This window comes from Stenotrophomonas sp. SMYL11 (assembly GCF_036320005.1).
Taxonomy (GTDB): domain Bacteria; phylum Pseudomonadota; class Gammaproteobacteria; order Xanthomonadales; family Xanthomonadaceae; genus Stenotrophomonas; species Stenotrophomonas maltophilia_A.
Window position 1 is genome coordinate 75,564 of sequence record NZ_JAWIRS010000004.1, and the last position, 57,091, is coordinate 132,654.

Here is a 57,091-nt window from a genome sequence, read left to right on the forward strand (position 1 = left end):
CGGCGCCCCGCCCCCCCCCCCCCCCCCCCGCCGGGGCGGCCCCCCCCCCCCCCCCCCCCCCCCCCCCCCCCCCCCCCCCCCCCCCCCCCCCCCCCCCCAACCCTCTCGGCATTTCGGTGTCGGACGGCAAGAGCGTGGGTTTCCAAGTGGAAAGAGGGGTCAGATCCTGAGGTAACCCCACGTTTTCTTCAGTCAGAGCAATGGCTTACGCATCAGGCTCTGGAAACAAGTGCGCGCATGCCGCAGCCTTCAAGGTGACTAAACCAAAAGAAGAATGCGGTCATGCGCGCCAGCCAAGTATTGCAGAAGTGCTTGCCCAACTCACTATCGGCCATGCATGTCCTGCGCATGCGGGCCCTTCTCAGTGCGGTGCAAGCGCTGATCGTTGGGCGACGGTTGACCTTGACCGATATCGCTCGAGCGTGGCCTGGGGCCGAGCGTGTACGAGCTCCGCTCAAGGCGTTTGATCGCCTGTTGGGGAATCGGCATCTACATGGCGAACGCGGTGCCATTGAGGCCGACATGGCTCGCTGGCTGCTACGTGGCCCACAACCGGTCATCCTCATCGACTGGTCTGACTTGAAGCCGGACAAAAGCTGGTGCTTGCTTCGCGCCGCGGTTCCCGTGGGCGGCCGCACGCTGACGCTGCTGGACACGATTGTTCGCGGGAAAGAACAAGGCTCCGCCGAGGCCGAGAGGCGTTTTCTGCAGCAATTGCGCAAGCTCATTCCAGAAGGGGTAACTCCGATTCTGGTGACCGATGCTGGGTTCCGGACCCCTTGGTTTCGCGCGGTTTCTGCGCTGGGCTGGCACTGGGTGGGGCGTCTGCGTGGAGCAACACGCATCAAACTTCTGGAGGCTCCCAACTACCCGGAACTGGCATGACAGCCGCACCCTGCACGCCAAGGCCAGGACCGCGCCACGCGAGCTCCCACCAGCGCTGGTCAACCGCAGTTCGCCGCTGGCCTGTCGCCTGGTGGTGTGTTCCAAAACGCGTAAGGGGCGCAAAAAATCCACCCGCCGTACTCCACAGCAGGCCTCTCGTTCGGCGGCGAGCCTGAAGGCTGCCGCTCGTGAGCGAGAGCCTTGGCTTATCGTGGCCGCGCCCGAATTGAGCCAGGCCAGCGCCCGACAGTTGGTTAACCTCTATGCCCGCCGGATGCAGATCGAACTGGCCTTTCGAGATCTCAAATCACACCGCTACGGACATGCCCTGGAAGACAGTCTGACCCGGCAAGGGCCCAGGCTGCAGATCCTGCTCCTGATCAGCACGCTGGCCACCTTCGTCAGCTGGCTGGCCGGCTTGGTGTGTGAAGCGGCAGACATCGCCCACTGGCTTTGGCCCAGCAAAAGCACCCGCAAACGCTATTCCACCCCACGCGTTGGGCGCGAGGCACTAGTCAGAGGCTGGCCCCTAGGGCCACCGGCACGGTGGCTTGATCTTCTGCGCTCGCCCCCGGGGAAGGCCTTGGACCAAATGACTTTGCTGCCATGAAAACGTGGGGATACCTCAGGGTCAGATCCGTTTTCCGCAGGAAAACGGATCTGACCCCGGAAGCGACCAGGCTTTTTGCTCTTTGCTCTTCTTTCTTCAATCCGGGGTGGACGCGCACGGGAAATGTCCGTGGCCGGGAGGGTCGGTTGCGCAGGGGCGTGAGCCGCATGGATGCGGCGACCGAGCTTACACGGATGTACTTGCAGCGGCCCCTGCGCAACCGACCTTCCCGGCCCAAACGAAGGAAATCCGCCGCTCTCCGCGACCACCCCGAGGGGCTTCGCCGTTGGCTGGATACCCGGATACCCCGTAAACGAAAACGCCCCGGCGCAGGGCCAGGGCGTTCCCGTACTTCAGGTCAGGCAGGCATCAGAACTCCTGCCAGTCTCCATCAGCCAGTTCGGTGGCCATCGGGCGACCACCCGCCGTGCGCCGGGCCGGCGGGGCGACGGGGGCCGATGCGGCCGGTGCGGCAGCACGCGGGGCCGGGGCAGCGGCGATGCGCGGGGCAACCACGGCCTCGGCTTCGTCCACCACGAAGATCGACACCGCTTCGCTGAGGTGGCCGGCCTGTTCTTCCATTGCGCGTGCGGCGGCAGTGGCTTCTTCCACCAGCGCGGCGTTCTGCTGGGTGGTTTCGTCCATCTGCACCACGGTCTGGTTGACCTGCTCGATGCCGGCGCTCTGTTCCTGCGAAGCCGCGGAGATCTCGGCCATGATGTCAGTCACGCGCTGCACCGAGGCGACGATCTCGCCCATGGTCGCGCCGGCCTTGTGCACCAGCGCCGAGCCGTCGTTGACCTTGCCGACCGAATCGTCGATCAGGCCCTTGATCTCCTTGGCGGCAGCGGCCGAGCGCTGGGCGAGGGTGCGCACCTCGCTGGCGACCACGGCGAAGCCGCGGCCCTGTTCACCGGCACGTGCGGCTTCCACTGCGGCGTTCAACGCCAGGATGTTGGTCTGGAACGCGATGCCGTCGATGACCGAGATGATCTCGGCGATCTTCTTCGACGAGGCTTCGATGGCCGACATGGTGGTGACCACCTGGCCGACCACTTCACCGCCCTGCGAGGCGACGCCATGCGCGCCGATGGCGAGCTGGTTGGCCTGGCGGGCGTGTTCGGCGTTCTGGCGCACGGTGGAGGTCAGTTCCTCCATCGAGGCGGCGGTTTCTTCCAGGTTGGCGGCCTGCTGTTCGGTACGGCGCGACAGGTCACTGTTGCCCGAGGCGATTTCGCCGGCGGCCGAGCTGATCGCACGGCTGGACTGCTTGATACGGGTGACGATTTCGCTCAGCTGCGCGGCGGTGGCGTTGGCATCATCGCGCATGCGGGCGAACACGCCCTGGTAGTCGCCATGCATGCGCACGGTCAGGTCACCCTGCGACAGCGCGGCGAGCAAGCCGGAGATCTGTTCAATGCTGCCGGCGTTGGCGTCGAGCAGGCCGTTGATCTGCTGGGCCAGCTGCAGGAAGAAGCCTTCCTTGTCGCTGGAATCGATGCGGCCGGACAGGTCGCCGGCAGCAGCCTGGGCGATCACGCGGGCCACTTCGGCTTCCACCTGCGCTTCCTGGGTACGGTCGCGCCATTCCACCACGTAGCCGACGGTGTCGCCGCCTTCATTGCGGATGGTCGAAACCACCTGGGCGAACTGGGCATCGCCGTACTGCATCGGGCGACGGGCGACGCCGTGCGCCTTCAGGTTGCCCAGCAGGGTCTGGTCCATCTCGCCGCGATGCTCCAGCACGGTGACCGGCTTGCCGATCAGCGAGGCCTGCGCGTCGAAGTCCGGCAGGTCACGGCGCACGTCGTCCTGGTACTGGCTCAGGGTCTGCTGCAGGGCGCGATTGGTGTAGACGATGGTATTGCTGGTGTCGGTCAGGTACACGCCGGTGGAGCTGTAGTCCAGCGCGGTGCGGATGCGCAGGTTCTCGCGGGCGATGGCCTGGTCGGTTTCGGTGCGCTCGCGCAGGTCGCGCTGCATGCGCTGCATCGCCTGCATCAGTTCGCCCACTTCGTCCTGGCGGCTGACGTCGATGTGGCCATCGAGCTTGCCGCCGGCCACATCGTTGGCAACCGAGACGGCGCCGCGCACGCTGCCGACCAGGGCACGGGCAAACAGCCAGACCAGCACCAGGCCAAGTGCGGCACCACCCAGCAGGGCGATCACGGTCAGCACGGCCGAGGCGGAGTAGGTGGATTCGGCCTCTTCGCGCGAGGCGCGGGCGAGGCGGTTGTCTTCGGCGATCAGCGCTTCCAGCGCCGAAGCTGCCTTGCGGTGCTTGGTGCGGGTCTCGCCGACGAAGGTATCGATGGCGTCGTCCGGCAGGTCCAGTTCCAGCATCTCGGTGACGCTGTCATAGGAGGCCAGGGCGTCCTTCCACTCCTTTGCGAAGGCGTCGAACAGCTTCTTCTGCTGTGCGTTGTCGACCAGCTTCGGATAGTCCTTGATCGACTTGTCCATGCTGGTACGCAGTTCGACGGTCTGCTTGCGTGCATCTGCCTTGACGTCGTCACTGGCGCGGATCAGCTGCTGGTAGGCGGCGTTGCGGTATTCACCCAGCATGCCGCGCATCTCGCCGGCCATGCGGATGCTCTCCATGCGAGAACCCGCCAGCTCGGTGGTGACGTTGTTCAGCGAGTGCAGGCCGCGATAGGCGACGATACCCTGCAGCAGCATCACCAGCAGGAGGACACCGAAGGTCAGCAGCAGCTTCGGCATCAGTTTCAGATTATTGATCCACGGCATGGGCGTTGCGAGCTCCTAAGGCAGACGCGCCCGGGCATCGGCCCGGTTGCAGCAGAAACCACGCCGGCACCAGGTCCGGCGTGGTTCGACGGACAGCGGATTACTTGATGTTGGCCAGCTTCAGGCCGGCCGGCGAGCTGACTTCGATTTCCGCGCGCGAGGCGTCGCGCTGGATCTTGCCGATCACGCAGACGGTCTTGCCTTCCAGGGTTTCCAGCGGGAAGGAGAACTTGCCGCGGTTCTCGCCAGCGATGCGGGCCGAGAAGGTGTGGCGCGGGAAGGCGCCGCCCATGTACAGGAAGGTCGGCTGGCCTTCGGAACCTTCTGCGTAGCGGGCCTTCTCGACCTTGCCGCAGACCATGCCGTCCTTGCCGACCGAGCGCGGTGCCAGTTCCGGCGGGATCATGTCGGCCGACTGGGCGAACGCGGCAGAAGCAGTGGTGGCCAGGACAGCGGCCGAAACGAACGCAAGCAGGGACTTCATCGAGGTGTATCTCCGGGGATGGTGATGGTCGTTCCGGTTCTGCGCGCTCCTGCGCAACCGGCTTCTGTCCCCCTATCGGCACTGCCGGAGGGAACTGAAGGGTTTTGTGACCAGAACGTGAAGCAGGTCCGTTCGATCAGGCAGCGGTATCTTCAACGACGCTGGCCTGGCCCATGTCGGCGCTGTCCAGCAGGGTCTCGATGTCGAGCAGGATCAGCATGCGGTCGTCCTGCGTGCCGATGCCGGAGATGAAGCGGGTATCGACCGCGGCGCCGAATTCCGGGGTCGGGCGGATCTGCTCGGCCGACAGCGGGATCACGTCCGAGACGCTGTCGACGACGATGCCGACCACGCGGTCGTCGACGTTCAGCACGATCATCACGGTGAAGGCATCGTAGCGGGCATCGTCCAGGCGCAGCTTCAGGCGCAGGTCGATCACCGGGACGATGGTGCCGCGCAGGTTGATCACGCCCTTGATGTAGTCCGGTGCATCCGGGACCCGGGTGACCGCGTCATAGCCGCGGATTTCCTGGACCTTGAGGATGTCCACGCCGTAGTGCTCGGCACCGAGGGTGAAGCTGAGGAATTCGCCACCGGCGCTGGCGGCGGAGCTGGTCTTGTCGTTCATCGAGGGGTCCTGGTTCTGCCGGAAGTCCCGGTGTCAGGCTCGATATCGGCCCCTCGTCGGGGGACTTTAGGTGTGGGCCCCGTGTTGTCGCAAGGTTGCCGGCCAGCGGCCGGCACTACCCGTTGAACGCGTCTTACAGCTCGCCGTTGCGGCGCGCCTTGCGCTGGCGATCGATGCGGAAGATGTAGCGCTGGATGGCACTGTCGGCGCCACGCGGCAGGATGTCGAAGCGCATGCCCACGCGCTTGATCTCGATGCCATTGGGTTGGCGCTGCGGCAGCAGGTTGCAGACGACCAGCTCGATCTCCAGGTCGGGGCCGTCGGGCAGCGACAGCATCGCCGGGTAGCGCTTCTGCAGGCTGAACACCGCGCAGTCGGTAGGCACGGCCACCGCCAGGCCGCCGCCGCTGATGTCCACCACCCGCATCGACAGCGCTTCGGCACGGCTTTCGCCGGCGGGGATCAGCAGCTGGGGCGAATCAGTGACTGGCGTCTCCAGCCGGTACATCTCACGTCGCTGTAGATGGACCAGTTCGTCCGGCAGAGGGGCACGGAAGGCGACGCGACCGTCGTTGTCCACACGCTGCAGTGCCTGCAGGCGGAACCGTACCAGCACGCGTTCGAGCTGGGCAAAGCACAGCAGATGGTCGGCCTGTTCGGCGGCGCGGTTGGACGCCTCCTGCGGGCTGCCATCGAGCAGCAGGGTGTCTTCGTCCTCGTCGAGTTCAAGCAGCGCGGTCGGGAACGAGCGGTCGCGGCCGTCGATATGCGCATTTATCAGTGATCGCTGGTCGATCAGCGAACGCAGCAGCTGCCGCAGCTGGCGCGGATTACGGACCAGGAAACGTTCGTCAGCGGCATCAGCCGCGTGGACATCATGCACTGCAGTGTCGTTGCCGTCGGACATGGAATCTACGGTCAGGGGCGGGCGCCAGCACGCGTTGGCGCGAGGCTCGATGGGGATATCGGCCACTGTGCCCGATTATGAAGTGAGAATTGCATCACTTTCCATGCGTCAGGGGTCGGATCCCTTTCCCGTAGGGAAGGGATCCGACCCCGGGTACCTCAGAACTCCTGCCAGTCGCCGTCCGCGGCCAGCGCCGGCTGGGCCGTCGCGGTGCGCAGCGTACGCGCCGGGACCGGCTTTGCGGCCGGTGAGGCGGCTGCAACCTGGCGCGGTACCGGTGCCGCCAGCGGGCGTGCCGGGATGGCCGTCGTGCCCTGTGATGCCAGCCGGAAGCGGGCCACGGCTTCACCCAGCTGCACGGCCTGGTCTTCCATTGCACGTGCGGCCGCGGTGGCTTCTTCCACCAGTGCAGCATTCTGCTGCGTGGTCTCGTCCATCTGCACCACGGTCTGGTTGACCTGCTCGATGCCGGCCGACTGTTCCTGGGAGGCGGCGGAGATCTCGGCCATGATGTCGGTCACGCGCTGCACCGAGGCGACGATCTCGCCCATGGTGCTACCGGCCTGATGGACCAGGCTGGAGCCTTCGGCGACCTTGCCGACCGAATCATCGATCAGACCCTTGATCTCCTTGGCGGCGGCCGCCGAGCGCTGGGCGAGGGTGCGCACTTCGCTGGCAACCACGGCGAAGCCGCGGCCCTGTTCACCGGCGCGGGCGGCTTCCACTGCGGCGTTCAGCGCCAGGATGTTGGTCTGGAAGGCGATGCCATCGATGACCGAGATGATCTCGGCAATCTTCTTCGAAGAGGCTTCGATGGCCGACATGGTGGTGACCACTTGGCCGACCACCTCGCCACCCTGCGAGGCGACGCCATGCGCGCCGATGGCGAGCTGGTTGGCCTGGCGCGCGTGCTCGGCGTTCTGGCGCACGGTAGAGGTCAGTTCCTCCATCGAAGCAGCGGTTTCTTCCAGGTTGGCGGCCTGCTGCTCGGTGCGGCGCGACAGGTCGCTGTTGCCGGAGGCGATCTCGCCGGCGGCCAGGGTGATGCTGGAGGTGCTGGCCTGGATCTGGCCGACGATCTGGGTCAGCTGCGCAACGGTGGTGTTGGCGTCGTCGCGCATGCGTGCGAACACGCCGTTGAACTGGCCATCCATGCGCGCGGTCAGGTCGCCGGCAGCAATGGACTGCAGCAGCTGCGAGAGCTGTCCAAGGTTGCCGTCAGCCACCTGCATCATGGTGTTGAGGTGCTCGATCATCAGCCTGAAGTCGTGCTGGAAACGCTGGGCGTCACCACGCTGGCTGAAGTCGCCGGCGGCCGCTGCTGCGGCCAACTGCTGGATCTGGGTGTTGATCGCCAGCAGGCTGGCCTTGGCCGCATCCATCGACTCGTGCAGGATCGCGCGGCTGCCTGGCAGGCGGCGTGCGTCCGGGGTGAGGTTGCCGATGGCGTACTGGTTGAGCACGTCGATGGCATCGCGGATCGCATCGAGGTGCTCGAAGATCACCGTGTTGATGCCGCCGGCCAGCTGACCATAGACGCCCGGGAAGTCTTCCGGAATGCGGTGGCTGATGTCCGGGCCGGCATGCATCTGCGCCATCAGCTGGGTCTGCTCGCTGAAGCGGCGCAGCATCGCGGTCATCTCGGCGGTGGCGGCCAGCATCTTGCCGGCCTCGTCCTTGCTGGTGGCCTGGGTGCTGACGCTGAGGTCGCCGCGGGAAACCGCCTGGATGGCATGCACGGCCTTGCCGAGCGGGCCGGTCACTGCGCGCGAGATCACCATTGCCAGTGCCGCGGCCACCAGCGACAGCAGCACGATGCAGCCGACGATGGCGATCATGCTGGTGCGGTGGGTGGCATTGGCATCGGCGATCTTGTCGTCCATCAGGCCGGCGATGTGGGTGCCGAGGGTTTTCATCGCGGCGAACAGGTCGCGGCGCGCCGGGCGCGACTGCTCGTCGGAAATCTGCTGCGCCAGGGCGCCATCACCGGCGGCGACCGCTGCGCGCATCGCCTTGTTGGCGGCGAAGTAGCGGTCCAGCTGTACGTTGGCCGTGCGATACAGTTCACGCTCCTTCGCCAGCGCCGGCAGCGCAGAGTACGCGGCCAGCTCGTCGTGCACGGCCTTGGCGGTGTCGTCCATGCGCTTGTTGTAGTCGGCCACCTTGTCCGGCTGGTCGAGCATGCTCAGCAGGGCCAGTTCGTAGGTGCGGAACTCGCCCAGCTGCGAGCGTGCCTCGCCCAGGTGCTGCACTGACGGAATATCGTTGCCGGCCATTTCGCCGAGTTGCTTGTTGGCTTCGCTCAGGCGCAACAGGGCGAACGCGCCGAGGACCAGGGTCATCAACGTGGTGAGGGTGAACCCCACGGCCAGCTTGCGGGCGATGGGCAGATCTTGGAACCACTTCATGCAGGGTGCTCCAGGTGGGCAGGGCGCCGGCGTCGTTGCGTCGGCTGGGGGTGGTTGCAGAGCGAACGGTGGTGCCCGGTGGGGGTTCGGTGACGGCCGTCATTGCGGAATAACGGCGCAACCTGCGCGGACTTTATGGACGCAGATCACATTCGGCTGCGTAGGGATGACGGTGCGAAAGTGCTGGCGTAGCGGGGCTTTCGCTTGGGTGGCGTGGTTGCTCGCGAAACCATTGCATGGACGGAGTTCACGAAATACGCGACGCCGTGGGTTGGGGTCAGATCCATTTCCGCGGGAAAGGGATCTGACCCCCATGGCGGAACGCGCGCAAACAAAAACCGCCACCCCGAAGGGCGGCGGTTTCGTGAACGCATGCAGGATGGATCAGGCGGCCTGCGGCATCCGCAGCGAACGCACCAGACCGCCGATGTCGACGATCAGGGCAACGCGGCCATCGCCAAGGATGGTGGCACCGGATACCCCGCCGATGCGGCGGTAGTTGTTCTCGATGTTCTTCACCACCACCTGCTGCTGGCCGACCAGCTCGTCCACTTCCAGCGCAATCTTCTGGCCATCACCTTCAACCACGACCACCAGCGATTCGCTGCCCGGCGCACGGTTGCCGTAGCCGTAGTACTCGCTCAGCGACAGGATCGGCAGGTACTCACCACGCACGCGTAGTACGCGGCCTTCGCCGGCCATGCTGCGGATGTCCTCGGCCTGCGGCTGCAACGCCTCAAGCACATAAGCCAGCGGCAGGATCAGGGTTTCACCGGCCACCGCCACGGTCATGCCGTCGAGGATGGCCAGGGTCAGCGGCAGGCGGATCAGCGTGCGGGTGCCAGCGCCGAGGCTGCTTTCGATCTGGACCTCGCCCCCCAGCGCCTGGATGTTGCGGCGGACCACGTCCATGCCGACGCCACGGCCGGACAGGTCGGTGACTGCATCGGCGGTGGAGAAACCCGGCTGGAAAATCAGGTCCCAGACCTGCGAATCGGTCGGGTTGTCCGGCACCGCCAGGCCGCGTTCGGTGGCCTTGGCCAGGATCTTGGCGCGGTCCAGGCCGCGGCCGTCGTCGCTGACTTCGATGACGATATGGCCGCCCTGATGCGAGGCTGCCAGGGTGATCGTGCCGGTCTCGTCCTTGCCCGCGCCGCGACGCACGTCGGGCATTTCCAGCCCATGGTCGATCGAGTTGCGCACCAGGTGCACCAGCGGATCGGCGATCTTTTCGATCAGGCCCTTGTCCAGTTCGGTGCCTTCGCCGACGGTGCGCAGGCGGACCTGCTTGCCGAGGCGGCTGGACAGGTCGCGGACCAGGCGCGGGAAGCGGCGGAACACCGCATCGACCGGCAGCATGCGCACGCCGATCACCGCTTCCTGCAGGTCGCGGGTGTTGCGTTCAAGCTGGTCCAGGCCGGCGAACAGGCTCTCGGCGTGGACCGGGTCCAGCGCGTGCGAGACCTGCTTGAGCATGGCCTGGGTGATGACCAGTTCGCCGACCAGATTGATCAGCGCATCGACCTTGTCGACGCTGACGCGGATCGAGGTTTCAGCTTCCTGGCCGCCAGCGCTGCTGGCAGCGGCGGCCGGTGCCGCCGGTGCAACGGCAGCCGGTGTGGAAGGGGCGGGTGTGGCAGGTGCCTCGGTGGCCAGGCTCGGCGGCGCAGCCGGACGGATGTCCAGTTCGCAGTCGTCCAGCACCCAGGCGAAGGTGTCTTCGATCTTGCTGCGCGGCACCTTGCCGACCAGGCCCAGGTCCCACGCCAGGTGGGCCTCGAGCGGGTCGAGCTGGGCGAAGCCGGGCAGGCGTTCCATGCGCGCGGCGACCTGCAGCGAACCGAGATGTTCCAGTTCGCGGATGATGCGCAGCGGGTCGTTGCCGCTCATGAACAGCGACGGTGCCGGCGTGAACCCGATCTGCCAGGCTTCCGGGGTATCGTCCACCTTGGCTGCGGCCGCAGCCGGGGCACTTGCTGCGGCCTGGCCGGACAGAACCGCTTCCAGTCGCGCCTTTACTGCAGCGACAGCGGCGGGATCGGCAGCCTGGCCGTGTTCGGCTTCGCGCAGCAGAGCGCGCAGGACGTCCACCGAGGACAGCATGGCGTCGACGGCGTGGCCTTCCAGTGCCCGCTTGCCGGCGCGCAGCTCATCGAGCAGCGTCTCCAGCACATGGGTCAGGCCGGCGATCGCGTCGAAGCCGAAAGTGCCGGCGCCGCCCTTGATCGAGTGGGCGGCGCGGAACACCGAATTGATGATCTCCGCGTCCTGCTGCCCCGATTCCAGGGCCAGCAGGCCAGCCTCCATCGCGTCGAGGCCTTCGCGGCTCTCCTCGAAGAAGGTGGCGTGGAAGCGTTGCAGGTCCATGCTCATGGCAGTGGTGGTCCGGAAGCGAAGAGGGGGAGCGGTGGCGGGCGATCAGCCCAGCACTTTCTGCACGGTGGCGACCAGCTGTTCCGGATTGAACGGCTTGACCAGCCAGCCGGTGGCACCGGCGGCCTTGCCTTCGGACTTCTTGTCGGCGGCCGATTCGGTGGTCAGCATCAGCAGCGGGGTGAACTTGTAGTCCGGCAGCTGGCGCAGTTCGCGGATCAGCGCGATGCCGTCCATGTTCGGCATGTTGACGTCGGTGACCACCGCATTGAAGCGCTGGCCCTTGGCGCGACCGAGCGCGACCGCGCCGTCTTCAGCTTCTTCGACGGCAAAACCGGCCGAGGTGAGGGCGAAGGACACCATCTGGCGCATCGACGCCGAATCGTCCACCACCAAGATACGTGCGCTCATGCAGCGTTCTCCACAGATTTCAGGTTGTCATGGGTTGCGTCCAGGCCCAGGGCCTGGGTGACGCCCAGCAGGCGCGCGGCGTCACGGAAGGTTGCGGTGCAACCGTGGAAGCCGGTGCCGAGGCCTGCCTCGCGGCGGGCCTGCACGAACGCACACAGCACCTGCATGGCGGCCGTGTGGATGCGGGCGACCTGGCTGGCATCCAGGGTCAGCTCGCCTGCCTGCGCCACCAGCGGGGCTAGGCGGTTCTTGAGCTCGGTGGTGCTCTCGATGCCGAGATCCCCACCCAGTTCGACAGTGCTCATCGTTGCTCCGGACAAACGGTTCCGTGATCCATAACGGCACCCCGGCGGGGTTCTTTAGGGGAATCGACGCGGTGCGTCGATGCGGTCGCTGTTGAAAAGGGGGCGGAGGGGATTAAGTCGCAACTGGCTCGGCGCTTTGCGCCGACGCGGTGCCTGTCGGGGACGCAAGGAGTTGACCCGTTGGATCAACACCTTACGTCCCCACTGCGCGGTCGCCGTTGCCGAGGGGGCTGCAGTAGAGCCAGGTCGATTGCGACTTAATCCCCTCCGTCCCCTTTTTTCCGCTCAGCTCAGCAGCCGGGTGGCATCCAGCAGGATCATCGGGCGCTGGCTGACCCGGGCGACGCCACGGAACAGGTCGTTGGAGATCTGGCAGATGCGCGCGGTATCGGGCGGCTCGATCTGCGAATCGGTGAGGTTGGCAACGTCTTCCACCGCCGACACGCGCAGGCCGATGGTTTCGCCGTCTTCCTCCAGCACCACGATGCGGGTCTGTGAGTCGTCCTCGGCGGCCGCGGCGCCCAGGTGCAGGCCGAGGTCCATCACCGGTACCACCTGGCCACGCAGGTTCATGATGCCGAGCATGGCCGGCGCAGTGCCGCGCAAGGGCAGTAACGGCACTGGCAGCACCACTTCCTGTACTTTCAGCAGTTCCAGTGCATAGGCCTGGGTGCCGCAGCGCAGGCGCAGCCAGCGCGAGGTGCGCTCGCCGGCGCGCCGGTTCTGCGGATGCGGGCTGCTGGCGGGCCGATGTGCCTGTGCCTGCAGCTCCTGCCAGCTGCTCGGGCGGTTGCCTGCTGGCGCGTCCACGGCCACGCGCGGTGGCGGCGCAGCATCGGTGCGTGCAACTGGAGCGGGTGCTGCGACCACGGCCGGCGGCGGCGTGGCAACGTCCTCGCCACCGGCAGCGGCTTCGAACGCGGCCTGCAGGCCGGGGCTGTCGGTGTGGGCGAGTCGATGGCTGTCGGCCGTATCGGTCTCGTAGATCACTTCGTCCGGCAGGTCGTCCCAGGTGGGTTCGGGGCCGGACTTGGTGGTGGCGGGAGCAGGGGCCGTCTCGTGGATCGCCTCGTCAGGCAGGTCATCCCAGGTCGGCTCGCGCTCGGGGGCGGCGACAGCCATTGCGGCGGCCTCGAAGGCGGCCTCCAGTGCTGCATCGTCCTCTGCCGCGGCAGCAGCAACAGTCTCCGTTTCGTAGATCACTTCGGCGGGCAGATCGTCCCAGGTGGGCTCGCGTTCAGCCGTTGCGGCCGCCTCGAAGGCGGCTTCGAGTGCGGCGTTGTCGACGGCAGGCGCAGCGGCGACGGTCCCGGTTTCGTAGATCACCTCGGCCGGCAGGTCATCCCAGGTCGGCTCGCGTTCGGCGTCGGCTGCCGGGGCGATCGCTTCGCCCAGCAGTTCGTCCAGATAGTCGTCCAGTACGCCGGTGCTGTTCATGCGGCCTGCTCCAGGGCACGGGCGTCCTCGCCGAGAATCCAGTTCAGCGCGCGGCGATAGGCAGCCAGGCCGCGGCCCGGGTAGTCCTCGCCGACGCTCGGCAGGGTCAGGCCGGCGGCGTTGCTGATGCGGGTGTCGATCGGAATCGCGTCTTCCCAGACACGGGTGCCGTGGCGATCCTGCATCGTGCGCAGCGACTCGTTGCCGGCGCGGGTGCGGCGGTCGAACAGGGTCGGCAGGATCGAGATCGGCAGCGGGCGGCGGCGCGAGCGTTCGACCATCTCGCCGGTGCGGACCATGCCATCCAGGCCATGCAGGGCCAGCGGCTCGGCCTGGGTGGGGATGATCAGGCGATCGGCTGCGGCCAGCGCATTGATCATCAACAGGCCGAGGGTGGGTGCGCAGTCCAGCAGGATGTAGTCGTGCTGGCCCTGGTGGCGCGCAAGCGCATTCTGCAGTGCCAGGCCAAGGCCAGGCTGGTTGGCACTGCGGCGTTCCAGCGTGGCCAGTGCCGACTGTGCGCAGACATAGTCCAGGCCGTGGATGCTGCTGGCATGGCACAGGCTGGAAAGATCGGCGGGCGGGGCGCCGAACAGTTCCAGCACGCCGGCCGGCGGCGGGTCCACCGGTACGCCGAAGGCGCGGCTGAGCGAGGCATGCGGATCGAGATCGATCAGCAGCACGCGATGGCCAAGTGCGGCCAGCCCGCGGCCGAGAGCGAGGGTGGTGGTGGTCTTGCCGACTCCGCCCTTCTGGTTGGCGACTGCCCAGATGCGCATCGGATTACTCCTTCATTGCCGGGGGAACGGCGGCGCCGACGCGGCTGCCAGCCGGCACCGGCGGCAACTTCACCGGTGCGATGGGGGAAGTGGGGGCGGTAGCCGGAGTTGCGGCGGCTTGTTCGGTATCGGTGTTCCGGGTGGCGCCGGTGGCTGCGTTCAGGCGCTGGCCGAGCGGGTCCACCGAATGCGAGGTGTCGGCCAGGATGATGACCATCACCCGGCGGTTGCGGTTGCGGCCCTGCGCGCTGTCGTTCTCTTCGCGGGGGCGGAACTGGCCGTAGCCGACCATCGCCAGCCGCGACGGCTGCACGCCCTGGTCGGCGAACAGGTGCACCACGCTGGCCGCACGCCCGGCCGACAGTTCCCAGTTCGACGGGAAGGTGGCGGTGGCGATCGGTACGTTGTCGGTGTGGCCTTCCACGCGCACGCTGTTGGGCACGTCGCGCAGGACCTCGGCCAGGCTGGCCAGGGTCTGCCGCGCATGCACGTCCAGCGCCGCCGAGCCGGTGGGGAACAGGATGTCGCTGTTGATCTCGACTTCGATCCACAGCTCGGTACGGCGCACGCTGATCATGCCGCGGTCGATCAGCGGTGCGAGTGCGGCGGTGAGACGGTCGGCGATGCTGTTGAGCTGGCGCTCGGCGCGCGCGATCTGTTCCTGGTTGTGCACCGAAACAGGCATGCGCATCTGCGAGGCCATCGACGGCAGCAGGGTCGGGTCGTGCGACGGTGCCGGCGCGGACGGGCCGATCTTGGTGCCGGACTTGATCACCGACGGGCTGTCCCAGCCGCCGCCCTGTACCTGCTTGTTGCCGACCTGTACCGGATTGATGGTGCGCGGCGCGCCCCCGAAGGCATCGGTCAGCGCGTCGGCCATGATCCGGTACTTGCCTTCGTTCACCGAGGAAATCGCGTACATGACCACGAAGAAGGCGAGCAGCAGCGTCATCAGGTCGGCATAGGGGATCGCCCATGCTTCGTGGTTGGCGTGCTCTTCGTGGTGCTTGCGGCGGGCCATGTCAGTGCAGGAAGCCGGAGAGGTTGGTTTCGATGTTGCGCGGGTTCTCGCCCTGGGCGATCGAGATCAGGCCTTCGATGACCATTTCGCGGTCGCGGGTGTTGTGCGAGATCACACTCTTGAGCTTGGCGGCCACCGGCAGGAACAGCAGGTTGGCCGAGGCGATGCCGTAGATGGTGGCGGTGAACGCGGCGGCGATGCCGTGGCCGAGCTTGCTCGGGTCGGCCAGGTTCTTCATCACCGCGATCAGGCCAAGCACGGCACCGATGATGCCCAGCGTCGGCGCATAGATGCCCATCGCTTCGAAGACCTTGGCACCGGCCTGGTCCTGGTGTTCCTGGCTGCCCAGTTCGATTTCCAGCATGTGCCGCATCGATTCGGGTTCAACGCCGTCCACCAGCAGCTGCAGGCCCTTGCGGAGGAACGGATCCTGCTGCGCCTCCACCTGCGATTCCAGGCCCAGCAGGCCCTGGCGGCGGGCGATGTTGCTCCACTCGACAATCTGCTGGATCAGTTCGCGGCGATCGCTGTGTGGCGGACGCACGACCCAGCGCACGATCTTGAACGCATGCTTGAACACCGCCGGCGAGGTATGCAGCAGGATCGCGGCGACGGTGCCGACGATGACGATCACGAACGCCGCAGGCGACCACAACGACGCCAGGCCGGCGCCCTTGAGGATGCTGCCACCGACCAGCGAGGCCAGGGCGAGAAAGAGTCCAATGAGGCTGAGTCTATCCATGGTTCCGGTATCGGCGTGTATGAATGGGACTTGAGACACCGGTAGATCGCGTACAGACGGTAGTCACAGTTTTCGGGTCGCCGGGCATGGCCCGGCGGGGGTCATCGCAGCCCGTCCACGTCCAGGATCAGCGCCATGCGACCATCGCCGATCAATGTTGCACCGGCATAACCGCGCAGGCCGCGCAGCGCTTTCGGCAGCGGCTTGATGACCACTTCCTCACGCCCGCGCACCTGGTCCACGACCAGCCCGAAGCGCGCTTCGCCAGCCTGAAGCACCACGATGGTCAGCAGCGGCGAGGCGGCCGGCGTCACATCCAGCCACTGGCGCAGATCGACCAGCGGCAGCGTGTGCGAGCGCCGGTCGAGCACGGCACGGCCATCGAACCAGCCCAGTGAGGTGCGCGGCGCGTGCAGCACTTCCATCACGCGCGCCAGCGGCAGCGCGTAGACATCCTCGCCGGCCTGCACCAGCAGGGTGGGCAGGATCGCCAGGGTCAGCGGCACGCGGATCATGAAGCGGCTGCCACGGCCCAGTTCCGACTGGATCTGGATCTGGCCGCTCAGTTCGCGGATGCGCGACTGCACCACGTCCATGCCGACGCCACGGCCGGAGATGTCGGTGACCTGCGCCTTGGTCGAGAAGCCCGGCAGGAACACCAGGTGCAGGCATTCCTCGCTGCTCAGGCGGGCGGCCGCTTCCGGATCGATCAGGCCCTTCTCGCGCGCCTTGGCGCGCAGCTTTTCCGGGTCGATACCGGCGCCATCGTCCTGCACCTCGATGCTGACGTAGTCGCCTTCCTGCTGTGCGGAAAGGCGCACATGGCCCATCCGTGGCTTGCCCTGGGCCTCGCGCAGGTCGGGCATTTCCACGCCATGGTCGATGGCGTTGCGGACCAAGTGCACCAGCGGGTCGGCCAGGGCTTCGACCAGGTTGCGGTCGAGCTCGGTCTCGGCGCCGATCAGTTCCAGGTCCACTTCCTTCTTCAACGATCGGGCGACGTCGCGGGCAACCTTGGGGAAGCGCGAGAACACCTTGCCCACCGGCTGCATGCGGGTGCGCATCACTGCCGACTGCAGGCGGGCGGTGGCGATATCCAGAGTGGACACGGCGCGATCCAGCTCTTCATCGCGCAGGCGTGCACGCAGGGTCTTGAGCCGGTTGCGTGACAGCACCAGTTCGCCGATCAGGTTGACGATCGCGTCCAGGCGCTTGGTGTCCACGCGCACGGTATGTTCGGCTTCGGCCAGCGGCTTTGCGGCAGGCTTGGCAGCAGGCTTGGCAGCAGGGGCAGGTGCGGTCGGTCGTGCGGCAGGTGCCGGGGCTGGCGGCGCGGCGGCAACCGGCTTGGCACCCGGTGCCGCGCCACCGTGCAGCTGGTCCAGCAGGGCTTCGAATTCGTCTTCGCTGATCAGTCCGTCGTCAGCTTTTTTTGCCGGCGCGACCGCGGTCGGTGCATTGCCGCCGTGCAGCTGGTCGAGCAGGGCCTCGAATTCGTCGTCGGTGATCAGGTCGCTGCCACCCGCGGCGGGTGCTGCTGCGGCGGCGGGTGCAGCCACGGCACCGCCGTGCACGTCGAATTGTGCGATCAGGTCCGGCGGCGCATAGCCTGGCTCGGTGCCGGAGGAAACCGCGTCCAGCATCGACTGCAGGTAGTCCAGCGATTGCTGGGCCGCGTCGAAGTGGTGGGCCTGCAGCACGGCCTGGCCGGCACGCGCGGCGCCCAGCGCCTCTTCAGCGGCATGGCAGAGCTCGACCATGGCGGTGACGCCGAGGAAGCCGGCGCCGCCCTTGAGCGTGTGGTAGCCGCGGAACACCGCGTTGAGCTGATCGCTGTCCTGCGGTGCCTGCTCCAGCGACACCAGCTGTTCGCCGAGGCGATCCAGGATCTCCTGCGCCTCGATGATGAAATCGGCAGTGATGTCGTCGGATACCGCGCTCATGCTTACAGCCCCAGATCCGACAACAGGTCGTCGGCGTCGTTCTGCGAGACCGCGTGGCGGTCCAGTCCCTTCAGTGCCGGCCCGGCCAGTTCCGGGTCGGTGCGATGCTGTTCCGGCGGCAGGCCGAGCGCGCCGAAGCCTTCGTGCACGCGGCGGACGATGCCGACCACGCGACGGATGATCTGCCCGGTCAGGTCCTGGTAGCTCTGGGTCAGGGCGATCTCGGTCAGGTTGTGGCGGATGCGCTCGAGCTGCGCGTCCTGGTCCGGCTGCAGGCCTTCGGCGCGCAGCTGTTCGGTCAGGCTGCGGCATTCCTCGGCCAGGTCCAGGGTGCGGTGCGTGGCCTGTTCGGTCATCGCTACCACGTGGTCCAGGCGCGCGCAGGCATCGTCCAGTTCACCGGCTTCGCTGGGTACGGTCGGCAGTTCACCCAGCGCCTGTCCCAGTTCGCGGGCCAGCCGCGAGAGGCCGCTCATCATCGGCTGCGTGCGCAGCGCGACCAGTCCGTCGATGCGCTGCCGCCAGGCGGCCTCGTCACCGGACTCCAGTGCGTCCAGGGCTTCCTGCAGGCGCAGGGCGAGGGCGTTCTTGTCGACCGTGGTATCCATCAGGCGCTGGCCGCCAGGCGTTCGAAGATCTTGCCGAGCTTCTCTTCCAGCGTCTGCGCGGTGAACGGCTTGATGATGTAGCCGTTCACGCCGCTCTGGGCGGCTTCGATGATCTGCTCGCGCTTGGCTTCTGCCGTGACCATCAACACCGGCAGGGTCTTCAGCTTGGCATCGGCACGGATCGCCTTGAGCAGCTCGATGCCGGTCATCACCGGCATGTTCCAGTCGGTGACCACGAAATCGAACGGCTGGCTCTGCAGCAGCGACAGCGCAGCATGCCCGTCCTCGGCTTCGGCGGTGTTGGTGAAGCCCAGATCGCCCAGCAGGTTCTTGACGATTCGACGCATGGTCGAGAAGTCGTCGACGATCAGGATGCGCATGTTCTTGTTCAAAGCAGAATTCCTTTGTTGTTCATTCCGGACGGCCGGGGGCAGCCGCCTCGGGGATGTTCATTCTTCGAGGCCAGCGTCGGCAGCCTCGAACAGCTTCAGCCGGCCACGCAGGCGCAGTACCGCCTGGCCGTGGATCTGGCAGACCCGCGACTCGCTCACGCCGAGCACCGCGCCGATCTCCTTCAGGTTCAGTTCCTGCTCGTAGTACAGCGACAGCACCAGCTGTTCGCGCTCGGGCAGGTGGCCGATGGCCTTGCCCAGTTCTCGGCCGAACTCTCCGCGCTCCAGCACCTGCTGCGGGGTCGGGCCGCCCTGGGCCACGGTGTCCAGCTCGCCCTGGTCCTCGATGCGCGATTCCAGGCTCAGCACCTGGCCACGTGCAGCGTCTTCCATCAGCCGCAGGTACTCGGGCAGCGGCATGTCCATCGCGGCGGCCACTTCAGTGGCGCTGGCGGCACGGCCACTGCTCTGTTCCAGGCGGCGGATGGTGGCGGCGGCATCACGTGCACGGCGGTGCACCGAGCGCGGCACCCAGTCGCCACGGCGGATCTCATCGATCATCGAACCGCGGATGCGGATCGAGGCGTAGGTCTCGAACGAAGCCCCCTGGTCGGCGTCGTAGCTGCGCGAGGCTTCGATCAGTCCCATCATGCCGGCCTGGATCAGGTCGTCGACCTCGACGCTGGCCGGCAGGCGTGCGGCCAGGTGGTGGGCGATGCGCCGCACCAGGTCCGAGTGCTGGGCGATGACCTCGTTGGCCGCCGAGCGCTGGACTTCCCTGTACTGGGCTGCGCCTTTCATGCGGCCACCCCTCGCTGCTTGAGGATGCGTTCGAGGAAGAATTCAACGCCGCCGCGCGGTTCGGTCGGCGCCTGCCAGCGGGCGGTACGGCGCGCGATCTCGGTGATCGCAAGCGCTGCCGGGCTGGACGGATAGGCCTTCACCACCGGCTGCTGGCGCTGCACCGACAGGCGCAGCCAGTCATCCTGCGGCACACAGCCCAGGTAGTTCAGCGAGACATCGGCGAGGAACTTCTCGCAGACGCGGGTCAGCTTCTCGTACAGCACGCGGCCCTCGTTCGGGTCGCGCACCATGTTGGCCACCACCTGGATGCGGTCCACGCCACGTTCGCGCGACAGCACCTTGATCAGCGCATAGGCGTCGGTGATCGAGGCGGGCTCGTCACAGACCACCACCACGGTGTCCTGCGCGGCCTGGCAGAAGGTCAGCACGCCGTCGGTGATGCCGGCGGCAGTGTCCACCACCATGATGTCCAGTTCGCGTTCCAGCTCGGAGAACACATTCACCAGACCCACGTGCTCGGCCGGGGCCAGCTCGGCCATGTGGCGGCGGCCGGATGCGGCCGGGACCACCAGCACGCCGTTCGGGCCTTCGACGATGACGTCATCCAGCGTGCAGCGGCCGGCGACCAGGTCGGCCAGGGTAAAGGTGGGGTTCAGTCCCAGGATCACGTCGATGTTGGCCAGGCCGAGGTCGGCGTCCAGCAGCAGCGTGCGCTTGCCCATGCCAGCCAGTGCCACGGCCAGGTTGGCCGACACGTTCGTTTTGCCCACGCCGCCCTTGCCACCAGTGACCGCAATGGTGCGCACAGGGCCGAGCGGCTCGCTGCGGGTGGCCGACAGCGGGAAGGTCTTGGTCAGCTTTGCGTACTCACGCGACGGCATGGTTCAACTCCGGGTTGCAGGGCATATCGGCCGCTCGGCGCAAATCTTCAAGGCGAAGTACAAGATTGGCTGCACTGGCGCGGTGCAGGTCCTCCGGAACGTCCTGGCCGTCGGTCACCCAGGTGATCGGCAGGGCGTGGTCCACGGCCACCGACAGGGCATTGCCGAAGCGGCCGGTCTCGTCCAGCTTGCTCAGTACCAGGCCCTGCAGGTTGGCGGCGCCGAAGCGGCGGACTACCTCGTCCATGTCGCCGAAACTGGTGTTGGCCGGCAGCACCAGCAGGGTGCGGACCTGGCGGGCGGCGCGCAGCCACTGCAGCTGGGCGGCAAGGGCGCGGTCGCGCGGGCCCAGGCCGGCGGTGTCGATCAGCACCAGCTTGTAGTCCTTCAGGCGTTCCAGCAGCTGGTCCAGGTCGGTGCCGCTGTTGGCCTCGTGCACCGCGATGCCGAGCTGGCGGCCGTAGCCGTACAGCTGCTCGCGGGCACCGATGCGGGTGGTGTCGGTGGTGACCAGGGCGACGTCACGCGGCGCGTGCTTCTCGGCGAAGCGCGAGGCCAGCTTGGCGATGGTGGTGGTCTTGCCAGCGCCGGTCGGGCCGACCAGGGCAATCACACCACCTTCTTCCAGCGGGTCGACCGGGGCGATCGGCAGCTTGCGCGAGATCAGCCCCAGCATCAGGCCGCGGCCGCGGTGGGCTTCGGTCTCCAGCGGGATCTGCATGGCCACGTCGCGGGCCAGGCCGGCGTCGAAGCCGTACTCGTCCATCAGGTCCAGCGCAGTGGCGCGCACCGGACAGCCGCGCAGGCGCTCGTCGGTGAAGCGGTTCATCTCGCGCTCGATCACCTGGCGCATGCCGGCCACTTCCTGGCGCAGCTGGCGGATCTCGGCGTCGTCCTGGGCAACCACGGTCAGCACCGGGGCCGGGGCCAGCATGGGGGCCGGGCTGGCTTCGCCGGCGGCTTCGACCGCTGCCGGTTCGCTGGCGGCGATCTCGGGCTGCACTTCGGTCACGGCAGCGGTCGGCAGCGGCGGCGGCTGCACAGTCAGCGCCGGGCTTTCGTGATGCGCCTCGTGCGGCGGGTCGATCTGGAAGCGGGCGCGGTTGGCCGGCGCGGCGCTGGCGGGTCCCGGTGCGACGATGGCCTCGGCGAGCGGGGCGAAGATCTGTTCCGGCAGTGCCGGTTCGTTGACGGCGGCGCGCGCCAGGGTGGCGGCGAAGCCGGTGCTGCCGCGGGTCGGCACGATCTCGTCGGCGCTGTCCAGGGTGCGGCCGGTGGCGCCGACCGCAGCGCGGGCGAGGGCAGCCACCGCCGAGGTGGTGGCGGCCACCGGTTCCGGCGCCGGGGTGTTGCTGCGGCGACGGGTGACCGCGGCGATCACCGCGTCGGCGGCGGTGCGCGGCTTCGGCGCCGGCGGCGGAGCGATGTCACGACGCGAGGCTTCCAGTGCACGCTGCACTGCGCTCTCATCGTAGTTGGCGGCGGCGACGATCTCGATGCCTTCCTCGATCCGGCGGTTGGACAGGATCACGGCGTCAGGACCATGCTCCTTGCGCACCAGGTTCATGGCCGAGCGCATGTCGGCGGCGACGAATCGTTTGATTTTCATGCTGTGGTCACGGGACGAAGACGGCGGGGTGGCGGTCGGGGAACTCGGGTGGTCGGTGGTCTGCACGGTGCGGGTTCCCCTTGGTATCTGTCTGTTGCGTTGGTTCGAAAGTGGTGTCTGTTTTCTGGCGCTTCGGAGGGCGGCGTCAGCTGATCGTTCCGACCAGCTTCAGGCGCTTGTCCTCCGGCACCTCGCTGTAGGCCAGGACCGACAGCGACGGAACGCTGTGGCGGACCAGGCGGGCCAGCGCGGCGCGCACCGGGCCAGGTACCAGCACGACCGCGGGCTCGTTGCGGGCTTCCTGCTTGCTGACACATTCGGCCAGGCTCTGGTGCAGTCGCTCAGCGAGTCCGGGTTCCAGCGCGGCGCCGTTGCCCTGCGTGGACTCCTGCAAGACACGTTCCAATTGCGGGTTGAGCGTGAACACCGGTAGCTCCGCCGACATTCCGGCGATCTCCTGAACGATGAAGCGGCCCAGGGCGGTGCGCACGGCGGCGGTCAGCACGGCCGGGTCCTGACTGTTCGGAGCGTGTTCGACCAGCGCTTCGGCGATCTTGCGCAGCTGGCGGATCGGGATGCGCTCGACCAGCAGGTTCTGCAGCACGCGCACCACCGCCGACAGCGGCAGCGCCTTTGGCGTCAGATCTTCGACGAGCTTGGGCGCGCTCTTGGCCAGGTTGGCCAGCAGGTGCTGCACTTCCTCGTGGCCAAGCAGTTCCGGCGCGTGCTCGCGGATCAGGTGCGACAGATGGGTGGCCACCACGGTGGCCGGATCGACCACGGTATAGCCCAGCGTTTCAGCCTGGGCACGCTGGTGCGGTTGGATCCAGGTGGCATCCAGGCCGAACGCGGGGTCCTTGCCGGCGATGCCGTCCAGCGCACCGAGCGCGCTGCCGGGGTCCAGGGCCAGCTCGCGGTCGGGGTGGATTTCGGCGGTGGCCACCGGCACGCCGTGCACCAGCACGCGGTAACCATTGGCCGGCAGCTCCAGGTTGTCGCGGATGTGCACCGAGGGAATCAGGAAGCCCACGTCCTGGGTCAGCTTGCGGCGCACGCCCTTGATGCGCGCCATCAGTTCACCGCCCTGGCTGCTGTCCACCAGCGGGATCAGCCGGTAGCCGACCTCCAGGCCCAGTGGATCGACCGGACGCAGCTCGTCCCAGCTCAGCTCGGCGGTCGGTGCCGGCGCGGCCGGGCGGCCGAGTGCATTGAGGGCGGCGGCGTCGTTGCCTGCGGCTGCCGGATCGGTGGCCGCGGTCTTGCCTTTGCGGTAGACCTTCCAGGCGATGAAGCCGAGGATCGCGGACAGCGTCAGGAAAGCGACGTTGGGCATGCCCGGCACCAGGCCGACCACGCCGATGATGCCGGCGGTGATCGCCAGCGCGCGGTATTGCCCGAACACCTGGCCGGTCATGGCCTGGGCCATGTCCTGCGAACGCGAGGCGCGGGTGACCAGCATCGCCACTGCACTGGAGACCAGCAGGGCCGGCAGCTGCGCCACCAGGCCGTCACCGATCGACAGCAGGGTGTAGGTGGCGGCGGCATCGCCGAACGGCATGCCATGCTGCAGCACGCCTACGGCCAGGCCGCCGAGCATGTTGATGAACAGGATCAGGATGCCGGCGATGGCATCGCCGCGGATGAACTTGCTGGCACCATCCATCGCGCCGTAGAAATCGGCTTCCTCGCGGACTTCCTCGCGGCGCAGCTTGGCCTCCTCACGCGTCAGCAAACCGGCGTTGAGGTCGGCGTCGATCGCCATCTGCTTGCCGGGCATGGCGTCGAGGATGAAGCGCGCGGTCACTTCCGAGACCCGGCCTGCGCCCTTGGTGATGACCACGAAGTTGATGATGGTCAGGATCGCGAACACCACGATGCCGACCGCGTAGTTGCCGCCGATCACGAATTCGCCGAACGCAGCGATGACCTTGCCCGCGGCGTCGTGGCCGTTCTGGCCGTTCAGCAGGATGACGCGGGTGGAGGCCACGTTCAGGGCCAGCCGCAGCATGGTGGTGATCAGCAGCACGATCGGGAAGATCGTGAAGTCCAGCGGGCGCTTCACGTAGACCACTGCCAGCAGCACCATCAGCGAGATGGCGATGTTGAAGGTGAACAGCGCATCGAGCACCGGCGCGGCCAGCGGCACCACGACCATGGCCAGCAGGGCCAGCACGATCAGCGGCGCGCCAAGGCCCTGCCGGATCATTTCCAGGGCGCGGCGGGTGTTGAAACCGGTGGCGGGCTGGGCGCTCACGGGCGGCCTCCCTTGCCGAATTCATCCACCTGGATGTGCGGGGCGTCCGGCATCGGGCCAGTGCGCCAGGCGCGCAGCTGGTAGACGTAGGACAGGACCTGGGCGACGGCCGAATACAGTCTCACGGGGATTTCCTTTCCGAGTTGGCCTTCCCGATACAAGGCGCGTGCCAAAGGCGGGGCGGAGACAATGGCGACCTTGTTGCCGTCGGCCACTTCACGGATGCGCAGGGCGGTCTCGTCCACACCCAGGGCGACCACTTTGGGGGCGTTCATGGCGCCGCCCTCGTACTTCAGGGCCACCGCGTAGTGGGTGGGGTTGACCACCACCACGTCGGCAGTGGGCACCGCCTCCATCATCCGGCGGTTGGCCATCTGCTGCTGCAGCTGGCGGATGCGGCCCTTCACCTCGGGGCTGCCCTCGCTTTCCTTCATTTCCCGGCGCAGTTCTTCACGGGTCATCTTCAGCTTGCGCATCCAGTTCCAGCGCTGGTACGGCGCATCGATGGCGGCCAGCACCAGCATCGCGCCGGCGGTGGCCAGCAGCAGGCGCAGGGTGAAGCCGAGGCCATCGGTGATGGCGGTCTCCAGCGGGTGGTGGATCAGGCCGCGCAGGGTGTCGAAGCCGGTCCACACCACCAGCCCGGCGGCGACGCCAACGAAGGCCACGCGCAGCAGCGACTTGGTGAACTCGGCAATGGCTTCGGGGCCATACAGGCGCTTGAGCCCGCTCATCGGGTTCAGGCGGTTGATGTCGGGCAGCAATGCCTTCTGCGACCAGCGCAGGCCGCCCATCACCAGCGGGGCGACGAAGCTGGCCAGCAGGCAGACCAGCACCAGCGGCGCGATCACCAGCATGAACTGCAGCAGCAGGTCGCCGAAGTGGCCGAACAGTGCCTTCGGGTTCTGCCGCAGGCTCTGTTCCGGGCTGAGCGCGTGCTTCATCCAGGCCGTGGCACCACGGCCGATCGAGCCGCTCATGGCCATCACCGCCAGGACGCCGGCGCCGAACACGGCGGCGGTGCCAAGTTCGCGCGAGCGCGGCAGGTTGCCCTGTTCACGGGCGTCGCGCAGGCGTTTTTCGGTAGGTTGTTCGGTCTTTTCGCCGGCGGATTCGTTCTCGGACATCACGGGCACTGCGGCAGGGGTTGCCGGGGTGCGTGCAAGAAGTGTTCCGTGATGGGTTCATCTGCCAGCCAAGGTTGGCATCTACCAGAGCAGGTGCAGGTGGGAGCGCAGCCTAGATTTACCCCGGCGGGTGCTGCGTCGGCGGGCTCTGCGCCAGCTCCACCCGCGGCCGCGGCAGGTCGTGCAGCTGCATGAAGCGCGCCGCATCGACCGGGCGGCCCAGCAGGTAGCCCTGCAGGTAGTCGCAGCCCAGGCGCTCCAGGTAGGCGCGTTGCGCGGCGGTTTCCACACCTTCGGCGACGATGTCCATGTCCAGCGCATGGCCCAGCGCCACGATCGCCGAGACGATCACCACATCCTCGGCGCTGTGCTCCAGGTCGCGTACGAAGGCGTGGTCGATCTTGATTTCGGTGGCCGGCAGCCGCTTCAGGTACAGCAGGCTGGAATAGCCGGTACCGAAATCATCGATGGAGATGCCCACGCCCAGCGCAGACAGTGCCTGCAGCAGGCGAAGGCTGGTGTCGGTGTCGCGCATCACCGTGCTTTCGGTGATCTCCAGTACCAGCTGCCGGGGTGCGATGCCATGGCGTTCGATCACCGCGCGCACATCCTGCAGCAGGTGCGGCGAACTGAACTGCACCGGCGACAGGTTCACCGACATCGACCATCCTTCGTGACCGGCATCGTGCCAGCGGCGCAGCTGCAGGCAGGCCTGGTCCAGCGCCCAGCGGCCGATGTCGTTGATCGCACCGCTGCGTTCGGCCAGGCGGATGAAGCGGTCCGGCGGGATCAGGCCATGCTCCGGATGGCGCCAGCGGATCAGCGCCTCGGCGCCGGCCACTTTCTGCAAGGTCACCTGGATCTTCGGCTGGTAATGCAGGAACAGCTGCTCGCTGCCGATGGCCCGGCGCAGGTCGGCCAGCAGCCGGAACTGCTGCTCGGCGCTGTCATTCATCCAGTCGGCGAACAGCACGAAGGCGTTGCGTCCGGATTCCTTGGCCTGGTACATCGCCGCGTCGGCGAAGGCCATCAGCTGGCGTTCGCTGGCGGCGTGGTCCGGGCAGATCGCCACGCCGATGCTGGCGGTCACCTGCAGCTCGTTGTCCGGCAGCAGCGGGCCGCTGCCCACAGCCTGCAGGATGCGCCGGGCCAGGGTTGGCAGGTCCTCGTCGTGCTCGATGCGTACCACCAGTACGAATTCGTCACCGCCCAGACGGGCCAGCATGTCGTTGGGCCGAAGCAGCTGGCGCGTGCGTTCGGCCACCGCAACCAACAGTGCATCGCCGGCCTGGTGGCCATAGGCATCGTTGACCTGCTTGAAGCCGTCCAGGTCCATGAACATCACCGCGAAACGGCTGCCGCCCTGTTCGGCCTCGGCCAGCGCCTGCACGATGCGACGCTGCAGCAGCAGGCGGTTGGGCAGGCGGGTAAGCGGATCGTGCAGTGCGGCCTGGGTCAGTTCCTGCTGTGCGTCGGTCAGCGAGGTACTCAACAGGGAATTGCGCAGGCGCAGCAGCTGCGCCTCCACCCGCTGGTCCAGCCAGGAGACCACCAGCACCACGGCCAGGATGGCGACGGTCAGCACCACCACCAGCATGGCCAGCCATTCGCTCTGCAGCCCATCGCCGACGGCTGCGCCGCAGATGCTGCCTTCCGGAAAGCGTGCGGCGGCCATGCCGGTGTAGTGCATGCCGACGATGGCCAGCCCGAGCAGGCCGGCAGCCGCGAGCCGGTCGCCGACACGGGTGCGCTGCGCGCGCAGGCGGAACGCCACGTACAGCGCCGTCCACGAGGCGGCCACCGCCACCATCAGCGAAAAAAGAAGCCAGCCTGGGTCGTAGTCGATGCCAGGCTGCATGCGCATTGCGGCCATGCCAACGTAATGCATGCCGGCAATGCCTGTGCCCATCAGCAGCGCGCCACCGGCCAACCGCGGGTGGGGCAGGGTGCGCAGTGAAACCAGCCATAGCGCGAACACCGATGAGGCGATCGCCAATGCGAGGGAAAGCAGGGTGATCGGCAGGTCGTAGCCGAGCGGAATGGGCAGGTCGAAGGCGAGCATGCCGATGAAGTGCATCGACCAGATGCCCAGGCCCATGGCGAAGCCACCACCGAGGCGCCACCACCAGGCCGCGCCCTTGCCGGGTGCGGTGACCGTGCGCCCGGCCATAGCCAGCGCGGTGTACGAAGCCATCACGGCAACCAGCAGCGAGATCGCCACCAGCCACGGGTTGTACGTGCCTACCAGCATTCGTCAGTCTCCCGGACCTGCCTGTCGACGGAAACCACGGTGGGGCATGCATGAGGCAGGCCGACGCACGGCGTCGGCCACGTGCGGCATCCCCCCGGTTGCCGCGCATTCACTCTAACGCGCAGACCCGGGGGAAGGGCAAGCAGTAAAACGTGATGACCCGGTCAGTGTGTGACCGTGTCCGCAGCCTGGAAGGCGGCATCGAACAGGCGCTGTACCGGCGGGCCCATTTCGCCTGCCAGCAGGGCCAGCAGGAACAGGCCCAGCAGCAGCGAGACCGGCAGGCCGAGCTGGATCGGGTTCAGCGCTGGGGCCGCGCGAGCCAGGACGCCGAACGCCAGGTTCACCGCCAGCATTGCCACGGTCAGCGGGATCGCCAGGGTCAATGCGCCGCGCAGTACGGTCAGCAGGAAGGTTGGGGCGATGCTGAAGAAGGCGTGCGGGTCCGGCAGCGGGGCGCCGATCGGCAGCGCCCGGTAGCTGTCCACCACCAGCGAGATCAGCGCCAGGTGCCCGTTGGCGGTGAAGAACAGCAGGCCGAACAGCAGATAGAACCACTGGCCGATTACGCCCGAGGTGCCGCCACGCAGCGGGTCACTCATCTGCGCGAAGGCCAGGCCCGTGCCCTGGGCAATCAGTTCGCCGGCCATCGCGCCGGCCTCGAACACCAGCCGCAACAGGAAGCCGATGGATACGCCGATGGCCAGCTCACGGGCGATGGTCAGCACCGTGGCGGCATCGAAACCGGTCCAGTCCGGAACCGGCGGCAGCAGCGGCGCCAGCGCGATGGCCAGGGTGCCAGCCAGCACCACGCGCACCCGTGCGGGAACGGCACGGGTACCGACCATCGGCATGGCCATGGCCACTGCGCCGATGCGCAGCATGGTCCACAGCACGGTGCCGATCATGCCGAAGGCCTGCAGGCCGTCGGCAGCCATCTGGGTGGCGGCGTCCATCGAAGCGCGTGTCCTAGCCGATCAGGTGTGGAATGCGCTGGAACAGCAGCGTGGTGAACTCCACCAGGTGGCCGATCAGCAGGCTGCCCAGCGCGAACAGCACCGCGGTCAGTGCCGCCGCCTTGGCAACGAAGGCAATGGTCGGCTCATTGAGCTGGGTCGCGGCCTGCACCACGCCCACCACCACACCGACCACCAGCACGGTGAGCAGCAGCGGGCCGGCCACCCACAACACGGCGATCAGGCCACCACGCAGTTCGGTCAAGGCAAGTTCGGGAGTCATTCGGGGTCCATCTGCTCATGTAGAGTCGAGCCGCGCTCGACTGTGCTTCTGTAGAGTCGAGCCATGCTCGACTGCCTTTCGATCACGCCGGATTGAAGCTCGCCGCCAAGGTGCCGACGGTCAGCACCCAGCCATCCACCAGCACGAACAGCAGGATCTTGAACGGTGCCGACACCAGCATCGGCGACAGCATCATCATGCCCATCGACATCAGCACGCTGGCCACCACCAGGTCGATGATCACGAACGGGATGAAGATCAGGAAGCCGATTTCGAAGGCGGTCTTCAGTTCGCTGGTGACGAACGAGGCGACCAGCACCGGGAACGGAATCGCATCGGGGCTGGCGTAGGTGCCGTGCCCGGCGATGCCGGCGAAGGTCATCAGGTCGGTCTCGCGTATCTGCGCCAGCATGAAGGCGCGCAGCGGCGTGGTGGTCAGCGTCCAGGCAGTCTGGAAGTCGATCTCGCCATTGAGGTACGGCGCCATGCCGGTGCTCCAGGCCTTGTCCCAGGTCGGCAGCATGATCATTGCGGTAAGGAACAGTGCCAGGCCCAGCAGCACCTGGTTGGACGGCGTCTGCCCGGTACCCAGTGCCTGGCGCAGCAGGCCCAGCACGATGATGATGCGGGTGAACGAGGTCAGCACCAGCAGCATCGACGGGATCAGGGTGATCGCCGTCATCAGCAGCAGGGTCTGCAGCGGCAGGCTGACCGGCGCACCACCGATCTTGCCGACATTGATGTCCGGCAGCGGGGTGGTCGGAGCGCCGGGTGCGGCGAACGCCAGTGCCGGCAACAGGCACAGGGCGAGCATCAGCAGCCACGGCATCAGGGTGGCAAGACGGGTACGGGTGACACGCATGTCAGGGGTCCTTGCGCAGCCGCTGTTGAAGCAGCTGGGCGAAATTCGGAAGATTCTTGAAGTCCGGCACGCGCACCGGCGCGGGCGGCGGCAGCGGTTCGGGCAGGGCGTGCAGGGTGTTGATGCCGCCAGCGGTAACGCCCAGCAGCAGCTGCTGGCCGTTGACCTCGATCACCACCACGCGCTCCTTGGCACCGACACTCAGGCTGGCCACCACCTTCATGCCTTCGGCCGGGCGGAAACCACTGCCGGGCAGGCGCTTGAGCAGCCAGCCGAGGCCGATGACCAGCGCCAGCACTGCCAGCAGCGCCAGCACCGCGCCGAACAGGCTCGGTGCGGCGGCTGCGTGCTGGCCGATCTGCGGGCCGGCCGGAGCGGCGGTCTTGCCGACCGCCAGCAGGGTGGAGGCCAGCAGGCTCAACGCAGTCTCCGGATCCGCTCGCTCGGGCTGACCACATCGGTCAGGCGCACGCCGAAGCGGTCATTGATCACCACCACTTCGCCATGGGCGATCAGGGTGCCGTTGACGAAGACATCCAGCGATTCGCCGGCGCCGCGTTCCAGTTCCACCACCGAGCCCTGGTTGAGCTGCAGCAGGTTGCGGATCGGCAGGCGGGCGCGACCGACTTCCAGCGACAGGGTCACCGGCACGTCCAGGATCACGTCCAGGTTCAGGTCCGGACCGTTCGCCTCATCGGCCTGCAGGCTGCTGAACTGGGCCGGGGTCGGTTCGAGGGCGTCGATATCGTTCATTGCGGGTCTTCCTGGATGACGGGTACGCGCGGGCGGGTGCCCGGCGGATGGGTAGCGGTGATCTTCACGGCGTTCATGCCGTTGGCGATGCCGAACTCGCCGGTGAACACCGGAATGTTCTCCACGCACAGCGGTACCTGCGGGCTGAGCTCAATCGGCAGGATGTCGCCGACCTTCAGCTGGGTCAGGTCACGCAGGGTCATGCGCTTGCTGGCCAGTACGCTGGACAGGGTCACCTCGGCGATGTTGAGCTGTTCGCGCAGGGTCTGGCCCCAGCTTTCGTCGCGATCATTGCGGTCGCTCTGGATGCCAGCGTCGAGCAGTTCGCGGATCGGCTCCAGCATCGAATACGGCAGGGTGACGTGGATGTCGCCGCCACCGCCGTCGAGCTCGACGTGCAGGCGGCACACCACCACGTACTCGCGCGGCGTCACGATGTTGGCGAAGTGCGGGTTGATCTCCGAGTTGATGTACTCGAAGTCGACGTCCATCACCGGTGCCCAGGCCTCGCGCAGGTCGGCGAAGGTCTGCTTCAGCAGCAGGTGGATCACCCGCATTTCGGTGGCGGTGAACTCGCGGCCTTCGATGCGGGTGGGGTAGCGCCCGTCACCACCGAAGAAGTTGTCGACGATGGCGAACACCAGGGTCGGTTCGAACACGATCAGGCCGGTGCCGCGCAGCGGCTTGAAGCGGATCAGGTTCAGGTTGGTCGGCACATACAGCGAGTGCATGTAGTCGTTGAACTTGATCAGCTCGATGCCGCGTACCGACAGTTCGGCCGAACGGCGGATCAGATTGAACAGGCCGATCCGCCACAGCCGCGCGAAGCGCTCGTGGACCATTTCCAGGGTCGGCATGCGACCGCGGATGATGCGGTCCTGGCTGGCGAAGTCGTACGAACGCGCCTCGCCTGATGGCGGTTCCGGATCGGTTTCGACCGCACCACTGTCCACGCCGTGGAGCAGGGCATCGATCTCGTCCTGGGACAGCAGATCATTCATCGGTGGGCCCTTACTGGGTCACGAAGCTGGTGAACAGCAGATCGTCGGCGCCGTTGCTGCCGGTCTCGGCCTTGAGCACTTTCTGCACTTCGGCCAGCGAAGCAGCCTGCAGCTTCTGCTTGCCGGCGACATCGGCGATCTGGTCGGGGCTGACCTGCGAGAACAGCATCAGCAGGCGTGCGCGGATGGCCGGGGCATGGGTCTTGATCGCTTCCAGCGCGGCCGGATCGCGGGTCATCAGCTGCACTTCCAGCTGCAGGTAGCGCGGGCCGTCGACCGGGCCGTTGAGATTGACCACGAAGGCCGGGTCCAGCGCGAAGTACTGGGCCGGTGCCGGCGTCGTGGTCTTCTTCGGGGCCTGCGCGGTCTTGTCTTCGTGCTTGGACTGGGTGAAGAACCAGACGCCGCCACCGGCGGCAGCGGCGGCGAGCACGGCCACCAGTGCGGTGATCAGGACCGGACTGCGCGGCTTGGCGGCCTTGTCCTTCTCGGCGGTCTTCTTGGTTTTGTCAGCGGCTGCGGCCACGGGGTGAAGCTCCTGAGGGTTGCTTCACCGGGATATGCAAGGGGTGTGCCGGAGCCGGGTCAGAGGGGTGCGACGGAATTCCGTCGTGGTGCCGGTGGGGCCGTGCGGAGCAAGCTCCGCACCCACCAACGCGATACTGGTAGGTGCCTACCGCCCCGATCTGGTGGGTGCCAACCTTGGTTGGCACATCTGTCAGGCGTAGGCGTCCAGCAGCCCGCGCTGGCGGATCAACTGCGCGGACGACACGCTGGCCTCGCCCGGCGACGGTTCTCCGTCACCCGCGATGCCGCCGGCACTGGCCTGGCCTGACGCATTGCCGTCACCACCGGGCGCCTGATGACCAACATCAGCATGAGCCAGCTGGAAGCCCTGCTCGCCAAGAAGTTCACGCAGGCGCGGCAGACTGCTTTCCAGTGCCTGGCGCACATCCACGTGCGGACTGCTGAAGCTGGCATGCACCTTGTCGCCGTTCAACTGCAGGCGCACGTCGACCGGGCCCATGTCATCCGGACTCAGCCGGATGTGGGCATGGCCGATCTTCTGGTCGGACAGCCAGCCAAGGCGCGCGCCAATGGCCTGGTCGAAGCCATCGTCACCGAGCACCGGCTTCGGAGTCGGCTCGCCATTGAAGATGGCGTTGCCGGTAGCGAGTGCGGCCTTCAGATCCTGCACAGCCGCGTTGCCCGGCGCATGCAGCAGCGGCGCTGCGGCACGGTCGCCGATGAGGGGTGCGTCGCTGCCTTCACCACGCTCGTTGCGCTTGCCGGGGAGCACCAGTTCAGGCAACGGCAGCGTGGCTGTCTGGTCGGTGCCGCTGCTGGTGGTGGACGATGTGGCCGCCGCCGCTGTGGATGGCAGGGCTGCGGCGGCCGGCAGGGCGGCGGGGGCGGGTAGTGCGTTGCCGTCTGCGTCGGTAGCCGTTGCAGCCACTGCTGGCAGAGCGGCGGCAGGATCGGCAGGCGCCGGTACCGCCAGCACCAGCCCAGCCAGGCCGAGCGGCGGCCAAGGGGCTTCCTCGGTCGCGGCCGGGGTGTCCTTTTCGGCAACCGGCTTGGCCGGTACTGTGGGAACCGTGGCGGCGGTCTCTTCGGGGGCGGCAGCGCTGTCCGGCCTGCGCTCGGCGCCGGCCTGGCCATTGCTGTCCGATGCCGGTTCCTGCGTGGACGGCACGGGCGTGTTCGCGGGTTTCGAGGGTGCATCGGCACCCGGCGAGCCACCCTGCAGCAGTTGGCTGAACTCCTTGTTGCCCTCACCACGTGGTGCGCGGGGTGCGCTGCTGCCGGAATGCTGCGGCTGCGCGTTGGCGCTGCTGGCCAATGGCGCGGGCATCACGAGCGGCCTCCCTGCTCGGCGCCGTCCTGATCTTCGGCCTGCACCAGGCGGGCGCGACGCGCGCCAATGTCGTCCATCTCGCGCTGGTCACGGCGGTCGGTCACCACCTTTTCCTGCGCGCGGTAGCTGGCGGCCAGCTGTTCCAGCACGGCTTTGTCACGGCTGGCCAGGATCAGGCGGGCGCGCTCGGCTTCCACCTTCTCGCGGTTGCCATTGACCGTGGCCTGCTGCTGTTCGACCGCACTGTCCAGGCGGTCGAGAAACGCACGCCGGTTCAGCAGCTGCGCCGGGCTGGTCGCCGCCATCTGCGCGTTCGCGTATTCCTCGGCATAGCGGCGCAGTTCGTCCAGTCGCGATAGATGGGTATCGAGCACGCGCTGGCGTTCGGCCAGATCGCGGGCGACTGCGTCCTCGTGTTCCTGGGCCCGCTTGAGCAGGGGATCGATGTGCTTGGACTGGTTCATGGCTTAACTCTCTTGTTCCACCAGGCGCTGCAGTGCCGCCTGGCTATGCGGGAGATCTGCGGCCTTGGCAACGTCCTGGCCGAGGAACTCCATGATTTCCGGCCAGCGTTCCAGGGCTTCGTCGGTGGCCGCGTCGTTGCCGCGCTGGTAAGCACCGATGGCGATCAGGTCACGGTTGGCCGAGTAGGCCGAAACCAGTCGCTTCAATTTGCGGATGCGCAGGCGCCACGGCTCGTCGGCGATTTCCGTGACCACGCGGCTGACCGACGATTCGACGTCGATGGCCGGGTACAGGCCGCTGTCCGCCACTCGCCGCGACAGCAGGATGTGGCCGTCGAGGATCGCGCGCGCCGCATCGGCGATCGGATCCTGCGGATCATCGCCTTCGGTCAGCACCGTGTAGAACGCGGTGATCGAGCCACGGCCCTTGGCGCCATTGCCGGCGCGTTCGACCAGTGCCGGCAGCTTGGCGAACACCGACGGCGGATAGCCGCGGGTGGTCGGTGGTTCGCCGACCGACAGGCCGATCTCGCGCTGCGCCTGGGCGAAGCGGGTCAGCGAGTCCATCAGCAGCAGCACGTTCAGGCCCTGGTCGCGGAACCACTCGGCGATGGCGGTGGCACGGTAGGCACCGTGCAGGCGCGCCAGCGGCGGCCGGTCGGCGGGACTGGCCACCACCACGGCGCGGCGCAGGCCCTCTTCGCCCAGCGTGGTTTCGACGAAGTCGCGAACTTCGCGGCCACGTTCACCGATCAGGCCGACCACGATCACGTCGGCAGCGGTGTAGCGGGTCATCATGCCCAGCAGCGTCGACTTGCCGACACCGGAACCGGCGAACAGGCCGACGCGCTGGCCGCGGCCGATCGGCAGCAGCGCGTTGATCGCGCGCACGCCCACGTCCAGCGGCTGGGTAATGGGTTCGCGCGCAAGTGGATTGATCGACACGCCGGCCATGCCGACATGGCCCTCGGCGCGGATCGGGCCCTTGCCGTCCAGCGGCACGCCGTCGCTGTCGATGACGCGGCCGAGCAGGCCTTCGCCCACTTCCACGCCGCCACGGCGCGCGGACGGCACCACCCGGGCATTGGGCAGCAGGCCGTGCAGTTCGGCGCTGGGCATCAGGTAAGTGCGCTCGCCGGCGAAGCCGACCACTTCGGCGTCGACCCAGCCACCATCGACCACTTCCACCTTGCAGCTGGCGCCCAGCGGCGCCTCGCAGCCGACCGCTTCCAGGGTGAGCCCGACCGCGCGGCGCAGCACGCCCTCGCGGATCAGGCCGCGACCATGCGCGGTATCCACGCGCAGGCCATCGAGGCGGCTGGCCAGGCGCAGGTTGCGGGCCACGGCCCAGTCGGCCGGTGGCGGAGTCGGCTGCTGATCGGGGTTCATGCATTGGCTCCGGTCTGGCGGATCACCGCGTCCAGCGCGCCGCGCAGGCGGGCTTCCAGGGTGCCGTCGATGCGCACGGCTTCGGCGTGCACGCGAAGATCGCCGCGGCTGAGGCTGGTGTCGGGCACCAGGCGCTGTTGTGGCGGCAGGTTCAACAGCGGGGCGAGGGCGGCGATGTCGTCCGGGTGCAGGCGCACCTCCACTTCCCGGGTGCTGCCACCCACCGCGTCGATGGCCTCACCGACCAGCTGTGCCAGCAGTGCCGGGTCAGCTTCGTAGGCACGGCCGACCAGCGCACCGGCGATGCGTACCGCCAGCTCGCCCAGTGCGCCGACCACTTCGTTCTCCAGCCGCACCAGTGGTCGGCTGAAGTTGTCCAGGATGCCTTCGATCTGCGCGGCGAGGCGACGCACCTCCGCCTGGCCCTGGCCGTAGCCTTCGGTATGGCCGTGCTGGAAGCCTTCCTTCTCTGCGCTGTCCTGGATGGCCTGGATTTCTTCCAGGGTCGGCAGCTGCAGCGGCGGCTCCGGCTCGTGTTCCGGGTCCGGCTCGGTGAGTTCGAACGCATCCTCCTGATCCAGCACCGGTTCGGGCTGGGCCAGCAGGTCCGGGGCAAGCCAGCGCACGACGTTGCTCACAGCATGGCCTCCGCGCTGCCACCGATGGTGACCGTGCCTTCATCGGCCATGCGCTTGACGATGGCCAGGATCTCGCGCTGCGCACCTTCCACGTCGGACAGGCGCACCGGGCCGCGGGCTTCCATGTCCTCCAGCAGGATTTCCGCCGCGCGCTGCGACATGTTACGGGTGATCTTGTCGCGCACCTTGATGTCGGCACCGCGCAGGGCCAGGCCCAGGCGCTCGCCGCTCACTTCACGCAGCACCAGCTGCATTTCGCGGTCGTCGAGGTCGACCAGGTCGTCGAACACGAACATCAGGTCCTGGATGCGGTTGCTCAGCGGCGCGTCGATGCGGGCGATCTCGCCCAGGATTGCCTGGTCCTGGCCGCTGTCCATGAAGTTCAGGATGTTGGCCGCGCACTGCACGCCGCCGATGTTGGATGACTTCAGGTTCTGGTTGCCGGCGAACTGGCGCTCCATGATCTCGTTGAGTTCATTGAGCGCGTTCGGCGGAATGCCGTCGAGCGTGGCGATGCGCAGCAGCACGTCCACGCGGGTACGGTCGGGCAGCAGCTTCAGCGCGTCGGCGGCCTGATCGGTTTCAAGGTGCGCCATCACGATGGCGATGATCTGCGGGTGCTCGTTGCGCACCAGGTCGGCCACCGCGCGCGGGTCCATCCACTTCAGCGCGTCCAGGCCGGTGGTGTTGCGGCCGAGCAGGATGCGGTCGATGAGGTTGCCGGCCTTCTCGCTGCCCAGTGCCTGCACCAGCATGTTGCGGATGTAGTCGTCCGAGCCCACGCCCAGCGAGGTCTTCGAGCCCAGCTCCTGGCCGAACTGGTCCATCACCCGTTCCACCTGCTCGCGGGTGATGTCGGTCATGGTGGCCATGGCGATGCCGATTTTCTGCACTTCCTTGGGTTCCATGTGGCGCAGCACTTCGGCCGCATCCAGCTCACCCAGTGACAGCAGCAGCACGGCCGCGCGCTGTACGCCGGTCAGTTGTGCCTCAGTCATTGGCCACCCAGCCCTTGACCACCTGGGCCACGCGCTTGGAGTCGGTCTTCACGGCTTCACGCGCCATCCGCAGTCGTTCCTCATATGAATCCACCGGCAGGGCCAGTGCATCCGGCCCGCCCAGGCTGGCCCGGTCGGCGCCCAGCGCCGGCAGCGGCATGCCGTCGTCATCGACCAGCTGCACGTCCGCGGTATGCGGTTCCAGTGCCTGCGGGTCGTCCTTCTTGGTCTGGCCAGTGATCGCACGCAGGGCCGGGCGCAGCACGCCGAACAGCAGTGCCAGCACCACCACGGCACCCAGCAGCATGCGGCCGGCGTCGTGCACCCACGGCAGCTCCCACCAGGCCGGGCCTTCGACCGGCGTGGTGTCACGCACGAACGGGGCATTCATCACCGACACGGTGTCGCCACGCTCGGCGTTGAAGCCGACGGCCTGCTTGACCAGCGCCTCGACGCGGGTCAGTTCCGCGGCCGACAGCGGCTGCGGGCTGACCTTGCCGTTGGCAGCGGCGCGCGGCACGTTGTCCACCAGCACCGCCACCGAGACGCGCTTGATGCGGCCAGCCGGCTGGCGGGTGTGCTGCAGGGTGCGGTCCAGCTCGTAATTGCGGGTGGCGTTCTTGCTGCTTTCGGTGGGGGCCTGCGCGGTGGCCGGTGCGGCTTGCTGGCCCGGCGGGCTGTTGCTGGTGGCGCCCGGCACGCCCTGCGGGCCCGGGGTGCTGGTGGTGTTCTCGCTCATCTGCTCGCTGCGCAGCTTCTGCGGTTCACCGTTGTAGAGCTCACGGGCTTCCTCGGTTACCGAGAAGTCCATGTCCACGCTCACTTCCGGATTGACCCGGCCGGGGCCGGTCATCGGTTCCAGCAGTTCGCGGATGCGCTGGTTGAACGAGGTTTCCTGGCGGCGCACCTGCTCGAACTGGGCCGCGTTGACTGCCGCTTCGCTGTTCGGGTCGGTGATGCTGAGCATGCGCCCGCTCTGGTCGACCACGGTCACCCGTTCCGGAGCGAGGTCCGGAATGCTGGCGGCGACCATGTGCACGATGGCGTCCACCTGGCTGCGTTCCAGCTGCTGGCCGCCACGCAGTTCCAGGGTGACCGAGGCGCTGGCCACGTCGCGCTGGCGGGTGAAGGCGCTGGGCTTGGGAATGGCCAGGTGCACGCGCGAATCGCGCACCGGGCGCAGCGTGTTGATGGTGCGCGACAGCTCGGTTTCCAGCGCATGCTGGTAGCGTGCGCTTTCCACGAACTGGCTGACGCCGAAGCCCGGGTCGCGTTCCATCAGCTCGAAGCCGAGCTTGCCGCTGTCGGTCAGGCCGGAGCCGGCCAGCTTCAGGCGGGCGTCGTGCAGGTTCTTTTCCGGCACGGTGATGCCACCGGTGGCCGGGTCGAGCGCGAACGGAATCTGCGCGGCGCGCAGCAGGTCGGTCGCTTCAGCGGTGGCCTTCTGGTCCAGGCCGGTATACAGCGGGACCATGCCGGGCTTCTGCGACCAGAAGAACACGAACAGCCCGGCCGCTACGGCCACGGCGATCATCGCCATCAGTCCGAGCCGACGGGTGATCTGCAGGCTTTGCAGCCGATCGAACCACTGGCCCGCCTTTTCGGCGTTCAGGGATTCCTTGGAGAGCGACAGGGCCATGCGGTTCTATCCTTACAGCGGCATGTTCATCACGTCCTGGTAGGCCTGGACGAGACGGTTGCGGACTTCCACGGTGGCGCGGAAGGCGATCTGGGACTGCTGCGAGGCGACCATGACCTTGGCCAGGTCGGCGTTGGGATCGCCCATTTCGAAGGCTTTGGCCAGGGCGCCGGATTTCTGTTGCGCGTCGTTGACGCCGGCAATCGCACCACGCAGGGTTTCGGTGAAGCTGGCCGGCTGGGCCTGCGGTGCATCCAGCACCGTGCCCGGCAGGGCGTTGCTGCGCGGCGTTTCGCCCAGCGGGTTGAGCGCCGGCTGTCCCATCTGGGTCTGATAGGAGCGGATCTGCGAAAGGATCGACGTGACGGAGTGGGACATCTGCAACGGTTCCAGAAACAGGGGATGGGGTTGTCTGCTGGAGCAGGTGCAAGTGCCGTGCCGAAACCGGTATTCGATTCAGTGAAGTGAGGGTTGTGGATGTGCTGGCAGGGCTGCGCCCTGCACCCGCCAAATCAACGTCAACGTCAACGGCGGGCTATCCGTGGGGTGGCGGGGTGGGCCCGGTTGCGGGGGACGCCGTAAATCCGTCCATGGAGGCTCGGTCGCGCCATCCATGGCGCTCACGCCCCCGCAACCGGACCCACCCCGCCTTCGACAGTTGGCCGCGACCTGTTGGAACCTGCTGCTGATGGTGGGCGCCGACCGTTGGTCGGCACGGGGTCGGATCCCGTTGCGACGCAACGGGCTCTGACCCCATTGAAGGCGCCATTTATCCGGCGTCGGTTTTCTGGCCTACGGCTGCAGGGTCCAACGGCCGGAATTCTGGCGCTGGCGCGGTGCGATAGGGCCGTTGTGCTGGGTGTAGATGAAACGGCCCTGGTGGTCGGTCTGGCAGCTCAGCAGCAGCGTGTAGTGGGCGGGGCCGGCCGGGTGGGCCTCGGTCATCTGGATTTCCGCGATATGCGGGGCCAGGCGCTGATAGCGGTAGCTGCCGCCGATGCGGAGGTCGGTGCCGAGGATGTCCAGCACGTACTGGCTGCCGGCGAAGCTGACCTGCACCATGCGCCCGGCATTGGGGTTGTCGGGCGCGTACAGCGGGTCGCTGAGGTTGGTGAACTGGCGTTGATCCAGTGTGGTAGGCAGGGTGCAGACGGCGGCGGTGGCAATGCCGGGGCAGAGCAGGGCGGCGAGCAGGGTGAGGCGATGCATGATGGGACCTCGCTGGGATGTCTCTGCAATGCACCGCAGCTGCGCACCGTTGTCTGTAGGAATCATTGCAAACGCAAAGGGGACGGATCCCTTTCCAGCGGAAAGGGCTCCGTCCCCATTCGGTTTGGGACCGCTAAACGTGTTCGAGCCGATTTCTACCAAGGATAGTTAAGATCGATTCCGAGTGAACGGTGTAGTTGCACCTTCTCGGATGAGAGCGGAAAGAACCCCTCTGAGAGCTCATAAAGGCATGTGGGCCAGAAGTTCTTCTCGTCCGCCATGGATGTGGCATCGCAGTTGCGGAACGAGGCCTCAAGTTCCATGAGAGTGGACTCCGCTATGTCTTCGTTGGAGTTCAGCGCAGGTCGGATTGCCGCCATGAACGCGGTATGGATAGCTGCAAAGCTCCTCAGATCTGAATTGCAGTACTGGAGTGACACTTCACAGTCGATTGGGAGGAGCCCTACAGAGCCATCCTTGAGGTCCACGAAGAAGAGCCCGCCCAACACCTGTCCAAAGATTGCCAACATGCGATCGTCGACCTCAAATCGCTGAAGGCGCGAATGGAACCTCATGTTGTTGTTGGGATAGGGCTCAAGGAGGTCAGCTAGCCGCTGTGCTTCGAACAACAGGTCAGAGTGATCGATCTCTTCCTGGCTGATCGGCATGAGGTCAAGTGTTGGCGGGCTGATTGAGTTCTTCATCCGGACAAGGCTACCGATATGTTTCGCAGGTGCCTTTAGGAGAAGTTGCAAACTCAGTCCAGTGGTTGAATCCCTCATCCACGCATGGCGTGGATCTACTGGCGTCATACAGCGGCGCCCCAAACACCAACGCCACAAACACGAACGCCCGGGCAAGCCCAGGCGTTCGTGCCCCCTTCATGCTGGTGACGCGCGTCAGCTTGCCAGTTCGGCCTGCTCGCGTTCGATGCCGTACTTGCGCAGCTTTTCCACCAGGGTGGTGCGGCGCAGGCCGAGCAGCTGGGCGGCGTGGGCGACGACGCCCTGGGTGCGCTCCAGTGCTTCGTTGATCAGACCCAGTTCGATGTTGGCCATGTGGTTGCGCAGGTCCATGCCCTCGTCGGGCAGTGCGACCGGTGCTGCCGGGCGATTGACGGCAATGCCGTGCTCCAGTGCGGGTTGGTTGCCGCCGCCCGGGGTGTGGAACGAGAAGCTGCGCAGGTCCAGGCGTTCTTCGCTGGCCGTCGGCTGTACCGGTGCCGGTGCGGCCACCGCTGCCGGTGCAGCGTCGCCACGGTAGCGGGCCGGCAGGTCCTGCACGCGCACCGAGCCGCCCGGATGCAGCACCGCCAGGCGCTCGACCAGGTTGGTCAGCTCACGCACGTTGCCCGGCCACTCGTAGCCGGCCAGCGCCTGAAGGGCTTCCGGGGTGAAGCGCACTTCGCCACGGCCGGTGCGGGCCAGCTGTGCGGCAATGGTTTCCACCAGCGCTGGCAGGTCTTCGCGACGCTCGCGCAGGGCGGGCACGTCGATCGGGAACACGTTGAGGCGATAGAACAGATCCTCGCGGAACTTGCCTTCGGCGATGCGCGTTTCCAGATCGCGGTGGGTCGCGGCAACGACGCGAACGTTGCAGCGGATGGTCTGGTTGCCGCCCACGCGCTCGAAGCTGCGTTCCTGCAGCACGCGCAGCAGCTTCACCTGCATCGGCAGGCTCATGTCGCCGATTTCGTCGAGCAGCAGGGTACCGCCTTCGGCCATTTCGAAACGGCCCTTGCGCGCGGTCAGTGCGCCAGTGAAGGCACCCTTTTCGTGACCGAACAATTCGCTTTCCAGCAGGTCGGCCGGAATGGCCCCGCAGTTGATCGCCACGAACGGGCCGTCGCGGCGCGGCGAGCGCTGATGAATCGCGCGCGACACCACTTCCTTGCCGGTACCGGATTCGCCCAGCACCAGCACGGTGGTATCGAACACGGCCACCTGCTCGATCATGGTGCGCAGTGCGGTCACCGCCGGGCCGTTGCCGGTTGGTCCCTGGTCCTGCGCGGCACCGGCCTGGTGCTCGGCGTCCAGGCGCTTGAGGCTGGCGCGGCGCAGCAGGGCTTCCATCTGCGCGTGGCGCAGCGGCGTTTCAAGCGGCCAGATATTGGCCTCGTGCAGTCCGTGCTGTTGCGCGAACGCAGAGGCATCACCGTCGGCCAGCAGCACCGGCGGCGGAAGGCTGCTGCCACCCAGCCAGTTGTAGAGTGCGGTGCTGGCGGCGTTGTCGTCCAGGCTGCCGACGATCACCGCCATCCAATCGTTCTGGCGCTGGCGGCCCAGATCGAAGTCGGCCGCGTCGGAAACCCAGCGCGGGTTGAAGTCCATGAATTCGAGCAGGGCAACGGTGCGCTCTGCACGCACGGCGTCGTTGTCCAGCACCAGGATGCGCGATTCGCTCACGACTGTTCCTCCCTGAGGCCTTCCAGGATCGGCATGACTTCCTGGATATAGGACAGCTTGCTGACGAAATTGTCGGCACCGGCACGCAGCGCGTGCTCGCGGTGCTCGGCGTCGTCGAAGTGGCTGGCGATCACGATGTACGGTGCATCGTCCTGCGACTTGATCAGGCGGGTGGCCTGCAGGCCACCCATTTCCGGCATTGCCAGATCCATCAATACGACCTGCGGGCGCAGCGTTTCCGAGCGCTCGATCGCTTCCAGGCCGTTGCCGGCGCTGCCGACGATCTGCAGCCAGTCGATCTTGCGGAAATGGCGCATCGCCGCGTTGATGAAGCCCTCGTGGTCATCGACCAGCAGGACCGTGAGCTTGTTCATGTCCAACATCCTTTTCAGCCCACCCGGGCCAGCTGCGGTTGCCTGGCGCCAAGCCGGCGCCGTTCACGGGCCGGGGCGATGTCCAGTTGTTCTCGGTATTTTGCGACGGTTCGGCGGGCAATGTTCACCCCCTGGCGCGACAGCAGGCCGGCGATGGCCTCGTCGGCCAGCGGCCGGCCGGCCGGTTCGGCGTCGATCAGGCGGCGGACCATGGCCTTCACGGCCTGGCCGGAGACGCTGGCACCTTCCAGGCGCACGGCGAAGAAGTGCTTCAGTTCGAAGGTGCCGCGCGGGGTCTGCAGGAACTTGCCGGTGGTGATGCGCGAGACGGTGGACTCGTGCATGCCGATTTCCTCGGCCACTTCCTTCAACGTCAGCGGCGCCATGGCCTCCTCGCCACGCACCAGGAACGCGGCCTGGCGCTCGACGATCACCCGCGCGGTGCGCAGCAGGGTGTCGTAGCGCATCGACAGGCCGCGGCTGAACCAGCGCGCTTCCTGCAACATTTCGCGCAGTGCCGGTGCGGCCTCGCTGGTCTCGGCCAGGGCCTGTTCGTACTGGCTGTTGATCGAGACGCGGCGGCTGGTGGCCGGGTTCAGCGCTACCTTCCACTGCCCATCGGCGTGCCAGGCGACCACGTCCGGCACCACCACGGCATTGCGTTCGGGCAGCAGGCTGTCACCCGGGCGCGGCTGCAGCGAGAGGATCAGGCGCACCGCCTCGCGCACGTCGTCGATCTCGGCGTCGTGCAGGCGGGCGAGGGCGGGGTAGTCGTGGGCGGCCAGCGCGTCGAGCGCGCCATCGAGAATGCGTGCCGCCAGGTGGCGGGCGGGGACTACCCCGTGCAGGCTGCGCAGCTGCGCCTGCAGGCCTTCGCGCAGGTCCTGCGCGGCCATGCCAGCAGGTTCCCCGTGCAGCAGTTGCTGGCGGATGGCTTCGACGCCGTCGGCGGCGATGTCGAACTGGGCGCTGGCCAGCAGCTGCAACTGGTCCAGCGGTGCCTGCAGGTAGCCGGCCTCGTCGCAGTGATCGAGCCAGAATGCTGCGACGGCCAGCTGGCGGTCGTCCATGTCCAGCGACAAGCGCTGCAGTACGCGCAGCTGCGGGTCGGTCGATTCGCCGGCGGCAATGCGCGCCATGCGGTCGTCGTCGCCGTCCTGCCAGCTGGCGCCGGCCACGTCCCACATGGAAGACTCCGGCAGTTCGTCGAACGCAGCGGTTTCCAGCGTGGTGGCGACGGCCTCGGTGGCCTCGGCGGTGGGTGCTTCAGCCTCTTCGATCTCCAGCAGCGGGTTGGAGTCCAGCAGGCGCTGGATTTCCTGTTCCAGGTGCAGGCCATCAAGCTGCAGCAGCCGGATCGACTGCAGCAACTGTGGGGTGAGGTGAAGTTGTTGGCCCAGCTGAGTCGAGAGTGCAGCCTTCATCGTGGTTCCCCGGCACCGCTCCCCGGCGCCTTGTGGAACGCATCTTGCTTTTGATCCGGCGGGGGCGGAATCAGGGGGTTCCTGAGGGGCTTCGTGAATGTCCTGACAGGGTGTAGGGGTATTCCCTACATTGGCGCGGAATGTTGACGATGATCGCCGCTAAGTTGCTGATTTCCGGTGCAAGGCCAGGATTGATCGGGCTGCGCCGTGTACGGATTCCTGTCGGGGAGTGTCAGGGCGACGGGAATTCGTCGCTGGGTGCGGGTTGGCTGCGTCGGCTGTCGATAGAGACGATCACCGGTAGAGTCGACTGTCAGTCGACTGCTCTTCGATCAGACGAAGGAAAAGTCCCGCGCTCCGCGCGCAAGTCGACTGGCAGTCGACTCTACCAACAGCCCACTCTACCCAGCCATCGTTTCGCGCCGCCGAGGCTCGCGCTTACTCCAACTCGTGCTGGTGGCGCGCGGCCAGCAGCAGTAGATCGTTGGCGCGGCGGCAGCCGAGTGATTCCATCATGCGTGCGCGGTGGGTCTCCACCGTCTTGACGCTGATGCCGAGGTCGGCGGCGATTTCCTTGTTGCTCTCACCCTTGCCGATGCGGCGCAGGATCTCGCGCTGGCGCGGCGACAGTGCGGCGATGCCGGTGGGTTTCTCGCGACCGAGCATCGGCGCCAGCATCTTGGCGGAGATCTGCGGGCTCAGGAACACCTGGCCGGCGTGCGCGGCACGCAGCGCCAGTTCAAGCTCCTGCGGTGCGGCATCCTTGACCAGGAACCCGACCGCCCCGCGATCGAGTGCATCGCGCACGTGTGCGGCGTCGTCGTGCATGGTCATCATCACCACCCGCGTGCCGGGCGCGCGCAGGCGGATGTCGCTGAGTGCTTCCAGGCCGGTGCGGCCGGGCAGTGACAGGTCCATCAGGACCACGTCCGGGGCGTGCTGCAGGGCAAGCTGCAGTGCCTGCTCGGCATTGCTGGCCTCGGCGACGAGCTGCACGTCGGCAAACCCCTGCAGCAGCCGCGCCAGGCCGGCGCGGACCAGGGTGTGATCGTCGACGATGAGAACTCGCACAGGCACGTTGAAGGTCCGTGAGGGGAGTCCACCTTAACTTAGCTGAACGGGCGCGCCAAGGGTTGCCCATCCTCCGCCATGGTGGCAGGTTTCAGCGGGCGCGGCGTGCTTCGGCCACCTGGCGGCGATGCAGGCGGAACAGATGCCGCTCCATTGCCATCTCCAGGCCATCGCCAAGACGCTGGAAACGCAGCCACAGGTAGTGACCACCGCCACCGTCCGCCGCTTCGGCGATCACTTCCACGGGCAGGTCGATATGGTCGGGCAGCCAGTCGCTGGGCTGCAGGCGCACCAGGCCGGCCTGGCCGGGGCTGGCGCCGCTGCGCGGCCCCAGCTGCAGACGGATGCCGCGGCGTGACCAGCGCACCGGGCGCAGGGTCAGCTCCTGGCCCTGCTGGCGTACCAGACGGCCGAGCAGCACCATCGCCAGATCCAGCTTGGCTTCCAGCCGCTGCAGCTGCAGGCTGGACTCATTGCGGTCGTCGTGCTCGTCGACGCGGCTGTCCTCGACCAGGGCCAGGCTGCGCAGCAGGCCTTCGGCACTGCTGGTACGACCGGCGGCGCTGCCTGCCTGGAACTCGGCCGGCAAGGCCAGCTCGCAGCTGAGCGTTTCGTCGAACAGCTCGCTTTCGGCCGGGTGATGCAGCGACGTGGTCGGCAGTTGGGTCATGCGAGTGATTCTGCCTGCAGGTAGGCATGCGCCGCGCGAAGGGAGCGCTGGCCATCGCTCATCAGTGCAGCGACGGCATCACGGCGCTGGCGGAGCAGGCCGAGCAGGTTCTGCTGGCGTTCGAACAGCGCGGTCAGCGGTGCGTGATCGGCGGCGGTCAGCGGCTGGCTGAGCAGGGCATGCAGGGCGCTGTCGTGACCATCAAGCAGGCTGTCGGCCTGGTCGAGCGACTCTTCGCCCAGTGCCTTCTCGAAGGCGTCCAGCTGGGCGTGCAGTTCGTGCAGGCTCATGGCGCCACCGCGGCCGGGCGGCGCTGTTCCTGCGGGATCGCATTCCAGGCGCTGTCGATCTCGCCAAGCAGCTGCAGCGACTCATCCAGCGCGGCACGGTCGTTGTGCAGGTTGGCCTCGGTCAGGCGCTGCAGCACGTAGTCGTACAGCGCCGACAGATTTCCGGCGATCTCGCCGCCGGCTTCATGATCCAGCGAGCCGTTGAGGTGGCCGACGATCGCACAGACCTCGCCGATCGCCTTGCCCTTGCCGGCCTGGTCGCCACGCTCGAGGCTGGCCAGCGCACGTCGCACGCGCTCCAGGGCGCCGGCCAGCAGCATCGCCACCAGCTTGTGCGGATCAGCATCGGCGACCGCACTGGTCACTCCCACCTGGCGGTACTGCTCGGCATATTGACGGCTGGAACCGTACATTCGTGATTCTCCTTGCGCGTGGTGCCGCCGGGCGGTCGTGGGGACCGCTGCCGGCGGTGCGGCGTTGATTGCTGTTGCGTCCGTTATCGGTGCGTTACACGCCAAACTTGAGCGTTGCACGCAGTCCTTTAGCGGTTCAGCTGTGCGAGCTGTTGCTGCAATGCGGTGTTGCTCTGCTGCAGTTTGCCCATCAGGCTGTCCAGCGCCAGGAACTGCTTCTTGTAGCGTTCCTCGACGCCCTTCATGCGGACGTCCAGCGCCTTGCGACGCTTGTCGATGCCATCAAGCGTGTTGTTCAGGCCTTTGGTACGGGCGACGAACGCGCCTTCCTTGCCGACCGTGGTGCTGACATAGCCATCCACCAGGGTGTAGAGCTCCCCCGCGCCGCCCTTGTCGCCGGTGATGGCTTGCCGGATGCGTTCGGGCTGGCTGGCCAGCGCCGCTGCGAACTTGGTGCCGTCCAGGACCAAGGTGCCATCCGCGTTTGGGTAGCCGCGGGTCTGCAGGCCAATCGCCTTGGCATCCAGGCTGTCGCCCGCCAGCGACTTGAGCACGCCGGACATGACCGAGCGCAACTGGGCGGTGGCGCCGCGCATCTGCGCATCACCGGTCAGCGTCGAAGCTTCCTTGGTCTTGGCGTCGTACTTGGTCTCGTTGTTGATCGCCGCCAGAGCGGCGTTGTATGCAGTCACGAAGTCCTGCATCACCTTGGTGGCGGCAGCCGTGTCGGTGCTGATCACCACCGTGCTCTTGCCGGTCGTCTTCAGGTTCAGGGTCAGGCCCGGAACGGCGTCTGCAACGGTGTTGCTGGCGCTGGTCACCTTTACGCCATCAATGGTCAGTTCGGCGTCGGCGGCCGGTGTATTTTCCTTCAGGCTCCCGACGAGGGCGGTCAGCTTGGGGTCGCTGCCGCCATATTCCAGCTTGATTGCGCTGGCCGCGCCGGTCTTCTCCTGCGCGATGGAAAGGTACTGGTTGTCGCCGGAACTGATCAGCGTGGCCTGCACGCCTTCCTTGCGTCCAGCGGCATCGATCTTGTTGCGGATGGTCGTAAGCGTGTCACCGGCTTCCACCTCCACGTTCATGGTCTTGGCCTTGTCGCCGACGCCAACGGTCAACGTCAAGGTTCCGGCGCCGAACGTATCGGTCTTGGGCACCGAGGTGTCGGCGATCAGCTTGTGGGCGGTGGCCAGCGATTTCACTTCGACAAGATGCGTCCCGTTGGCGGCAGCGCCCTTGGTCGTGCCAAGGTCGTACAGTGCCACCGATGCCGTGAGCACATCCTCGGTGTTGCCGGGCTGGGCCTTGCCGGTAGCGGTCACGGTCCGGGTGTCGAAGGCAGTGGTGGCCTTCAGCGCGGTCAGCGCGGTCTTCAGCTTGTCGAAAGCGGCGGTGACCGTGCCGATCGAAGACAGCTGCAACTTGGTCTTGGACTGCTGCAGGTTCAGTGCATTGTCGGCGGGCTTGCGATCGGCCGCGACCAGCTGGTTGACGATGTCCGAGATGTTCAGTCCCGAGCCAATGCCACCGTATCCAAAGTCTGCCACGTCGTTTCTCCTGGTATTCGGATCCAGCCGCCGTGCGGTGGCCCGTCGTCAACGAAAATAGCGGCCTGCGCCGCTGGGTCTTGAGGACTTCGTTGATGCATGCGCCGTGCCAATGGTCTGGCGCAGGTTCTGGCACGCAGGTTGCAGGAGGTTTGGGGCAGGTTGCGGGAGGAATCACCGCGGGCTGCCGGGAGCCTGCAAAAAACCCTCCCCCAATGCAGGGGAGGGCACAGGCTACTGACAATCGGGGGGAGACGAAGCCGCCCGGTACGTACAGTCAAAGGTACAGCGCTGAAAGAGAGGTCCGCAGGAGCGGGCGATGCCGAGCCGGTTCGGGAGTGTTCCCGGGCCGGGCATGGCCCGCGCCTTCGTGCACCGTGGCTTCCGGGTTGCCGCTGCCGCCGTATTCAACCGGCGGCAGCGGAACCTTCTTGCCGTGGATCAGCGCAGCAGGCTGAGCACGCCCTGCGGCACCTGGTTGGCCTGGGCCAGCATGGCCGTACCGGCCTGCTGCAGGATCTGGGTGCGGGTCAGCTCGGCGGTTTCCTTGGCGAAATCGGTATCCTTGATGCGGCTACGCGAGGCCGACAGGTTTTCCGTCGAGGTCTGCAGGTTGGCGACGACCGAGGTGAAGCGGTTCTGGGTGTTGTTGATCGAGCTGAGCGCCTTGTCGACGATTTCCAGGGCCTGCTGTGCGCCCGCAACGGTGGACACGTCCACGTTGTCCAGCTTGCTGGAGGTGGCGCCGGTCAGCGTGCCGCCATCGGTGCTGGTCTCGGTCAGGCCCACGGCCGCTTCGTTGGCAGCGGTCGCGTAGGACAGGCTGAAGGTCTGGCCGGCCTTGACCGAGGTCAGGTTGATGGTTGCGTCATCGACCGAAGCCTGGACGCCGGTTTCGCCGATCTTGGCGTTGATGGCGGCGGCGGTGCTCTTGGTGATCGACTCACCGGCCTTGATCGTGAAGGCGCCAACGGTGACGTCGGTTGCCTTGCCATCGGCGTCGGTCACCTTGACGGTGATCTTGTCGATGCTCATGTCAGCGGTGGCCTTGTCGGTGTCGACTGCCGGAACCGGCGGCGGACCCGGCTGCGCCGGCGTGACGCCCAGCTTGGTGCCCTTGTAGACATTGGCAAAGGTGGCGTCGCCCAGCGAACTGGTCTTGGCATCGACGACCTTGTCGATGGCGATGGCCTGGCCGGCGTTGGCACCGACCTGGAACAGCTGGCTGGAGAACGAACCGTCCAGCAGCTTGGTGCCGTTGAACTCGGACTGCTTGGCGACGCGATCGATTTCCGACTTCAGCTGGGTCACTTCGGCCTGCAGCGCCTTGCGGTCGCTGGCCGAGTTGGTGGCATTGGACGACTGCACCGACAGTTCACGGATGCGCTGCAGGTTGTTGCCGATTTCCGACAGCGAACCCTCGGCGACCTGGGCCAGCGAAATGCCATCGTTGGCATTGCGGATGGCGACGTCGGTACCGCGGATCTGGGTGCCGAAGCGCTCGGAGATCGCCAGGCCAGCGGCGTCGTCCTTGGCGCTGTTGATGCGCGAACCGGAGGACAGGCGCTGGATGGTGGTGGCCAGCGAGCTGCCGCTGGTGCTCAGGTTGCGCTGAGCATTCAACGACATCGTGTTGGTGTTGATGACTTGTGCCATGGTGCTTTTCCTTTGGCGGAGGTGATGCGTATTTCAGGAGCCGGGCGGCAGCTCAGCCGCCGCCCGGTGGTCGATCAAGGTGCTGATCAGCGCAGCAGGCTGAGCACGCCCTGCGGCACCTGGTTGGCCTGGGCCAGCATGGCCGTACCGGCCTGCTGCATGATCTGGGTGCGGGTCAGCTCGGCGGTTTCCTTGGCGAAATCGGTATCCTTGATGCGGCTACGCGAGGCCGACAGGTTTTCCGTCGAGGTCTGCAGGTTGGCGACGACCGAGGTGAAGCGGTTCTGGATCGCACCCAGGTCTGCGCGGGTGTTGTTGATCGAACCCAGCGCCTTGTCGACCACTTCCAGCGCCTGCTGGGCACCCTTCACGGTGCTGATGTCGACGTCCTTCAGCAGCTTGCCCGGGGCAGCGGCAGTGCTGGCGGTGGCAGCGGCGCTGTCGAAGCCGGTGATACCCGCGCTGGTGCCAGCGGTGGCGGTCATGGCGCTGAACTTGCCGTCCTTGCCGACACTTTCCTTCACCGAGGTCAGGTTGATCTGGCCAGCGGTGGCGCCATCGACCTCGGCGTACACGCCGGTTTCGCCGATCTTGGCGTTGATCGCGGTGACTGCGGCCGAGACCAGGGCGGCGCGGTCCTTGGTGGCGTCGCCGGTCGAGGTGACCTTGACGTCGGCGATCTTGACCGGTGCTGCCAGGCTGCCGCCGCCGATGGACAGGCCGGAGTAGGTGATTTCCTTGCCGGCGTCGGCTGCGGCCACGGTGCCAGCGGCGATGGTCACCTTGTTGGCATCGAAGGTGGCATTGCCCAGCGCGTCAGCCTTGGCGTCGACCACCTTGTCGATGGCGATGGCCTGGCCCGCGTTGGCACCGACCTGGAACAGCTGGCTGGAGAACGAACCGTCCAGCAGCTTGGTGCCGTTGAACTCGGACTGCTTGGCGACGCGGTCGATTTCCGAGACCAGCTGGGTCACTTCGGCCTGCAGTGCCTTGCGGTCGCTGGCCGAGTTGGTGGCGTTGGCGGCCTGCACCGACAGCTCGCGGACGCGCTGCAGGTTGTTGCCGATTTCCGACAGCGAGCCTTCGGCGACCTGGGCCAGCGAGATGCCGTCGTTGGCATTGCGGATGGCGACGTCGGTACCGCGGATCTGCGTGCCGAAGCGCTCGGAGATCGCCAGGCCAGCGGCGTCGTCCTTGGCGCTGTTGATGCGCGAACCGGAGGACAGGCGCTGGATGGTGGTGGCCAGCGAGCTGCCGCTGGTGCTCAGGTTACGCTGAGCATTCAACGACATCGTGTTGGTGTTGATGACTTGTGCCATGAGGAGAGGTCCTTGAGCGGTTGCACGTGAGTTGGGTTAGACGCCCCCGACGTGCCCCGGGGGCGGCTCATGTCAGCGCTGCAACAGGCTGAGCACGTTCTGCGGTACCTGGTTGGCCTGGGCCAGCATGGCCGTACCGGCCTGCTGCAGGATCTGGGTGCGGGTCAGTTCGGCGGTTTCCTTGGCAAAGTCGGTATCGCGGATGCGGCTGCGCGATGCCGACAGGTTCTCCGAGGAGGTCTGCAGGTTGGCCACCACCGAGGTGAAGCGGTTCTGGATCGCGCCGAGGTCGGCGCGCACGCTGTTGACCGACTCGAGGGCCTTGTCGACGATTTCCAGCGCCTGCTGGGCGCCGGCAACCGAGTCGATCTTGATGTCGGCGACATGCGCGGCCGTGGTGCCGGCGGCCGGAGTGTTCAGGTTGGCCGGGGTGGCGCCTGCCTGGACGGTCACGCTGGCCAGTGTGTTTTCGTCCTTGACCGAGGTCAGGGTGATCTCACCGGCGGTGGCGGACACTGCGGCATGCAGGCCGGTCTCGCCGATCTTGCCGTTCAGGGCTGCAGCCAGTGCCTTGGTGGCGTTGTCCTGGTTGGACTTCTGGATCGCAGCCAGCGCCGGGCCGGTTGCGGCGCCCGGGGCGGTGTAGTCGAAGGAGACATCACCGACGTTGATGGCGCCGACCTTGACACCGACGATCTTGCCGGCGGCGGCATCCACCGCAGCGTTGTCCAGGGTGATCTTGCCGGCATCGACGAAGGTGGTGGCACCCAGCGATTCAGCCTTTGCATCCACCACGCTGTTGATCGCAATGGCCTGGCCTGCATTGGCACCGACCTGGAACAGCTGGCTGGTGAACGAGCCGTCCAGCAGCTTGGTGCCGTTGAAGTCGCTCTGCTTGGCGACGCGGTCGATTTCGCTGACCAGCTGGGTCACTTCGGCCTGCAGGGCCTTGCGGTCGCTGCTGGAATTGGTGGCGTTGGAGGCCTGCACGGCCAGTTCGCGGATGCGCTGCAGGTTGTTGCCGACTTCGCTCAGCGAACCTTCGGCGACCTGGGCCAGCGAGATACCGTCGTTGGCGTTGCGGATGGCCACGTCCAGGCCGCGGATCTGGGTGCTGAAGCGCTCCGAGATCGCCAAGCCGGCCGCGTCGTCCTTCGCGCTGTTGATGCGCAGACCGGACGAGAGGCGCTGGATGGTGGTGGCCAGCGAGTTGCCGCTGGTGCTCAGGTTGCGCTGAGCGTTGAGCGACATCGTATTGGTGTTGATTACCTGTGCCATGGGGTCGTCTCCTCTTATATGGAACCCGTTGGTGAATGAAACGAAGCGCCGCCTGTTTTTTTGTGTGGCTGTGTGCTTCGTTGTTGCCAAATGAATAACGGCGCTTTGTCAACAACCTTTAGCCGTGAATTCCGTTGGAGCCGTAATTCGTTGCCAGAGGCTGTTTTTCCGGGGTTTTCCAGCCCTGGAGGGGCGTGAAGGCGACCCCGGAAGGGGCGGCCGGGCAAGCCCAACCAGCGCTGATGAAGGTATCGGCGGGGGCCAGCCGGGCTTGATGGGCAATCACGGAAAATCCCTGGGAGGCCGCCTGGCGCGTGCCTTGGCAATGGACCGCAGAAACGAAAAAGGCCGCGATGCAGGGCATCGCGGCCTTTCAGGGCTGATGTGGGAGAGCTGTCAGCGGATCTTGTTGAACAACGACATCGACTGCATCTGCGAGAAGATCGTCTGTGCCGCCTGCAGCGCGGTGCTCTGCAGCTGGTACTGGCTCAGCGCATCGGCATAGTCCAGGTCGCGCATCTGCGACAGCGTGGTCTTCAGGGTCACACTGTTGGCCTCACGCATGTCGGCGGCATTGTCCAGCGCCTTCAGCTGTGCACCGCCGGCTGCACGTGAGTCGATCATCCGCTCCGACGCCCGCGCCACGTCGCGCAATGCGCTCTGCAGCTCGTTCTGCTGTGCGCTCATCTTCGCGGTCGTGCCGGTGTCGGCATCCAGCGCGGTGATCAGCTTGTCCATGGTGTCGAAGATGTCGCGGCTGCTCGCCGGCTTCACGTTGAAGCTGTCGCCTGCGGCAGGCGCACCGGTGATCTGCAGGCGTACGCCGTTCACTTCCAGATCGTCATCGGCCTTGTAGGTGCCGGTGCCGGTCACATTGCCCGCACCATCCAGCACTTCGTACTGGTTGGCGGCGGTGAAGCGGACGCTGAAGCTCTGGCCGTTCCAGCTGTCGCTGCCATCGCGGGTGATGTTGGTCAGCACGCCGTTGCCGGTATTGCCGGCGGCGGCAGCTCCATCAACGAAGCCGTCGCCGGTGGGGATGCGCATGAAGATCTCGCTGCCGGGCAGGGCATCGCGGACGTAGGTATCGGGGCCGACCTCGATCTGGCGCTGGGTCTGGTCACCGCGGTAGACAACCTTGCCGTTGATCTTGGCGAACGGAGGATCACCATCGTTGGTGCCGCCGAACACATAGCGGCCGGTGCCGTCCTCGGCGTTGGCCAGCGACAGCAGGCCGTCGCGGATCTGGTTCAGCTCGGTGATCAGCGTCTTCTTGTCGGTCGCACTCAACGCGGGGTTGCTGGCCTGGATGGTCAGGTCGTTTACCCGGCCCATCAGATCATTGACCTGGGCCAGGGTGTTTTCCTGCACGCCCAGCCGGTTCTGTACGTTGCCGGCATTGAGCTTCATCCGGTCCAGTGCGGCCAGGCTGCGATCAAGGCCCACGGCGGCACCGGCGCCGACCGGATCGTCCTTGGCGCTGACGATCTTGCTGCCGGTGGCGATCTGCTGCTCCAGGTGGCTGAGCTTGGCCTGCTTGGCCATCATCAGCGACACCGACTGGTTGTACATCATGCTGGTGGAGATGCGGCTGCTCATCGGCGGACGGCTCCAAGGATGGTCTGGAACATGCTGTCGGCGGTGGAGATCAGCTGCGAAGCCGCCTGGTAGGCTTGTTGCAGGCGCAGCATGTCGGCGGCCTCCTCGTCCAGGTTCACGCCGGACACTTCGTCGCGCGCTTCCTGCGCCTTGTCGTTGATCACCAGCTGGGCGTCCAGCGAGTACTCGGCAGAACGGGCCGCGGCACCGACCTGGGTGGTCAGGCCACCCAGTGCGCCGTTCAGGGTCACGGTGCCGGCGTTGAACGCCTTGGCGCTCTCGACCTTGGCCAGCTTGGCGGCATTGCTGTTGTCCGAGGAACCGGCCGGCGTCGGGGTGATATTGAAGGTATCGCCGACCTTCGGCGCGCCGTCCAACACGAAGCTCCAGCCGTTGGCGCTGATGGTCTGGCCGGGGGTGTAGGTCTGCGGCGGGCCACCATCGATGGTGTAGGTGGTGGCCGAGGTGAACACGATGGCCGCCGGATTGCGCAGGTTGGCGTTGCTCGCATCGGTCACGGTCACGCCGCTCAACTTGCCGGTACCGGTGTTGGTCGTCGCGGCCGCGCCTTTGACCGCAGCCGCGGCGGCAATACGCGACGGATCGGTGATGGCCATCTCCATGCTGCCGGCCACGCCTGCGGTGGGCTGCAGCAGGAAGCGGTCATTGGCCGACGGCGTGCCGCCGACCACCAGCTTGACGCCGTTGATCATCAACGGGTCGGCAGCGGTGCCCGAACCGGTCAGCGGCACGCTGGCGCCGGTGTCAGCCCGGCTGGCCTTCCAGTTGGTGCCATCGAACTGCAGCACAACGTTCTGCGCGTCCAGCTTGCCCAGGTCGCCATAGGTCGCGCTGAGGCTGGCCGTGCCGGTATTGCTGTTGTTGGCGGTGACGCGCGGGTTGCCGATATTGAAGAAGTCGCCACCCAGCTGGCCATACATGTCCACGCCCTGGTGGTGGGCCTGGTTGAACGTTTCGGCAAGGCCCACGGCGAGCTTGCCCAGCTCGGCCTGGGCCGGGGTCAGCACGGTGTCGCGGAACTCCATCAGGCCACCGATCTGGCCACCAACGGCCTTCGGATCGAGGCGGATGGTGTTGCCCTGGGTTTCCAGCGCCAGCTGCAGGCGTTCGGGCTGGTAGGGGTCGGCCACGGTGGTGACCTTGGTGGCCGTGGTGCCCACCACCAGGGCATTGCCGCCGGCGGTGTAGACATTCATGATGCCGCCGTCCTGGATCACCGCCGTGCCACCGGTGTAGCCGATCAGCTGGGTGATCAGCTGGTCACGACGATCGAGCAGGTCGGGTGCGGCCGTGGCGATGTTGGTGCCGATGGCGCCGTTGATCTGCGCGATTTCCTGCGCGAGCCGGTTGATCTCGGTGGCACCGGCCAGCAGACCGTTGTTGACCTCGCTGTTGAGGTTGTTCAGATGGGTGTTGAGCTGCACGAAGCGGTTGGCCAGCGCCTTGCCGCCATCGAGCATGTTCTGGCGGTCGGCCGTGCCGGAGGCATTGGAAGACAGGCCGCTGACCGAATCGAAGAAGTTGGACCAGACGCCGGCTACGTTGGTGGCGGCGTCGGAGAACAGCGAGTTGACCCGGTCGGCCATGCCGGAGAGCTGCTTCAGGCGCGCCAGTTCACCGCTGCTGTCCAGCAGGCGCGAGATCGCCAGCTGGTCGGCGGTGCGGCGGATGTCGGTGATGCGGGTGCCGTTGCCGACCGTGCCGTAGCCGTAGTTCTGCGGATCAGCGGTGGCGAAGTTGACCTTCTGCCGGCTGTAGCCGGGGGTATTGAGGTTGGCCACGTTGTGGCTGGTGGTTGCCAACGCACGCTGGAAGGCGAGCAGGGCACCAGTACCGGTGGAAAGTACGCTGGACATGGGGTTCCTCAACGACGAGTGATACCCAGCGCCGCGGTTGCGGTGCTGGCGAAGGTCTGGCCACGGCGCGAGCCGGCATCGGCGGCGGCGCTGACGGCGCGCTCGATGGTCGGTCCGCCGGCGATCGCGGCGATCTTGGCCGCATAGCGCGGATCGGTGGCATAGCCGGCGCGCTGCAGGCCGCGGGCGAAGCCCTGCACGTCGGTGCCGGCCTGCAGGGCCTGCTGGTAACGCGGGCTGGTCTTCAGCAGGCGCACGTAGTCGGCGAAGCTCTCGGCCGGCGAGCTGTAGGCGCGGAAGCTGGCGGTCTCGTTGCGGCGTACGCCATCGACATATTCATGGGTGCCGGCCACGGCGCGCTGGCCGTTCCAGCCATTGGCCTTGATGCCGAACAGGTTGTGCGAAGTGCTGCCGTCGGCATGCTTGATGTGGCGCTTGCCCCAGCCGGTTTCCAGCGCTGCCTGGGCGACCAGGGCGCGGGCATCCACGCCCAGTTCCTTGGCTGCACTCTGCGCGTGCTGCCAGATGCTGGCGACGAAACCTTCCGGGGTGTGTTCGCCCAGCTGGGCGACGGCAGTGCGGGTGGCCATCGCATCGGCTGGGCTGATTGCGGTGCCGCGATTGCTGGCGGTGGCCGACCACTGGTCGCTGTTGGCGGCCCAGTCCTCGCCCTGCAGGCTGCCGATGTACGGATCGTCGGTGCCCAGCGAGCGGTGCATGCTGCTGCTCTCGCGCCCGGCGATCAGGTCCAGGGCCTGTTCCATCGGCGCGACCGCCGCCTGTGCACCGTGCTGCGCACCGGCGGCCATCTGCTGCAGCAGGCGCACGGCCTGGCTGCCGTCTTCCAGCGGCAGCGACGGTGCCGGCTTGGACGGCGCATTGAGCTGGTAGGCACGACTGGCCTTGGCCGGGTCCACGCGGGTATCCAGCGCCGGACCCTCGGCGGCCTGGCCGGACAGCTGCCGGCTGATGATGCCCGACAGGCCCAGGCCCTTGCCGCGGGTCATCGCCTCGGCAATCTTCTGGTCGTACATCTCGCGGAACATCTTGTTTTCGCCGGGGAACAGCGAGTCGCCGAAGCTGGCGTCACGCATGCTCTTGACCAGCATCTGCGCGAACTGGCCTTCCAGCTGGCGCGCGACCTTGTCGATCTTGGCCGGATCGTTCTGTTGCGCCGGGTGCAGATCGAATGCGGGATTGATACGCATATCAGATCACCTCGAGCTCGGCACTCAGTGCGCCGGCCTGCTTCAGGGCTTCCAGGATCGCGATGAGATCGCCCGGTGCCGCGCCTACTGCGTTCACCGCGTGCACGATCTCGTCCAGGGTGGTGCCGCCGCTGAACTTGAACATGCGGCTGCCGTCGTTGGTGGCGGTAATGGTCGACTGCGGGCTGGCCACGGTGCGGCCGCCGGACAGTGCATTGGGCTGGCTGACGTTGGTGTTTTCCTGGATGGTCACGGTCAGCGAACCATGCGAGATCGCTGCGGGTCCCACGCGCACCTGCTGGC

Annotated in this window: 53 protein-coding genes and 1 pseudogene (1 of these 54 running past the window's edge); 1 reads left to right on the plus strand and 53 read right to left on the minus strand. The window is 66.9% G+C overall.

Annotation, left to right across the window (positions count from 1 at the left end):
* The first annotated feature begins 282 nt into the window (after positions 1–282).
* A pseudogene (locus tag V3B46_RS09110) lies at positions 283–1,495 on the plus strand (IS4 family transposase).
* A gap of 369 nt (positions 1,496–1,864) precedes the next feature.
* Here V3B46_RS09110 and V3B46_RS09115 read toward each other — a convergent pair.
* The 53 genes from V3B46_RS09115 to V3B46_RS09375 all read right to left on the minus strand — a co-directional run.
* On the minus strand, positions 1,865–4,243 hold the full coding sequence (locus tag V3B46_RS09115) for a methyl-accepting chemotaxis protein (protein ID WP_329891744.1): 2,379 nt from the start codon (positions 4,241–4,243) through the stop codon (positions 1,865–1,867).
* 100 nt (positions 4,244–4,343) lie between these two features.
* A complete protein-coding gene (locus tag V3B46_RS09120) occupies positions 4,344–4,727 on the minus strand; it encodes a hypothetical protein (RefSeq protein WP_010482470.1) in 384 nt (127 codons plus the stop codon).
* Positions 4,728–4,863: 136 nt separating this feature from the next.
* On the minus strand, positions 4,864–5,355 hold the full coding sequence (locus V3B46_RS09125) for a chemotaxis protein CheW (RefSeq protein WP_329891745.1): 492 nt from the start codon (positions 5,353–5,355) through the stop codon (positions 4,864–4,866).
* 133 nt (positions 5,356–5,488) lie between these two features.
* On the minus strand, positions 5,489–6,262 hold the full coding sequence (locus V3B46_RS09130) for a flagellar brake protein (RefSeq protein ID WP_154263434.1): 774 nt from the start codon (positions 6,260–6,262) through the stop codon (positions 5,489–5,491).
* A 158-nt stretch (positions 6,263–6,420) separates the two neighbouring features.
* A complete protein-coding gene (locus V3B46_RS09135; protein ID WP_329891746.1) occupies positions 6,421–8,670 on the minus strand; it encodes a methyl-accepting chemotaxis protein in 2,250 nt (749 codons plus the stop codon).
* 384 nt (positions 8,671–9,054) lie between these two features.
* Positions 9,055–11,043 (minus strand): chemotaxis protein CheA, encoded by a 1,989-nt coding sequence (locus V3B46_RS09140; protein ID WP_329891747.1) that lies wholly within the window; start codon positions 11,041–11,043, stop codon positions 9,055–9,057.
* Between the two features lie 45 nt (positions 11,044–11,088).
* Positions 11,089–11,454 carry a response regulator gene (locus V3B46_RS09145; protein WP_005409521.1) on the minus strand — a complete coding sequence of 122 codons (366 nt, stop codon included), beginning with the start codon at positions 11,452–11,454 and terminating at the stop codon, positions 11,089–11,091.
* Positions 11,451–11,759, minus strand: coding sequence for an STAS domain-containing protein (locus V3B46_RS09150; protein WP_154263437.1), 309 nt, complete (start codon positions 11,757–11,759; stop codon positions 11,451–11,453). The genes V3B46_RS09145 and V3B46_RS09150 overlap by 4 nt, the downstream gene beginning before the upstream one ends.
* 285 nt (positions 11,760–12,044) lie before the next feature.
* Complete coding sequence (locus V3B46_RS09155) at positions 12,045–13,196, minus strand: chemotaxis protein CheW (RefSeq protein WP_329891748.1); 1,152 nt, start codon at positions 13,194–13,196, stop codon at positions 12,045–12,047.
* Positions 13,193–13,975, minus strand: a complete 783-nt coding sequence (locus V3B46_RS09160) for a ParA family protein (protein WP_005413243.1) — start codon at positions 13,973–13,975, stop codon at positions 13,193–13,195. The genes V3B46_RS09155 and V3B46_RS09160 overlap by 4 nt, the downstream gene beginning before the upstream one ends.
* A gap of 4 nt (positions 13,976–13,979) precedes the next feature.
* Positions 13,980–14,996, minus strand: coding sequence for a flagellar motor protein MotD (motD, locus tag V3B46_RS09165; protein WP_032129222.1), 1,017 nt, complete (start codon positions 14,994–14,996; stop codon positions 13,980–13,982).
* A gap of 1 nt (position 14,997) precedes the next feature.
* Complete coding sequence (locus tag V3B46_RS09170) at positions 14,998–15,738, minus strand: flagellar motor protein (RefSeq protein ID WP_010482457.1); 741 nt, start codon at positions 15,736–15,738, stop codon at positions 14,998–15,000.
* Positions 15,739–15,839: 101 nt separating this feature from the next.
* Entirely contained in the window at positions 15,840–17,681 is a 1,842-nt protein-coding gene (locus tag V3B46_RS09175) for a chemotaxis protein CheA (RefSeq protein WP_329891749.1), read from the minus strand.
* 2 nt (positions 17,682–17,683) lie between these two features.
* Entirely contained in the window at positions 17,684–18,289 is a 606-nt protein-coding gene (locus tag V3B46_RS09180) for a protein phosphatase CheZ (protein WP_329891750.1), read from the minus strand.
* Positions 18,289–18,681, minus strand: coding sequence for a chemotaxis response regulator CheY (gene cheY / locus V3B46_RS09185; protein WP_006365466.1), 393 nt, complete (start codon positions 18,679–18,681; stop codon positions 18,289–18,291). The genes V3B46_RS09180 and cheY overlap by 1 nt, the downstream gene beginning before the upstream one ends.
* Positions 18,682–18,738: 57 nt before the next feature.
* Positions 18,739–19,482 carry an RNA polymerase sigma factor FliA gene (locus V3B46_RS09190; protein WP_329891751.1) on the minus strand — a complete coding sequence of 248 codons (744 nt, stop codon included), beginning with the start codon at positions 19,480–19,482 and terminating at the stop codon, positions 18,739–18,741.
* On the minus strand, positions 19,479–20,366 hold the full coding sequence (locus V3B46_RS09195; protein WP_010482449.1) for a MinD/ParA family ATP-binding protein: 888 nt from the start codon (positions 20,364–20,366) through the stop codon (positions 19,479–19,481). Before V3B46_RS09195 ends, V3B46_RS09190 begins: the two co-directional genes overlap by 4 nt.
* Positions 20,353–21,975, minus strand: a complete 1,623-nt coding sequence (gene flhF, locus V3B46_RS09200; RefSeq protein WP_329891752.1) for a flagellar biosynthesis GTPase FlhF — start codon at positions 21,973–21,975, stop codon at positions 20,353–20,355. The genes V3B46_RS09195 and flhF overlap by 14 nt, the downstream gene beginning before the upstream one ends.
* Positions 21,976–22,120: 145 nt before the next feature.
* Complete coding sequence (flhA, locus tag V3B46_RS09205; RefSeq protein WP_195763255.1) at positions 22,121–24,181, minus strand: flagellar biosynthesis protein FlhA; 2,061 nt, start codon at positions 24,179–24,181, stop codon at positions 22,121–22,123.
* A 44-nt stretch (positions 24,182–24,225) separates the two neighbouring features.
* The gene (flhB, locus tag V3B46_RS09210) at positions 24,226–25,356 is read right to left on the minus strand and encodes a flagellar biosynthesis protein FlhB (protein WP_154263443.1); all 1,131 of its coding nucleotides are present in this window, start codon (positions 25,354–25,356) and stop codon (positions 24,226–24,228) included.
* Between the two features lie 118 nt (positions 25,357–25,474).
* Entirely contained in the window at positions 25,475–27,607 is a 2,133-nt protein-coding gene (locus V3B46_RS09215; RefSeq protein ID WP_329891753.1) for a putative bifunctional diguanylate cyclase/phosphodiesterase, read from the minus strand.
* Positions 27,608–27,771: 164 nt separating this feature from the next.
* Positions 27,772–28,563 carry a flagellar biosynthetic protein FliR gene (gene fliR, locus V3B46_RS09220; RefSeq protein ID WP_012510964.1) on the minus strand — a complete coding sequence of 264 codons (792 nt, stop codon included), beginning with the start codon at positions 28,561–28,563 and terminating at the stop codon, positions 27,772–27,774.
* 13 nt (positions 28,564–28,576) lie between these two features.
* Complete coding sequence (locus V3B46_RS09225; RefSeq protein WP_106467949.1) at positions 28,577–28,846, minus strand: flagellar biosynthetic protein FliQ; 270 nt, start codon at positions 28,844–28,846, stop codon at positions 28,577–28,579.
* Between the two features lie 82 nt (positions 28,847–28,928).
* The gene (gene fliP, locus V3B46_RS09230; RefSeq protein WP_049421888.1) at positions 28,929–29,708 is read right to left on the minus strand and encodes a flagellar type III secretion system pore protein FliP; all 780 of its coding nucleotides are present in this window, start codon (positions 29,706–29,708) and stop codon (positions 28,929–28,931) included.
* A gap of 1 nt (position 29,709) precedes the next feature.
* Positions 29,710–30,129: a flagellar biosynthetic protein FliO gene (gene fliO / locus V3B46_RS09235; RefSeq protein WP_329891754.1), complete on the minus strand. Its 420-nt coding sequence runs from the start codon at positions 30,127–30,129 to the stop codon at positions 29,710–29,712.
* Complete coding sequence (fliN, locus tag V3B46_RS09240; protein WP_005409543.1) at positions 30,126–30,461, minus strand: flagellar motor switch protein FliN; 336 nt, start codon at positions 30,459–30,461, stop codon at positions 30,126–30,128. Before fliN ends, fliO begins: the two co-directional genes overlap by 4 nt.
* Positions 30,458–31,462 carry a flagellar motor switch protein FliM gene (gene fliM / locus V3B46_RS09245; protein ID WP_049431106.1) on the minus strand — a complete coding sequence of 335 codons (1,005 nt, stop codon included), beginning with the start codon at positions 31,460–31,462 and terminating at the stop codon, positions 30,458–30,460. The genes fliN and fliM overlap by 4 nt, the downstream gene beginning before the upstream one ends.
* Before the next feature lie 10 nt (positions 31,463–31,472).
* On the minus strand, positions 31,473–31,988 hold the full coding sequence (locus tag V3B46_RS09250) for a flagellar basal body-associated FliL family protein (RefSeq protein WP_154263447.1): 516 nt from the start codon (positions 31,986–31,988) through the stop codon (positions 31,473–31,475).
* A 192-nt stretch (positions 31,989–32,180) separates the two neighbouring features.
* Complete coding sequence (locus V3B46_RS09255) at positions 32,181–33,317, minus strand: flagellar hook-length control protein FliK (RefSeq protein WP_329891755.1); 1,137 nt, start codon at positions 33,315–33,317, stop codon at positions 32,181–32,183.
* Entirely contained in the window at positions 33,317–33,784 is a 468-nt protein-coding gene (gene fliJ / locus V3B46_RS09260) for a flagellar export protein FliJ (RefSeq protein WP_329891756.1), read from the minus strand. The genes V3B46_RS09255 and fliJ overlap by 1 nt, the downstream gene beginning before the upstream one ends.
* 3 nt (positions 33,785–33,787) lie before the next feature.
* Positions 33,788–35,173 carry a FliI/YscN family ATPase gene (locus tag V3B46_RS09265; protein WP_154263449.1) on the minus strand — a complete coding sequence of 462 codons (1,386 nt, stop codon included), beginning with the start codon at positions 35,171–35,173 and terminating at the stop codon, positions 33,788–33,790.
* Positions 35,170–35,811, minus strand: a complete 642-nt coding sequence (locus V3B46_RS09270) for a FliH/SctL family protein (protein WP_071229203.1) — start codon at positions 35,809–35,811, stop codon at positions 35,170–35,172. The genes V3B46_RS09265 and V3B46_RS09270 overlap by 4 nt, the downstream gene beginning before the upstream one ends.
* Positions 35,808–36,794, minus strand: coding sequence for a flagellar motor switch protein FliG (gene fliG, locus V3B46_RS09275; protein WP_024958226.1), 987 nt, complete (start codon positions 36,792–36,794; stop codon positions 35,808–35,810). The genes V3B46_RS09270 and fliG overlap by 4 nt, the downstream gene beginning before the upstream one ends.
* Positions 36,795–36,801: 7 nt before the next feature.
* Positions 36,802–38,448 carry a flagellar basal-body MS-ring/collar protein FliF gene (gene fliF, locus V3B46_RS09280; RefSeq protein ID WP_329891757.1) on the minus strand — a complete coding sequence of 549 codons (1,647 nt, stop codon included), beginning with the start codon at positions 38,446–38,448 and terminating at the stop codon, positions 36,802–36,804.
* Between the two features lie 12 nt (positions 38,449–38,460).
* Positions 38,461–38,826, minus strand: a complete 366-nt coding sequence (gene fliE, locus V3B46_RS09285; RefSeq protein WP_189719494.1) for a flagellar hook-basal body complex protein FliE — start codon at positions 38,824–38,826, stop codon at positions 38,461–38,463.
* 414 nt (positions 38,827–39,240) lie between these two features.
* Complete coding sequence (locus V3B46_RS09290) at positions 39,241–39,657, minus strand: hypothetical protein (protein WP_329891758.1); 417 nt, start codon at positions 39,655–39,657, stop codon at positions 39,241–39,243.
* Positions 39,658–39,812: 155 nt separating this feature from the next.
* Positions 39,813–40,361, minus strand: coding sequence for an SUKH-4 family immunity protein (locus tag V3B46_RS09295; RefSeq protein WP_329891759.1), 549 nt, complete (start codon positions 40,359–40,361; stop codon positions 39,813–39,815).
* Positions 40,362–40,556: 195 nt separating this feature from the next.
* The gene (locus V3B46_RS09300) at positions 40,557–42,062 is read right to left on the minus strand and encodes a sigma-54 dependent transcriptional regulator (RefSeq protein WP_329891760.1); all 1,506 of its coding nucleotides are present in this window, start codon (positions 42,060–42,062) and stop codon (positions 40,557–40,559) included.
* A complete protein-coding gene (locus tag V3B46_RS09305; protein WP_005409556.1) occupies positions 42,059–42,436 on the minus strand; it encodes a response regulator in 378 nt (125 codons plus the stop codon). The genes V3B46_RS09300 and V3B46_RS09305 overlap by 4 nt, the downstream gene beginning before the upstream one ends.
* Positions 42,437–42,450: 14 nt before the next feature.
* Positions 42,451–43,860 carry an RNA polymerase factor sigma-54 gene (gene rpoN / locus V3B46_RS09310; protein WP_329891761.1) on the minus strand — a complete coding sequence of 470 codons (1,410 nt, stop codon included), beginning with the start codon at positions 43,858–43,860 and terminating at the stop codon, positions 42,451–42,453.
* Positions 43,861–44,298: 438 nt separating this feature from the next.
* Positions 44,299–44,931 carry a response regulator gene (locus tag V3B46_RS09315; RefSeq protein ID WP_010485918.1) on the minus strand — a complete coding sequence of 211 codons (633 nt, stop codon included), beginning with the start codon at positions 44,929–44,931 and terminating at the stop codon, positions 44,299–44,301.
* Between the two features lie 91 nt (positions 44,932–45,022).
* The gene (locus tag V3B46_RS09320) at positions 45,023–45,601 is read right to left on the minus strand and encodes a PilZ domain-containing protein (protein ID WP_010485910.1); all 579 of its coding nucleotides are present in this window, start codon (positions 45,599–45,601) and stop codon (positions 45,023–45,025) included.
* Positions 45,598–45,891, minus strand: coding sequence for a hypothetical protein (locus V3B46_RS09325; RefSeq protein ID WP_262228495.1), 294 nt, complete (start codon positions 45,889–45,891; stop codon positions 45,598–45,600). The genes V3B46_RS09320 and V3B46_RS09325 overlap by 4 nt, the downstream gene beginning before the upstream one ends.
* Positions 45,888–46,304, minus strand: coding sequence for a flagellar export chaperone FliS (fliS, locus tag V3B46_RS09330; RefSeq protein WP_005409561.1), 417 nt, complete (start codon positions 46,302–46,304; stop codon positions 45,888–45,890). Before fliS ends, V3B46_RS09325 begins: the two co-directional genes overlap by 4 nt.
* Positions 46,305–46,432: 128 nt before the next feature.
* Positions 46,433–47,851: a flagellar filament capping protein FliD gene (gene fliD, locus V3B46_RS09335; protein ID WP_154263455.1), complete on the minus strand. Its 1,419-nt coding sequence runs from the start codon at positions 47,849–47,851 to the stop codon at positions 46,433–46,435.
* Between the two features lie 441 nt (positions 47,852–48,292).
* Entirely contained in the window at positions 48,293–49,507 is a 1,215-nt protein-coding gene (locus tag V3B46_RS09340) for a flagellin (RefSeq protein ID WP_329891762.1), read from the minus strand.
* A gap of 86 nt (positions 49,508–49,593) precedes the next feature.
* The gene (locus V3B46_RS09345) at positions 49,594–50,826 is read right to left on the minus strand and encodes a flagellin (protein WP_329891763.1); all 1,233 of its coding nucleotides are present in this window, start codon (positions 50,824–50,826) and stop codon (positions 49,594–49,596) included.
* Between the two features lie 72 nt (positions 50,827–50,898).
* Complete coding sequence (locus V3B46_RS09350) at positions 50,899–52,104, minus strand: flagellin (RefSeq protein ID WP_235650474.1); 1,206 nt, start codon at positions 52,102–52,104, stop codon at positions 50,899–50,901.
* A 118-nt stretch (positions 52,105–52,222) separates the two neighbouring features.
* The gene (locus tag V3B46_RS09355) at positions 52,223–52,468 is read right to left on the minus strand and encodes a hypothetical protein (RefSeq protein WP_329891764.1); all 246 of its coding nucleotides are present in this window, start codon (positions 52,466–52,468) and stop codon (positions 52,223–52,225) included.
* Between the two features lie 32 nt (positions 52,469–52,500).
* Positions 52,501–53,703 (minus strand): flagellar hook-associated protein FlgL, encoded by a 1,203-nt coding sequence (gene flgL / locus V3B46_RS09360; RefSeq protein ID WP_329891765.1) that lies wholly within the window; start codon positions 53,701–53,703, stop codon positions 52,501–52,503.
* Complete coding sequence (gene flgK / locus V3B46_RS09365) at positions 53,700–55,580, minus strand: flagellar hook-associated protein FlgK (protein ID WP_329891766.1); 1,881 nt, start codon at positions 55,578–55,580, stop codon at positions 53,700–53,702. The genes flgL and flgK overlap by 4 nt, the downstream gene beginning before the upstream one ends.
* A gap of 8 nt (positions 55,581–55,588) precedes the next feature.
* Positions 55,589–56,788 (minus strand): flagellar assembly peptidoglycan hydrolase FlgJ, encoded by a 1,200-nt coding sequence (gene flgJ / locus V3B46_RS09370; protein ID WP_329891767.1) that lies wholly within the window; start codon positions 56,786–56,788, stop codon positions 55,589–55,591.
* A gap of 1 nt (position 56,789) precedes the next feature.
* A protein-coding gene (locus V3B46_RS09375) for a flagellar basal body P-ring protein FlgI (protein ID WP_154263461.1) crosses the window boundary here: on the minus strand, positions 56,790–57,091 show its final stretch. 835 nt of this gene lie beyond the right edge of the window; 302 of the gene's 1,137 nt are visible here — the last part of the coding sequence; its start codon lies beyond the right edge, outside the window; the stop codon is at positions 56,790–56,792.

Excerpts from the sequence above, each read along its gene's own strand:
- V3B46_RS09115 (WP_329891744.1), bottom strand. The coding sequence starts at position 4,243 with ATGCCGTGGATCAATAATCTGAAACTGATGCCGAAGCTGCTGCTGACC.
- V3B46_RS09120 (WP_010482470.1), bottom strand. The coding sequence starts at position 4,727 with ATGAAGTCCCTGCTTGCGTTCGTTTCGGCCGCTGTCCTGGCCACCACT.
- V3B46_RS09125 (WP_329891745.1), bottom strand. The coding sequence starts at position 5,355 with ATGAACGACAAGACCAGCTCCGCCGCCAGCGCCGGTGGCGAATTCCTC.
- V3B46_RS09130 (WP_154263434.1), bottom strand. The coding sequence starts at position 6,262 with ATGTCCGACGGCAACGACACTGCAGTGCATGATGTCCACGCGGCTGAT.
- V3B46_RS09135 (WP_329891746.1), bottom strand. The coding sequence starts at position 8,670 with ATGAAGTGGTTCCAAGATCTGCCCATCGCCCGCAAGCTGGCCGTGGGG.
- V3B46_RS09140 (WP_329891747.1), bottom strand. The coding sequence starts at position 11,043 with ATGAGCATGGACCTGCAACGCTTCCACGCCACCTTCTTCGAGGAGAGC.
- V3B46_RS09145 (WP_005409521.1), bottom strand. The coding sequence starts at position 11,454 with ATGAGCGCACGTATCTTGGTGGTGGACGATTCGGCGTCGATGCGCCAG.
- V3B46_RS09150 (WP_154263437.1), bottom strand. The coding sequence starts at position 11,759 with ATGAGCACTGTCGAACTGGGTGGGGATCTCGGCATCGAGAGCACCACC.
- V3B46_RS09155 (WP_329891748.1), bottom strand. The coding sequence starts at position 13,196 with ATGAACAGCACCGGCGTACTGGACGACTATCTGGACGAACTGCTGGGC.
- V3B46_RS09160 (WP_005413243.1), bottom strand. The coding sequence starts at position 13,975 with ATGCGCATCTGGGCAGTCGCCAACCAGAAGGGCGGAGTCGGCAAGACC.
- motD (WP_032129222.1), bottom strand. The coding sequence starts at position 14,996 with ATGGCCCGCCGCAAGCACCACGAAGAGCACGCCAACCACGAAGCATGG.
- V3B46_RS09170 (WP_010482457.1), bottom strand. The coding sequence starts at position 15,738 with ATGGATAGACTCAGCCTCATTGGACTCTTTCTCGCCCTGGCCTCGCTG.
- V3B46_RS09175 (WP_329891749.1), bottom strand. The coding sequence starts at position 17,681 with ATGAGCGCGGTATCCGACGACATCACTGCCGATTTCATCATCGAGGCG.
- V3B46_RS09180 (WP_329891750.1), bottom strand. The coding sequence starts at position 18,289 with ATGGATACCACGGTCGACAAGAACGCCCTCGCCCTGCGCCTGCAGGAA.
- V3B46_RS09190 (WP_329891751.1), bottom strand. The coding sequence starts at position 19,482 with ATGAAAGGCGCAGCCCAGTACAGGGAAGTCCAGCGCTCGGCGGCCAAC.
- V3B46_RS09195 (WP_010482449.1), bottom strand. The coding sequence starts at position 20,366 with ATGCCGTCGCGTGAGTACGCAAAGCTGACCAAGACCTTCCCGCTGTCG.
- flhF (WP_329891752.1), bottom strand. The coding sequence starts at position 21,975 with ATGAAAATCAAACGATTCGTCGCCGCCGACATGCGCTCGGCCATGAAC.
- flhA (WP_195763255.1), bottom strand. The coding sequence starts at position 24,181 with ATGATCCGGCAGGGCCTTGGCGCGCCGCTGATCGTGCTGGCCCTGCTG.
- flhB (WP_154263443.1), bottom strand. The coding sequence starts at position 25,356 with ATGTCCGAGAACGAATCCGCCGGCGAAAAGACCGAACAACCTACCGAA.
- V3B46_RS09215 (WP_329891753.1), bottom strand. The coding sequence starts at position 27,607 with ATGCTGGTAGGCACGTACAACCCGTGGCTGGTGGCGATCTCGCTGCTG.
- fliR (WP_012510964.1), bottom strand. The coding sequence starts at position 28,563 with ATGGACGCCGCCACCCAGATGGCTGCCGACGGCCTGCAGGCCTTCGGC.
- V3B46_RS09225 (WP_106467949.1), bottom strand. The coding sequence starts at position 28,846 with ATGACTCCCGAACTTGCCTTGACCGAACTGCGTGGTGGCCTGATCGCC.
- fliP (WP_049421888.1), bottom strand. The coding sequence starts at position 29,708 with ATGCGTGTCACCCGTACCCGTCTTGCCACCCTGATGCCGTGGCTGCTG.
- fliN (WP_005409543.1), bottom strand. The coding sequence starts at position 30,461 with ATGAACGATATCGACGCCCTCGAACCGACCCCGGCCCAGTTCAGCAGC.
- fliM (WP_049431106.1), bottom strand. The coding sequence starts at position 31,462 with ATGAATGATCTGCTGTCCCAGGACGAGATCGATGCCCTGCTCCACGGC.
- V3B46_RS09255 (WP_329891755.1), bottom strand. The coding sequence starts at position 33,317 with ATGCCCGCGCCATTGGCCAGCAGCGCCAACGCGCAGCCGCAGCATTCC.
- fliJ (WP_329891756.1), bottom strand. The coding sequence starts at position 33,784 with ATGAACCAGTCCAAGCACATCGATCCCCTGCTCAAGCGGGCCCAGGAA.
- V3B46_RS09265 (WP_154263449.1), bottom strand. The coding sequence starts at position 35,173 with ATGAACCCCGATCAGCAGCCGACTCCGCCACCGGCCGACTGGGCCGTG.
- fliF (WP_329891757.1), bottom strand. The coding sequence starts at position 38,448 with ATGGCCCTGTCGCTCTCCAAGGAATCCCTGAACGCCGAAAAGGCGGGC.
- fliE (WP_189719494.1), bottom strand. The coding sequence starts at position 38,826 with ATGTCCCACTCCGTCACGTCGATCCTTTCGCAGATCCGCTCCTATCAG.
- V3B46_RS09290 (WP_329891758.1), bottom strand. The coding sequence starts at position 39,657 with ATGCATCGCCTCACCCTGCTCGCCGCCCTGCTCTGCCCCGGCATTGCC.
- V3B46_RS09295 (WP_329891759.1), bottom strand. The coding sequence starts at position 40,361 with ATGAAGAACTCAATCAGCCCGCCAACACTTGACCTCATGCCGATCAGC.
- V3B46_RS09305 (WP_005409556.1), bottom strand. The coding sequence starts at position 42,436 with ATGAACAAGCTCACGGTCCTGCTGGTCGATGACCACGAGGGCTTCATC.
- rpoN (WP_329891761.1), bottom strand. The coding sequence starts at position 43,860 with ATGAAGGCTGCACTCTCGACTCAGCTGGGCCAACAACTTCACCTCACC.
- V3B46_RS09320 (WP_010485910.1), bottom strand. The coding sequence starts at position 45,601 with ATGACCCAACTGCCGACCACGTCGCTGCATCACCCGGCCGAAAGCGAG.
- V3B46_RS09325 (WP_262228495.1), bottom strand. The coding sequence starts at position 45,891 with ATGAGCCTGCACGAACTGCACGCCCAGCTGGACGCCTTCGAGAAGGCA.
- fliS (WP_005409561.1), bottom strand. The coding sequence starts at position 46,304 with ATGTACGGTTCCAGCCGTCAATATGCCGAGCAGTACCGCCAGGTGGGA.
- V3B46_RS09340 (WP_329891762.1), bottom strand. The coding sequence starts at position 49,507 with ATGGCACAAGTCATCAACACCAACACGATGTCGTTGAATGCTCAGCGC.
- V3B46_RS09345 (WP_329891763.1), bottom strand. The coding sequence starts at position 50,826 with ATGGCACAAGTCATCAACACCAACACGATGTCGTTGAATGCTCAGCGT.
- V3B46_RS09350 (WP_235650474.1), bottom strand. The coding sequence starts at position 52,104 with ATGGCACAGGTAATCAACACCAATACGATGTCGCTCAACGCTCAGCGC.
- V3B46_RS09355 (WP_329891764.1), bottom strand. The coding sequence starts at position 52,468 with ATGCCCTGCATCGCGGCCTTTTTCGTTTCTGCGGTCCATTGCCAAGGC.
- flgL (WP_329891765.1), bottom strand. The coding sequence starts at position 53,703 with ATGAGCAGCCGCATCTCCACCAGCATGATGTACAACCAGTCGGTGTCG.
- flgK (WP_329891766.1), bottom strand. The coding sequence starts at position 55,580 with ATGTCCAGCGTACTTTCCACCGGTACTGGTGCCCTGCTCGCCTTCCAG.
- flgJ (WP_329891767.1), bottom strand. The coding sequence starts at position 56,788 with ATGCGTATCAATCCCGCATTCGATCTGCACCCGGCGCAACAGAACGAT.